A 48,633-nucleotide genomic window follows, 5' to 3' on the forward strand; every position below is an offset into this window, starting at 1 on the left:
GGGTAAGGGATTTAAAACCTTTCCCCCTTCCCCCTTCCCCTTTACCCCGCCAAGTCACGAAAGCGTACTACTAGCAATATGATTACTTACCAATGAATCTAGCTGACATTCCTTTAATTGACCAACACGCCCACAACATCTTAAGGCCAGAAGTTTTTGCCCAGTACCCTTACGCGAGTGCCTTCACTGAAGGTTCTGATCCAGAAATCATCAACTACCATGCCCGTCATACTTTCTTTTATCGGCGTAGCTTGCGCGATATTGCAACTTTATTAAACTGTGAAGCTGAAGAAGCAGCAATTTTGGCACGGCGGGAAAGTCTAGGGTTAGAACAACTGACGCAGATTTATTTTCGGGCCGCTAACCTAGAGGCGATTTACTTAGATGATGGTTTGCAGCCAGAAACGATTTTACCTATATCGTGGCATGAAAGGTTTATTCCTGTGCGACGAATTCTTAGATTAGAACTAATAGCAGAACAGCTAATTCCGCAATCAGAAGATTTTGCAACTTTTCTAGCAAGATTCAACAGCGAAATTGATCCACCACCCCAAACGGTGGTGGCTTTTAAAAGTATTGCCTGTTACCGGAGTGGCTTAGATATTCAACCTGTAACCTACGAGGTGGCGGCGGCTCACTTCGATAACCTCAAACAACAATTGCAAAATCAACCTCTGCGACTGACTGATAAGTCCCTTATTGATTTTCTCTTACAACAGGCGTTACTAGTAGCAGCGAAATATCACCTACCAGTGCAATTCCATACTGGCTATGGTGATCCCGACTTGGATTTACGATTGGCTAATCCCTTAAATCTGAGATATTTACTAGAGTTACCCCAGTACCGCCATGTACCAATCGTATTACTACACGCTTCCTATCCTTACATGCAGCAGGCTGGTTATTTAGCTTCTGTATATCCCCAAGTTTATTTAGATTTCGGTTTGGCAGTACCTTTTTTAAGCGTATCTGGGATGCGGGAAGTAATCAGGCAGCTGTTAGAATTAACTCCCACTACTAAATTAATGTATTCTTCTGATGCCCACTCAATTCCAGAATTGTACTACTTGGGGGCAAAGTGGGGTCGCCAGCTTTTAGGAGAAGTGTTAGAGCAAGCAATTGCCGATTCTGACATTACTGTGGCTCAAGCAGAGGCGATCGCTGTAGCAATTTTACGTGAAAATGCCTTACTTCTCTACCAATCAGCGCCCGAAATTGGTACTAGGCATTAGCATCTAGTATTTATTCTTTAGCACTTTTTTAAGACAGCCACCAAGCGATCGCTGACTCATATATTAAGATTTATAATTATCCCGTTAAAAGTTAAGGTTCCTCTAGATGTAACATTATTTACTAAGTTTCTCTAGTTAAACTTAAATTTTCTATGATATATTTCTGTAATCAACCATACCCGTGATGTAGATAATAGTGTAGTAGATTTTAAAATTTAGTATTATGTCTAGTCAAGAGCCAAATTCTAATCAAGCATTTAAGCAAACACTAGCTACCGGAACAAAGAAGAAGAAACCCCAACCTCCCTTAGACATCAAAAAACCAAAGAAAACTGAATAAAAAGCTTTATAGTTCCTTGTAGAGACTTAATTTAAGTCTCTACAATTTTCATTAACAAATTAGCTTATTTGTTTTTCACTTGAGTCTTTGCCTGTTCTAAAGCTATTTCTTTGATTGCCTGATATGAATTAACATTTGAAGTACCTTCAATAGCTTTAACTGCCAAATCCTGAACTTGTTTTAGGGCAGATTCAAGTTGTTTAGAAAGATTTTGAATCCGCGTCTCTTGATTAGTAATCGTTTGTTCTAGAGATTGCAGCCTTTGTTCATAGAAACGTTTTTGCCCTTCCACTTCTTTAGAATATAAATCTGATTTTACTTTAGCTTGGTAGTGGGCGATGCCTTTGCCTTCTTCTGTAGCTTTTTTTATAGCTGCTTCTTTATCTTTTGGAAAAGCCTCTACCTTCGCTTTTAATTCTTCAAATTGTTTCTCTCTCTCAGAAATTGCTTTCTCTCGTTCAGCCCACTGTTTTTCTGTTTCTTGTAGTAATTCTTCCAGTTGCTTATATAGTGCTTTCTGCTCTTGCTCGTATTCGTCACTTTGTAATTGTCGCTGGAGTTCTAAATTATACTTATACTCTGAAGCATCGCGTTGCCGAGTTTTATGCAAGTTTTCATTTCGTTCTTTTATCGCTCGTTGCTGTTCCTCTTGTTCTTTTCCCCAAGTATTCTTTTGCTCTAATATTTCTTGGAACAACACTTCAGAACGCTGGCTATATTCTTCCTGATAAGTTTTAATATTATCCTCATAGGCTTGGATGAGAGTATCCAAAATATCATCAGAAATTTCTAAATTGTGCAGTTGTGTTAATTGTTGAATTTCTTCTTCTAAAGTCCGCCTAATTTCTTCTAATTTAGAGGCTTTTGTGGTTAATTGTTCCGATAATTCATTAGCAGCACTGCCAAAACCTAATTGAATCTTCGCCAAGCTTTCAATTGTATTGTTCATTTTCTGTTGGACACTAGAAAGCTGATTCATAGGTGTTTTTTGTTCTAATTTAGGCTGTTCTTTAGTTCCAGGCTGGTTTTCTTTGGCAACTTGTTCAAGTTGTAATTTCAGTGCTGCTTTTTCTTTAGCTAACTCCTCATACGCCTGAAGAATTTCTACTTTAGTATTCTTATCAGTCGGCTTTTTCACCACCACAACAAACCTCCTCTTCAGGAATTAAAAATGATTAAGATGCACCCACCAAACTTATAACTATTTAGAGTTAGAACTACCAAAAGCCCTCATGGCTAAATCTTGTGACTGTTTTAATGCAGTTTGCAATTGAGCAGCAATACCTTCTATTTGCTCAGACTGTTTCTTAATTGTTTCTTCCAGAGATTGAATTTTTAGCTCATAGCTCTGTTTGTTAGATTCCCATTCTTTTTCAAATAAATCAGCTTCAATTTTAGCTTTTTGGCTTGTTTCTTTAATTGCTTCTTCCCTAGCTTTCTTAACGGCTTCTTCCAGTTCGCTAGGAAATTTAGTTACCTTTTGTTCATAATCTGCAAAGAGTGGTTGACGTTCAGCTGATATCTTTTCTCGTTCTGCCCAATTTTTCTCTTTCTTTTGAGAATTTTCTTGGATTTCCCTTTGCTGTTGGCGCTTTATCGCTTCGTAGCTATCTGTATTGAGTTTACGAGTAGTTTCTAACTTATACAGAGATTCTTCTTGTTCTTGCTGGCGCTCTTTGGCTAATAAATCGTTATATGCTTGGAGTTTCTCTTCATACTCTGCTTGCTCTTTTTGCCATTCTTTCCGCCTGATTGTAATTTCTTTCTCTAGTGTTTCTCTTTTGCTGATAGTATCTTGTTCTAGGGTTTTTAATTTTTCTTGGTGTTCTTGACTTAAAATGTCTAGAGTATCCGCTACAACTCTGATTTGTTGAAGCTCTTGTAATCGTTGAGTTTCAATTTCTATAGCTCGGTTTAATTCATCTAACTTAGAATTTTCCTGAGCTAGTTTTTCAGATAATCCATTGAGAATACTGCCAAACTCCAATTGTAAATCAGCTAAACCTTTGACAATACTATCAACTGTATATGCAGAAGCTGCTTGCAGAATTTCTTGACTTTTTGCCTTTTCTGCTTCCTCTTGTTTGGTTGCTATTTTAGATTCCAGCTTTTTTCTTTGGATAATAATTTGTTGAAATGCTTGCATTAGTTGTTGTTTGCTGTCCTTGACTCCAACTGTAGTCATCTTCCAACTCCCTTCAATAGGCAAATGATTTATTGGGTAGCAAGCCATACCAATGACTACCCTATGCAGACATCAGAATAGCCTTTAAATCAACATTTTTAACGCGGTGTAAATACTGAAATGATCGGCATAGGACACTTAGGTAGTACGAGTTTTCCACATACATGTCCTTATGTTTTTCAGGTATATAGTGTTTCTCAGTGGAATTCAATAGTCACCTAACCCTCTCTTTGTATGAGAGGAAAGCGGAAAAACTTTTGTTGCTGAAAGGGGAATAAGATTCAAAGCTAGAGAGAGGTTGGATTGTATTGCATACATAGACGCGTAGCGGCTACTTTTACGAGTTCTCCAACGGAGTACCCGCAGGATACGAAAAGCGCTATAATTTTCCCTTCAAACCGTATAGTATATTTGTACTAAAGTAAATATACCCAACTTAATCCGCTTTTGTCAAGACAACCCTTCATGTAATTAGGATAGGAAAAGACATCTTCATATCACCTGCTCCCTATTGTGAAGACAGAATCGAAGCTATAGCAGTTGACAATTGCATGGAATACGGACTACTCATAGGAGCGCATTGCTGTACCATAACCAGATGTTGTATCCAATAACAACTGCTATACTTAGAAATTTGATGCAAAGTCCCTAATTATGAAGACTATTAAAAGCTTGCAGCCACATGTGATTTAGGAGGCTGCTGTGACATATATTACTATTACTTTTTGTAAAGAAAATCTAAAAGAATTAACCTTAGCAGAAGCGCGGTTGCAGTAAAGCGAGATAATAAATTCAATCATCCTAATTGATACAAGCACAGTCCTAGACTTTTGTGATATCAATGTATACCAGTGAATCGACCAAATATTCTGCTAGAACGGACATTGGACAAACCAGCCGTATTTTAGTAGTAGAAGATGAAGAATTAATCCAGGAAATGCTAGCTGTAGCCCTGGAAGAGGAAGGTTATGGGGTGACAACTGCACCCGATGGACGGTCTGCTGTAGAGTATCTCAAAAGTTTTGAAACCAACTCAGGGGAACTTCCTTTCGATCTGCTTATTCTTGATTTGATGCTGCCTCAAATCAATGGGCTAGATATTTGCCGTTTGCTGCGTCATCAAGGAAACCCAGTACCCATTTTAATGCTCAGTGCTAAGGGTAGTGAAACTGACCGTGTTTTGGGGTTAGAGGTGGGAGCAGATGACTACCTGACCAAACCTTTTAGTATGCGCGAGTTAGTGGCTCGTTGTCGTGCTTTACTCCGCCGCCAACGCCTAAGCAATTTGCCACAAATACCAGTATTAAAATTCAAGGATGTCACCTTGAATCCTCAAGAATGCCGCGTGCTAGTTCGTGGTCAGGAGGTGAATCTTTCTCCTAAAGAGTTCCGCTTGTTGGAATTGTTTATGAGTTACGCCCGCCGGGTATGGTCACGGGAACAACTGCTAGATCAGGTTTGGGGGCCAGATTTCGTTGGCGATAGTAAAACCGTAGACGTTCACATTCGGTGGTTGCGCGAAAAATTAGAGCAAGACCCCAGTCATCCCGAATATCTTGTGACTGTAAGAGGTTTTGGCTATAGGTTTGGATAATTAGTTTGGATAGTTGTTAGTTTTTAGTAGTCAGCAAAAAACTAACAACTCAAATGCTTTTATTGGGATTTTTTCTAGGTTTAGCGATAGGCATTGGGTTTTGGGTTTGGCAACAGGTTCAACTTAACCGCTACCTGGGGCGCTTACTCCGACCGTTAACCTCGCATTCTTACAAGATGGGACTGCTGCTGATTCCTGGGTTGAGGCAGGAAATAGCGAAGGTGAAGCAGCAACGGCAAGATTTGCAGCAGTCGTTGCAAACTTACCAAGACCTACTAGATTTTGCACCAGTGGGATATTTGCAGGTGGATGAGGAAAATCAACTGCTGTGGTGCAATCGGCAGGCGCAGGAAATTTTGTATCTGCAAAGGTGGCAACCAGAACAGGTGCGCTTATTACTAGAGTTGGTAAGGTCTTACGAACTTGACCATTTAATTGAGCAAACTCGTGATTGTCAAACACCACAGACGGGCGAGTGGGTATTTCATCCATCTTGTGACGATACGGCAGAGATGCCAACAATAAAATCTCTGGCTTTGCGGGCATCTAGCTTGCCTTTACCCAATGGAGAAGTAGGAGTCTTTTTAGAAAATCGTCAACCCCTATTAGATATAAATCAAGTACGCGATCGCTCTTTTTCTGATTTAGCGCATGAACTCAGAACGCCCTTGACTTCGATTCGCTTGGTTGCGGAAACTTTACAAACTCGCTTGGAACCACCTTTAAATCGTTGGGTTAACCGCTTAATGCAAGAAGTTGATCGGCTGATTAACTTAGTGCAAAGCTGGCTAGACCTCACCCAAATGGAAGCAAACCCAACCATGCAATTGCAAACCAAAGCTGTAGAATTGCGATCGCTAATTACATCCGTTTGGGAAACATTAGAACCCTTAGCAGAGCGCCAACATCTGTCTCTTTCTTATTCTGGCCCGGAAAATCTTTGGATTAAAGCAGATCAAGCCCGTATTTACCAGGTTTTTCTCAACTTGCTGGACAATAGCATTAAGTACAGTCCTCCTTGTACAAGTATTCATGTTGAAGCAAAAATTTTATCAACAGAAAATAATGATGCCGCTTCCCCAATCTTGGAAATAAATCTTATTGATTCTGGAGTTGGGTTTTCTGAGCTAGATTTACCCCATGTTTTTGAGCGATTTTATCGAGGAGATAAGGCGCGAACCCATTCCCCACAAGATGGGAACTCCATAGGGGCAATCGTCGGCAATGGTTTAGGTTTAGCGATCGTTGAGCAAATTATTCTCGCCCACGGTGGTTCAATCAAGGCTATGAACCATCCAGGAACTGGTGGTGCGTGGATACAACTGCAATTTTTAGAAGTTATGGCAAACTCCTTAAGCCAAGACTATAGTTAATATTATCTTCACCTTTAAGACAACAAGCGTGAAAGCTGTCCATTACAGTCCTAATCCTCAAAAACCTCAACTCGCACGTGCCATTAGGCGCTTAGAACGGGATATATTACGCATGGGTGCTTTGGTAGAACAATCATTTCGCCTCAGCCACCAAGCGTTAGTTGCTCGTAACTTAACAGCAGCTGAGGAACTTCCCCGATTAGATAAAAAGATTGATCGTTTTTATAGACAAATCGAATCAGACTGTACGGCGATTATGACGCTGCAAGCACCTACGGCTGAAGATTTGCGCTGCTTGAGTGCCTTTATGCAGCTGGTGCGAGACTTAGAGCGCATTGGCGATTATGCTGAGGATTTAGCTGAGATTGCGATTAAAATTTTTCCTTACGCGCCTCATCCGTCAATGCCCGACATTGAAGCTATGTCCCTTCACGCGCAGTCGATGCTAGCAACTAGCTTGAAGGCTTTGGGAGATTTGGATGAAGCCAGTGGGCGTCGTTTAAAGCACTTAGATGATACTGTAGACGATGCGTATGATCGCGTTTATCAAACTTTAGCCCAACAACGAGATGTGCCTGGTATAGTCGAGCCAATAGTACTGCTGGCACTGGCAATTCGTTGTTTAGAACGCATGGCAGATCACGCCACTAATATTGGTCAAAGGGTAGCATATATTGTCACCGGTCAACGCTCTTAATTAATTAGCTAATGAATTAATCAAGTGCTGTACTTAGCCGTTCAAGTTGGGCTTCAATAGCTGCCAAAAGTTTTTGTTGCTGCCAATCTTGGCTAAGATGGGCGGCTATACAAGCGGCTCCAGCGCCCATACCTTCTTTCACAAAGCCCTGTTCATAAGCTCTGAGTTGAGGATAACGAGATTCAGCAAAGCTCAGATTAGTTGCTAATAGGGCAGGGGTTCCTCCACTCTGAGTTAAGCTGCCTTTTCCTAAACTGAGGGCTAAGTCAACTGTAGCGCCAGTAGGGTCTTCTGCCACCCAGCGAGTTGTGCCTACAACGACTGCTTCTGGTTGCCATGATAAAGCGTAAGTTTGAGCGATCGCACTCATCAGCGCATAAACTGCCAGCATTTGCGTCCCACCCGCAAGCATTACACCACAACGTTGACTAGCAGCGATCGCCATCCCAGCTACCACCACTTGCATGGGATCACCCACGGCGGCAGCTAGTTTTAAAGGATCTACAGAATTTTGCATTGAAGATTGGAAGTTTATCTCCCCCTGCCCTCTGCTCCCCCTCATCTTCTCTAGCCCAGCTTGCACTAATGCCCATTTTTGCGCGTGGTTACAAATAGGATGACTACTGTTCACTTTTCCGTCAGCTTCAATACCCAAACCAGCTAAGATTGCTAGGGCAGTTGTAGTACCTCCAACGACGCACTCACCGAGAATCACATATTTATGTTGCATATTCGCAGCAAGGCGTTCTCCCCAAAGTAGCCCTTGTTGAAACAAGTGGTGTACGGTTGTGATTTCCATAGCAGCACCACCACTTAAACATCGAGCAGGAGAGCCACCCAAATCAATTATTGGCAAAGCAGGAGGTTGGGGTAAACCAGCATTAAACAAATGAACTGGTATCTTTAGTGACTCAAAGACAGCGCGAGAAATCAGCACAGGCGAAGCCCCAGCCGCTAATGGTGGTAGGGGATATTGGGGCTTATGTTCTGGGCCATAATACAAAAACTCGGCATCGGCACAAGCAGTATATTTCCGATCCTCTGGAGTTCGACCGGCTGCTGAAATCCCTGGAATTAAACCAGTTTCAGTAAATCCTAAAACGCAGGCAAATACGGGTAGATAGCCACGATACCGTCGCAGCCATTCTTCACCCTGTTCTTTTTGCGTATAAATACGAATTTGGGAATTGGGCATTGGGAATTGGGCATGGGGAATTGGGCATGGGGCATGGGGCATGGGGCATTGGGCATTGGGAATTGGTTATGAGTTAGGAATACAAATTTAATAACCTGCAATTCTGATTGAACTGGGAATGGTGCGTTACGCTCCGCTAACACACCCTACTTTTGCACTTTATTTAATCCACGTTCCTTAGGACTCATCATTTAACCAATGACAAATGACTAATGACTAATGACAAATGACTATCCTTCATAATCCATGAGGACTTGTATCCAGTGTGGCGGACGGGGAATAGGATTGCCCAGGCGGTCAAAAAGAAACCATGATGCTAGGTGTACCACAAAAAGATAAATAAAATTGTTGAGTACAATTAAAGCGATCGCTCCCACTTGAATCAAAAACACACTGGGACTCACCAACAAACTCAGCTTCAAAAATACCCACTCTATAAACTCAGTCACCTGGGTAATCACATAAATCCATAGGTCTTCACCTGACAAAACAGACAGCAACCACAGCCGAAAAAATACTCCCAAAGTACCTAACAGCGTACCCAAGGTGATAGAAACAATCCAGGGAACACGACGACGATACCACGTCGCTCCTAAAAGCACGCCCATGAACCCGTAGGGCATGACAAACAGCAAACTGCGGGCTGGCCCCATCAGTACCGTCAACAGTAACCCGGAAGTAAGGGCTGCCATCCATGCCGCACGCCTGCCCCAACGTAAATAAACTAGAGCGATCGGCACCGGAAAAAATATCCGCAAAACTGGCCCCAAGGGAAAGTAAAAATTAATAAACCAAATCAAGCTAGCGGTACTGGCTAAAAACGCCGTCTCCACCATCCTCAAGGGTGCATCAGCCTTGATTTGAGGAGGCATTAACTGCTGTTCTTTGTCTAACCAATGATTGTGGGAAGTTGGAGACTCAGGGGATAAATCTTTCTCCGGCTCATCTGGCAGAGAATCTAAAATATTCATATCTGATATTTGACAAGTTTTTAAACTATCATTCTTTCTAAGGCTGACAAATCGGGAATACAAATAGTGTCTTGATCCCGTTTAATCAAGCCTTTTTTTTCTAGCCTTGTCAACACTCGTGTCACAGTTTCCCGGGCCAGTCCGCTCAAACTACTCAATTCCCGATGAGGTAAATTGGGGATTTCGGTTCCTGTTTGCCCTTTTTTCCCTTGTCCTTCTGCCAAAAATAGCAACGTATCTGCCACCCGTGACTGGCTATCAGATTCCCGCAACCGCAATCGGCGATTTACTTGCCGTAAACGCCGTGCCATTAGTTGTGCCAATCGAACTCCCGCCAAGGGTTCTACATGAAGTAACTTGACAAAATCCTGAGCAGGCATACTACCAATTACCGTTGGGGCCAAGGTAATCACATCTGTAGATCGAGGCACTTCATCTAGGGCTGCCATTTCACCAAACAATTCCCCTTTGCCAAGAATATTCAGCGTTACTTCTTTTCCTTCCAGATTGTAGGTGCGAATTTTTACCCATCCGTCCAAAATAAAATACACAGAACCGCCCCAGTCATTTTCCAGCAGAATCACCTGATTAGCTGGGTGAGTGCGGGTAGCAAGATGGATGAGGGCTGATTCCACAGCAGCTTCTGGCAACCCTTGAAAAAAGGGAGCCGAGGAGATCATCCAGGAATTAGCCTGTGCTTGCAAGCTATATCGGTCTTCCATTACGACATTTTTATTCCAGCTGCTATATACACACAACAAATAAGAGCGCCATCTTCAGCCTAAGCCATCAAGGCACAGTTCCCTTTCAAAGAGAAAACTAAACTATGCTACATAAGAAAGCGAAAAGAACGTTTTTTTTAGACAATCTTTACCTATAAGTGTAAACGGGATAAAAGTTTTGCAAAAAGTAGTTTATAGCCTGGGTTGTATTGTTTAGGGGCTAGCTGCACTGCAAACTTGATTAGTTCAAAATATAGGCAAACAACATTAATGATACTAAAGGGAGTAAATTATTGCTCAGGTATTTTAGCGATTTTGAAAAATAGGCAATTTAATGATCTGTAAAACTAAGCTTCTCACACAAATGCTGACTGAAGATTGCCACTACTCTCAGTAATCCATAACATAATGACAGTCACAATTCCAAGCAGCGGCTTTTGCCACTCAAAACTTCTCTTTGACGCTGTGCGTAGCAAGACATCCATAGGGGTACGGTAATTGTAAAGTAATTGTCACATTAATTAACATAAGTTTATAGGTAAGGTAAAAAAGTGACTTCCAGTGCAGATGAAATTCAAAAGCTGATCGCAGACATTGACAACTTACTTGCCAGCGGTGGCAAACGCGTGTCTAGATTTCTATCTGGTCAGGCACAAGAGCCGAAAGAAGTGTTAGAACGAATTCGCAACTTCTTGCTCAGGCTACAAGAAAAAGAAGCATTAGAGAACGGCATCCCAAGCCAGTCTTCTGAAGAACCGCGTTCGCCCTTGGGGTTGGCGGAGCCATCGCCTTTATTAACAAAATTTATTGTTCAAGGTAACAACCAGTATCCATTACCGCAGCTCGAACCCTATCAAGAACAGAGTACTGTTGGAGCAGGACAATTAAAAAGTGAATTTTCGAGCTTGATCCAGCCATTGCGATCGGAATTAGAATTGCTCTTGCAAGAGCGAGCTACTCTCATACAAGAAATTCGGCAGCTAGAGCAAAGGCGATTGCAAAATTACTCCTTAGCGCAGCAGTTGACAAACCAAGATCAAGTGATTACCGAGTTTTTACAGGTACTCATGAGTCGCCTTGTGCCAACTTTAACGCCACTGCTAGCACAGACGCGGGAAAATTCCGCTAGTTATTCAGAAGGAATTAATCACGCAAACTCAGAACCAGCAAGCTCTACAACTCAACCTTCATTGGAATTACCAGACCGTGTAGAAAAGTTAACACATCTGGCCAGGGAGTTGGATCAACACCTATTATCCCTAGATGGGACTGTAAATGTAGTCTTTGAGGCACTACAGCGCAATATAAATACCTATTACGAGTCCCTTTCGCAAGCACTGGCAAGGATGCATAGCAAGGGAATGCAAGGCGAACAGTTAATGGCCGGCTTTCTCAACAATTTGACCCAGCATTTGCAACAGCAATCTCCTAGTTTCCAGTCATCTTTCCTTGAGGTAGAATCTGATACACCACCATCATTGGCTGACACAGCTGAGATCGCTACTGGAGTTGCACCCCAACCCTTGGAGCTTACACAGCCAGAAACTTCATCTTCACTCACAATTAATTCTGAGCAACAGGAAACTACCCTTACAGAGGATCTAGATACAGTGCTGTTGCAGCTTGGCTTAGACTCGTCTGAGCCTTCTGCAAACCAGACCGAATTATCGCAAGATATTTCTGCATTAATTGGCGATGAAGTAGACCAACTTTACGCCAGTTTGTTTGGTACTGGTGATATTAATAATCTAAACCTCGATGTTCCCACAAATGACTTATCTGCTACCATAGCCGCTCCATCAACGTTGAACATCGCTGATCCTCCAAGCGTTGATTCTGCGGTTGTAACGCCAGATATAGGTCTTTCATCCCAAGAGACTTTAGTAGAAACCACAGATTCATCATCAGAACCACAGGAAGAATTATTTTTTGAAGAGGATACTGATTTAGACTCACCTCTTAGTAATTCTCTGCCACCAACAGACAGTTTTACCGCGCAATTTGCTACTCAGCCAAATAGTGCTGATACGATTAATACCCTAACTGACCTATTGCCTGATACAGGTAGTGAGCAGCAACTGCTAGAAGTATCATCCTTTGTGGATGATGCCACAACTACAGCAACAGTTACTCCAGAAGTAGCAGTTGAAGAAATTGCGTTGGCACAGACTACCGTACCCCTACGGGAAAGCAAGCTACGCGTAGCGGACGCACCGGAAGTATTAATTAACGATGAGCAGCCAGAACCGTCCTCAGATAACTACATTGCTGCTTCACCCCAAGAAAACTTGCTTTCTATTGAGTCCAACCAGACTCCATCTGTACCTGATATTTCTTTAGATGAAGAACAGTTGCAGCAATTAGATCGAGATTTGGCTAATTTTGATCAGCAGCTAAATTCTGAGTCGCAGCCAGCGACTAACTTTGATACTTTCTCGGAACTACTTGATACTAATCAAGACACAATCCCCACAACTTTCTCTGAAAATATCCCAGTATCAGAAAATACCTCAACTGCTGCTTTCTCCAGTTTGGAAGTTCCCCAGGTAGAAGCTGAACAACAAAAGGAAGTCACAACTCCTGTTCAAGAAAGTTCATTACCTCCAATTTCCAACTCCATCAACAATCCAGAATCGCTCAATGTTCTAGAATCAGTCTGGTATTTAGGAATTGATTTAGGTACAACAGGAATTTCTGCCGCATTATTAAATCGCTCGACTTTTGTTGTACATCCTATCTACTGGTCAGCAGAAAATCCGCCGGAAAAACCTTCCTTCCAGCAATCATTTCGTTTACCAACAGAGGTTTATCTGCCTACAGCTTCTGTACCCCAGGGAGAAAACGAAAGTATCGAAACACATGAACAGACAGCACCTGCGGCTGTTGCCCAAGATAAAGTGCCCGATCGCTCGACCACAACTCCTGCAACACCGAGATCAACAGCAGATGCGACGACAAATAATCTCTACTCGGCGCAATTGAAGCCTTATTTACAAGTAGCTATTCCCTACAAGAGTGAACGACAGAAATGGGAACCTGTTTTGCAATTAAATGAATTTTCAGCAGGCCCTTTGATTTGGGTTGTGCGATCGCTCTCTAAGCTACTATTAACCCTCAAATCCGAAAAAACTAGTACCACCCCTAGTTTAATGGCTGCTTCTATGGGGATCAGCGAACAAGATTTTCCGCAGATTATCAATAATATTGCTGGTGTAATTTGCACCTGTCCAGCTAGTTGTTCGGAACAATACCGCTTCAATGTGCGGGAAGCTTTACTCACCAGTAAACTTATCCAACATCCGCAGCAAGTCTTTTTTGTAGAAGAAGCGATCGCTAGTCTACTCCCAGAACTCGATGCTGCTAACGGTGAACAAATAAAATTAAGCGAACATCAGGGTTCTCATCCGGCAAAAACCAGCGAACATCCCATTGTTGGCAATACCCTTGTGATTAACATTGGGACAACTGCCACAGAAATGTTGCTGGTCGATGTCCCAGAAACATTGCTGCAATTGACATACAATGATTTCATGCTCCACAGTTTTGCCTATGCTGGCAAGGGGATTGAACAAGATATTATTTGCCAGCTGCTATTGCCACCTAAATCTCGGCAATCACGAAAAGAAACACCAAGCGATGCCTACTCTGGGCTACGCCTACGCAAAAATCTTACAAGTAATCCTTGGCAATGGCAACCGTCAATTCCCGGTTTAGACCAAATGCGTTGGCAGAGTTTAGGGTTGGAAGTATTAGAACTACCTAGAGTTGGAGAACCAGATATCACCGCTCGAATTCGCCTCCAGCAGCGTCTAGAGAGTTCTCTACTGGGACAGGCGGTATTAGATGCCGCACTAGCTCTAAAGCTGATTTTGCAGCACCAAGACTCTTTTACTCTGGAATTGGCCGATCAGCAATGGATTTTGCAACGACGAGACCTAGAAAGCCAAGTATTTATCCCCTTTGTGCGCCGCCTGAATCGAGAACTCAACAAGTTGTTGGTAGCTCGTGGCATCCCCACAGAATCCATTAATCAAGCTATTCTGACTGGTGGGGTGGCTTGTGTCGGTACTGTGAATCGCTGGCTACGGCAAAAACTCCCCAGCGCTAAGATTATTCAAGATTTATATCTCGGCGAAAACGGCGCTCCCAATTGTAGTCGGGTTGCCTATGGTTTGGCGATGCTGCCTCTGCATCCCCAGATATTAGATATACCCAGGCAACAATACACTGATTATTTCCTATTTACAGAATTGCTGCGGCTGCTACCAGATCGACCTTTATCTTTCGGTGAAGTTCTTCAGCTATTTGAAGGTCGCGGGATCAATACTCGCACTTGCCAGCAACGCCTACTAGCTTTTTTAGAAGGTGAACTACCTTCGGGTTTGATACCTTCAGTTACAGATTCGACTTGGCTTACTCAGAGTTCGCAAGAAAATCCTGACTATCAGGCGATCGCTACAGCACCACTTTTTGAAAAGCAAGGAAGTCTCACTTATCGTCCTAATTCCCAGCAACTGTTGTCTTTGCGTCGCTATCTAGATGCAATCAAGGCTAGTAATCAACAATCACTGGAGGAACCATATACTGTAAATTTCGCTTTAGAGGTTAATCATTAGACCTCTTGCAAAAGTGCTTTTTGCAAGAGGGGGAAAAGGTTTTGGTTAAAGGGCAAGGGGACAATACAGAACTTTTTCCCCTTCCCCCTTGCCCTTTTCCCGACTTATGCAAGAAATCTATTGATATTAGTGCATCACGGATGTGTCTTCCTGAGTTGGCCACATCCTGATGGGCTTTCTGTCCTCAACACTGTAATATTTTGTATGTGTACCAAAACACTAGCTTTTTTAATTTTATGGTAGGAAATACTGTAATTTTACAATTTTCCACCTTAATTAAAAGATTCTGTAAACTTTGGGTTTTCAGTTTTTATATTTCTTGATTTTTGTGTATGTTAACACTCAGTTGTAACGACAAAAGCACTAAAAATCGACTAAAAATTATTTTCATGTCTACACTCCTGATGCAAAAAGTCCTGTTGTAGATAAGTTAGCGCTTGTGAATCATCTTTATCTTTATTCAGTTAATTGCTCGCAACAGCCTTTACACCCGTCAACTTTAAGCGTGAGAAAACGATTAATTGACATTGTTGGAGCCATTGTGGGGCTGATTATTACATTTATGATAGCAATTGTTGTAGCAATTGTTACCTTTGTACATGATCCAAATCCAATATTTTATTCCCAAATTCGCTGTGGTTTGAACGGAAAAACTTTCCGCATCTGGAAATTCCGTTCCATGATCGTCGATGCCGATAAATTCAAGCATTTGGTTGAAAACCAAGCCAAAGGTCACATCTTTAAATCTATCGACGATCCTCGCATTACTCCTGTGGGTAAATTCTTGCGGCGTACTAGCTTGGACGAATTTCCCCAATTTTGGAATGTTCTGATAGGGGACATGAGTTTGGTTGGTACTCGTCCACCCACTCCTGATGAAGTCAGCAATTACGATCCACATCATTGGGATAGATTGCGAGTTAAACCAGGCATTACCGGAGAATGGCAGGCTAATGGACGTTCAAGCATCACAGACTTTGAAACCATTGTCAAGATGGATATAGAGTATCAACGCAAGTGGTCTGTAACTTACGACCTGAGTTTGATTGTTAAAACTATCTGGGTAGTCTTAAAAAAGACTGGGGCTTATTGAATTTGTCATTTGTCATTAGTAATTGGGCATTGGGCATGGGGCATTGGGCATGGGGCATTGTTTATTCTCCTTTTCTGCCTTATCCCCCTCATCTCCACTTTCTTATTCAACCCTTGACCCCGCTACCAGTTTCCGTGGGTACAATGTAACGTTGCAAAAATAAAAATAGTAATAATACTGGGGCGATCGCAATTACTGAGCCAGCAGCTACCAAGCGCCAGTCAAGGGAAAACGTGCCTGCCAGCTTTGCTACACCCAAGGGAAGAGTGTATAAATTTTCGTCTTGGATAACAATTAAAGGCCACAAAAAGTCACTCCAAGCACCAATAAATACAAAAATAGCTAAAGTTACCAATGCTGGGCGAACTGCTGGTAACATCACATGCCACCACAAACCTAGCTCCGAACTGCCATCCATCCTGGCGGCTTCTTCTATCTCTTTTGGGACACTCATGAAGGCTTGGCGCAACAGAAAAATGCCAAAGGCAGAAGCTAAACTCGGAAAGATCATTCCTAAATAAGTATTTCTCAAACCCAACTGGACTGTCAAAATATAGAGGGGAATCATCACGATTTGGAAGGGAATCATAATCGTGGAGACGATCGCTACAAAAATCCAGTTTCGCCCCACAAACGATAATCTTGCCAACGGATAAGCAGCTAAAGCGCAAAAGAGCAGATTTAAGCCCACAGTCAGCACTGATACCAAAGTACTGTTATACAGGTATTGCCCAAAAGGTAGAGAGTTCCAGACACTAAAGAAGTTATTTAGTGTAGGTTGACTGGGCAACAACTGTGGCGGCGACTGAAAAATATTTTCCGTAGGCGATTTTAAGGCTGTACTAATTAGCCACAGTAAAGGAAAGAGCATCACCAGTGCGATCGCTCCCAATAGCGCATACATTAGCAGAATTTGCGATCGTGATTTTTTCCAGTTCAGCATTTGATTAATAACCTAAATACTCTAAATTGATTGTGCTTAGGAGGTTACAATAACAAAATTCAATAAGTCTGAATCTAAATCCATATAGATGTAGAGACGTAAATCTTACGCCTCTACAATAGTTCTGGTTGCAAAACCTATAACTTTTATACATCAAATCAGCAACACCCAAAATCGTATCTAATCAAGTAGGCTAATAGCCTATCATCCTACAGTTTTAAATCAAATTATAGTGGTTAATCTTCAACCGCTACATAAGGTTGTGGTTCCAGCAAACGTTGAGCAATTTGTTCTCGTCGATACTTTGCAAGTTCGCTGTAAAGCCTCTTGCGAGACAGATTCACACTTCCAACAGGCTCATGGTCTAACAGCGTATGCCAAGGGGAAAACAACATACCCTCATCTAAGCGTTTGCGTTCTTCAAAATCAAATTTCTGACTAAAAATACGAACAGTTGCAACTTTAACAAACGGTGAATCTACTTCTTGCCATTCTTTAACATGGTCTTCAATTGGCGTTTTGTCATCATCTACATAAAACTGAATGAAGAAGTCAAAAGATGCTTCTTTACCTTCTTCAGTCAAATATTTGACTATTGCTTCTCGGAGGTAATTTTCTGGTTCGGGAAGTTTTCCGGGTGGTTGTTCAGGCTGTTGAGATTTGACAGATAATTTGACAATGCGATTCCCAAACTTAAATGGAGCCATACTCCAATATTGAATCAAAAGCGGATTTCCTACTTTCTGTCCACCAATCTTTTGCAAGATTGCAAAGGCATAACCAAGTTCCTGGATGCGCTCTGGGCTAAGTTGTCCACTACCTGCTCTCGAAAGATCGGCGTAATCACGAACATCTTTGGTCAAGAAAATAGGATAATTGTTGAGTATAAAATCTTGAGTTTTTTCTTCATCATCCAACACTTTTTGCCCGTCTACATTCATCACCTTGATGGCGATACCACGAACATCCGGCTGGCTATCGGAGTGAAATTTACCACGCTTTTCAGGAGAACCACCACTAGAGAAACGAATCCACGCAGGATAGGTTTGGGGCTTTTTGAACAAACCTACTCTCAAGTCTTCAGGAAGATTGGGTTCAATAATAAACTCTCCTGCAAGGAGTCCATGACTTTTGCTATGAATTTGACGGAGGTCTGGGCCGGTTTTTTGTTGAGCTTGGAGGCTAGTTGCTATTATCTCGTCGATTATTGCTTCCTGCTCATTGGTAGATGATGTTGGATTAGTCATAAAACATTTGATGATGTGTCTTCATCATCCTGAATCCTTCAGCCTTTCTGAGTCAATCCGGTTTCCGTAGAAACAGCTTGTAGTGCTTTATCCCAAGGTTCTATAGGTAATTGGGAAAAATAGGCAAAATCAAAGACAATTCCGATAGTCGGTTTTGTCTGCCACTGCGGTAAACTCAATAAGCGATCATAATATCCACCGCCATAACCCAGGCGATATCCTTGATAGTCGCAAGCTACACTGGGGACAAGAATCAAATCCACTTCGGCAACATCTAAGATTGGAGCGTCGGGGTATGGTTCAGCAATGCCATAAGCGCCACTTTGAACAGAATCGTTAGGTGCCCAAATATGCCAACATAGAGATTTTTTATCAACGCAGCGAGGCAACCCCCAACGGTATTTGGTATTTGCAAATAGTGGACTGAGATCAGGTTCTTGGCGAAAGCTGAAATAAGCAAGTATTGTTTTTGCTTGGGTAAACAAAGCAGAGTTTTGTAAATTAGAGCAAATGCGATCGCTTTTTTCTCTCCACTCTCGAACAGACATTGATTGACGTGTTTTGAGTAGAGTTCGGCGTAGTTCTGCTTTATTTAATTGATGATTAACTTTGTCCATGAAATATTGCGTCAAAAAAAATAAGCTGGGCATTGCCCAGCTTATAACACTCTACATTTACTAATACATGGTTATGCAGCGTGTTGACGATACCACTCAATGGTATTCTTTAACCCTTGCTCAAAGCCCACCTGAGCCGTGAAATTAAAGGCTTGCTTTGCTCGTTCAGTATCTAAACAACGGCGGGGTTGACCATTAGGCTTGTCAGTTTGCCAAACAATTTCACCCTTAAATTCCATCAATTCGGAGATTAAAGTTATTAAATCAAGGATGGAGATTTCATAACCTGTTCCCAAGTTAACTGGTTCCAATCCGTTATAAAATTGAGTTCCCATAACAATCCCCCTCGCTGCATCTTCTGAATATAGAAACTCGCGGGTGGGACTGCCATCACCCCAAACAGGGAGTTGCTTTTCTCCTTGAATTTGGGCTTCGTGAACTTTGCGAATTAATGCTGGAATTACGTGAGAACTTCCGGGGTCAAAGTTATCTTCTGGCCCATATAAATTCACTGGCAGAAGGTAAACACCATTAAAACCGTACTGCTGGCGGTAAGATTGCAATTGGACTAAAAGTGCTTTTTTAGCAATCCCGTAGGGGGCGTTGGTTTCCTCTGGGTAGCCATTCCAAAGATCATCTTCTTTGAATGGCACTGGGGTAAATTTAGGATAGGCGCAGATTGTGCCAACACAAACAAATTTTTCTACTCCAGCTTGATAGGCAGCGTGAATTAGCTGCGTACCCATGATCAAATTATCGTAGAACAACTCTGCGGGTTTTTCGCGGTTCAGGCCGATGCCACCGACATGAGCTGCTAGGTGGATAATTACGTCTTGCTGGTCAACTGCACGTTGGCTATTTTCCCAAATACGTAAATCACAATTGCGCGATCGCGGTATTGTAATCTTTTCACGATCAGCCCCTGCTTTACACAGTTGATCTATCACCTGACGACCTAGAAAACCCGACCCACCAGTGACAAGAATACGTTTATTTTTTAATTCTAAGGCGGTCATATTTTTATGCTCTGTGGTGCGAATCAGAAGTGCAAAGCGCCCAGTTGTTGACGAATAGTCGCAATATCTAATGGGAATTGTGAACCATTTCCATTGGGTGAAGTGTGACCCAATGCTTGTAAATCTGCTTCTACCATTAAGGAAACTAATTCTTCAAAGGTTACTGATGGTGTCCAGCCCAACTTCTCTCGTGCTTTGGTAGAATCGCCAATCAACAACTCTACCTCAGATGGACGAAGGTAACGCTCATCAAACTCTACATAATCTTCCCAATTGAGATTCACGTAACTAAATGCTAATTCCAAAAACTCGCGTACCGAGTGGGTTTCACCAGTAGCAATTACGTAATCATCTGGCTGGTCTTTCTGCAACATCAACCACATTGCTTTAACGTAATCCTTCGCATAACCCCAATCTCGTTTAGCGTCTAGATTACCCATGTAAATTTTTTTCTGCTTACCAGCAACTATACCAGCTACTGCTCTAGTAATTTTGCGGGTTACAAAGGTTTCACCCCGGCGTGGTGACTCGTGGTTAAAAAGTATGCCATTACAAGCAAACAAATCATAAGACTCACGATAATTTACAGTTTGCCAATGGGCGTAAACTTTGGCACAGGCATAGGGACTACGAGGATAAAATGGCGTTGTCTCAGTTTGAGGTATTGCTTGTACTAAACCGTACATTTCTGAAGAACCCGCCTGATAAAATCGCACCTGAATTCCGGTACGGTGTTGGTAGTCCCGAATTGCTTCTAACAGACGCAAAGTCCCCATTCCGACAGCATCCACCGTGTATTCTGGTGAATCAAAGCTGACTCTGACATGAGATTGAGCGCCCAGGTTATAAATTTCTACTGGCTTGACTTCTTCTAAAATGCGTCGCAAGGTAGTACCATCCGTCAAGTCACCGTAGTGAAGAAACAACTTCACTCCCTCTTTATGGGGGTCTTCATAAATGTGATCGATGCGGTCTGTGTTGAAGGTAGAAGTCCGGCGAATAATGCCATGAACCTCATAACCTTGTTCTAACAGAAACTCACTTAGATATGAACCATCTTGACCAGTAATACCAGTAATCAACGCTCGTTTCTGTTGCGTCATGCTCAATTATCCCTTATTGTCTTTGATTAAAAAGCTACAGCCACATCTGATACAACCTAGCAGCTAATTGCCGAATTGCCTAATGGGAAACCTACGAGTTTTTATTGTTAAGATACTTTTTTCGTAAATAAATATACTGAATAACAAATAATTTCACAGGTAAGCCCAACCTTAGATACTCAAGATTGTTTAATTATATATATTCTTTTTTTTACCAGATAGATCAAGTATGTACGTTGTTTTTTTGTCAAAACTTCATATATTATCTCTGGTTTTGTGAAGACTGAATAAAATAGGTATTTGAGATTAGACTTCTTGCAAAAATCTGGCTCAGGGCAAAACTAACCACAGATGAAAACTTAAAGAATTCTGAGTTAAGTAAAATGCATAAATTACAGATAACTATATCAAGAAAGATGAACAATCATTTAGTCTTAGGGGAAGAATTGCTAACTAGGGGCATTAACTGCCCCACAGAATCACCCCTAAGTCCACTTAGTCAGTATGCCCCATTATTTTTGGGCAGAATGACTACATCAACAGTTTTCAAGATGATCCATAAATCAAGCCAGAAATTCCTAAATCTAGCATAATGCAGGTCTATTTGAACTCGCCTGGGGTAGGGAATGTCATTACGGCCAGACACCTGCCACAAACCAGTAATTCCTGGACGGATTGTTAAAATCTCATCAATGTGACAACCGTATTTTGGCAGTTCTTCTGCTACTAAGGGCCGAGGACCGACTACACTCATGTCCCCTTTTAAAACGTTCCAGAACTGGGGAAATTCGTCTAAGCTAGTAATTCGCAAAAATCGACCAATTTTGGTAATCCGGGGGTCTTGTTTTAGCTTAAAACTGCTTTCAAATTCTTGTCGCAACTCGGGCGATGTTTCCATCATTTGCATGAGGATTTCGTCCGCATTACTTACCATTGTTCGGAATTTAATACAATTAAACGCTTTGTAATTTTTTCCTACCCGTTCCTGGACATAAAAAATTGGCCCTTCTGAGCTGAAAGCAATCAGCAAGGTCAAAATTAAGTAGACGGGGAAGAACAAAATTAATACCGACAGCGAAAACACTATATCGAACAGTCGTTTGACAAACTCTCCGTTTAAACCCTGAAAAGATAAACCTTTGGGCTTAACTTTTGGCGTCTTTGTTTTTTGACCGCGTTTTAAGAAACGCGTAGACGCTCTAGTGTCTTGCCTTACGCCTCGCTTGCCGGAGAGGAGTGAGCTCTGGGCAGTCATCATACTCCTTAATAATCCACACCACACATAGTCCCAATATTAAAGCCAAAATGATGTGCTTCTGGGGGAAATTGCCAAAAGCCTCAAAAAAATCAGAGATTAACCAAGACCATTATTCCGAAAACGGTCTTTTTCGTTGCACTTGTTTACAAAATCTAAATAACGATCTGCAAAGATTTGTGGTGAAAACTGCGCGGCGTGCGATCGCATATACTCGGAACTGAATGAACCCTGATACACTTCAAATTTTTCTACTGCTTCCACTAAAGCCGCCTCTGTTTGCGTTTTGAAGAATATACCTGTCCCTGTATCCACATCAGAGCGGATATCTCGCACTGTTTCTAGAGCACCCCCTGCACCGTAGGCAATCACTGGCGTGCCACAGGCTTGTGCTTCCACTAGGGCAATACCAAAATCTTCACAAGCTGCATAGACAAACGCCTTAGCCCTAGACATATATTTTTTTACCACATTATCGGGTTGCCATCCCAGTATTTGGATATTAGAGTTTGCCATCTCGCGAATCTTTTTCATTTCATCTCCTGTACCAATGACTACTAGTGGTCGTTTTAGTTGATTAAAAGCCTTGACAATCAACGATATTTGCTTATAACTCACTAACCGGGAAACTGTCAGGTAAAAGTCCTCTTTTTCAGACAGAAACGGAAATTCCGCAATATTCACTGGTGGGTAAATGACTGTTGCTTCTCGCCGATAGCAGCGCCAAATCCGCCGAGCTGTATGTTGCGAGTTAGCAATGAAGTAATCAACGCGATTGGCACTCAATACATCCCACTGGCGCAAACGATGTAATAAATATCGCGTCACCCAGCCAGGAAAACCACTACCCAGTTTGCTGTGGCGCAGATAATCAAAGGTCAAGTCCCAGGCATAGCGCATAGGACTGTGACAGTAGCAAATATGCATCTGTTCGGGAGTGGTAAGGATTCCTTTGGCAACAGCATGAGATGAAGAAAGAATTACATCATAATGCCGTAAATCAAGTTGTTCAATTGCCAAAGGCCACAAAGGCAAGTATTTTTGTATACCGTTGCGAGCATAGGGAAAGTTCTGGAGAAACGTCTTGCCAATCTGACGCTTATATAAATAACTTTCTCTATTGGTGGATTCAAAATCGATCAGGGCATACAAATCAGCATCGATGTGATTCAAAATTTCTCGTACAACGAGTTCTGAACCACCGGTGGCTTTGGGTGTCAGCCACTCATGAACCAGAGCATATTTCAAGGGCACAGCTAACTTGAATAAATGGAAAATACAAAGGCCGACTTGATGACGTTAACTGAAAAGTTTCCCCTTGTGATTGATTAATGGGGAGCGCCCCAGATTAGCACATAAGACGCAATCTTTCCATTAGAGGTTCCAGATGGATGCTGCAACCTGATAATCTCAGAGTGGGAGTGGGGAATGGGGAATGGGGAATGGGGAATGTACCAATAGTTTTCTTCCCCTGCTTCCCCTGCCTCCCCTGCCTCACCTGCTTTTCCCCTACTCCCTACTCCCTACTCCCCACTCCCTTGACAACAACTGATATAGAAATGGTGAATTTATGCGAATTCTAATTATGGGTGGTACTCGGTTCATTGGTGTCTATTTGACTCAATTACTAGTGGAACAAGGACATGAGGTGGTGCTGTTCAATCGTGGAAATCGGCCAGCACCTTCTTTAGAGGGAGTAGGACAAATTATAGGCGATCGCACTGATGCTACTCAATTAAAAGCAAAGTTATCAAAAGAAAACTTTGATGTCGTTTTTGACAATAACGGGCGGGAACTGACTGATACTCAACCATTAGCAGAGATTTTTCAAGACCGAGCGCAACATTTTGTGTACATGAGTTCTGCGGGGGTGTATCTCAAATCTGACCAATTGCCTCATATAGAAGGTGATCCAGTAGATCCCAAAAGTCGCCATAAGGGTAAACATGAAACAGAAGCTTACCTGACTCAATTGGGATTACCCTTTACCTCTATTCGTCCTACTTATATTTACGGGCCTCGTAATTATAATGAGTTGGAAGGCTGGTTTTTTGACAGAATTGTGCGCGATCGCCCCATTCCCATCCCCGGAAATGGGTTGCACATCACGCAGCTAGGTCATGTAAAGGACTTGGCACAAGCAATGACTAAGGTTTTGGGCAATAAACAAGCCACAGGACAGATTTATAATATCTCTGGCGATCGCTTTGTCACTTTTGATGGTTTAGCCCGTGCTAGCGCTGTAGCGGCTGGCAAATCACCCGATGCTGTAAAAATCGTCCATTATGACCCGAAAAAGTTTGATTTTGGCAAGCGCAAAGCTTTTCCGATGCGAGTGCAGCATTTCTTTGCTTCGGTGAATAAAGCACAAACAGAATTAAATTGGCATCCTGAATATGATTTAATTTCTGGGTTACAAGATTCTCTGGAAAACGATTATTTGGCTAATGCAAAAGATAAGGCTGATGTTGATTTTTCTGTAGATGAAGAGATTTTACAAGCGTTGTGAGTAAAGATGTTTAGGGGTACATCGCTGTGTGCCCCTACTAATGCGATCGCATCTTCATAACTCATCCGGGTTAACGCCTAACTCTCGCAGTTGTGCTGCTAATCTGTTAGCACGTTGACTTTCTCGTTCTAGCGGCGTGGGAAGCCAATTCCCGGATGCATTATACCAACGTATAGAAGTTATCGATGAGTAAATGCTGAGTCAATATATATACTTGAATTAATATTTAAATTAACTGCTTATGGGAAAATATCCACTCCACAATGTTCTAGAAGCTCGTGCCCGTTTAGGTGAATGCCCTATATGGGACTCTACCAGAAACTTACTTTACTGGGTCGATATTTATAACCATCGGGTGCATCAGTTTCATCCTACCACGGGGAAAAACCGATTTTTTGATGTGGGAGATGTCGTAGGTGCGATCGCAACAGCAGGGGCAGATAGATTAATCATGGTACTGCGCCATCACTTGGCGTTCCTCAACACCCAGACAGGTGAAGTTAACCGCATTTTGGAAATTGAAGGAGATTTACCAGATAATCGTTTCAATGATGGCAAATGCGACTCTCAAGGCCGCTTTTGGTTTGGCTCAATGTGTTCTTTGGAAAAACCCCAAGCTAGTCTCTATCGCTATGACAATGATGGTTCATTGCATGTAATGGAAACTGGATTGACTATTTCTAATGGTTTAGGATGGAGTCCCGATCAAAAGACATTTTACTTAACAGATTCACCTCAGCAAAAAATATATGCTTACGACTTTAATTCAGTAACAGGAAACATTACCAATCGCCGTATTTTTGTTGATTTAACTCATGAATCCTTCTATCCAGATGGGTTGACAATAGACAGTGAAGGACATATTTGGTCAGCTATGTGGGATGGATGGTGCGTGATTCGTTTCAACCCCAAGGGTGAAGAGATATTGCGGATAAAGCTACCTGTGCAATTGCCAACTAGCTGTACTTTTGGAGGCAAAGATTTGCAAACACTCTACATCACCACTGCTTCAGTTGGACTCAGCCAAGCAGAGATCGAAAAAAGTTTCTACTCTGGTGATTTATTTGCTCTCCAAACTGATGTTACTGGATTACCTACTAATACTTTTTAGGAAGTATAGTAATTTTAAGGTAATTAAACAATTGTGCTATTTTGATTCTTTCCACCGTGCCACTTGCTGTTTAAGTTCTCTCATATCTAAATAATCGTTAGCAAAAGCTTTTCGTAAAAGTGGATGAGGAATAAATTGATCGTATTTTTGAATTTCCGGTGCTTCTGAAGTACTGAGTAAATCTTCTGAGGTAATTCTTTGCTCACACAATGAAGCAATTTCGTGATAAAGATATTTAAATTTATCCTTACCTAATTTAATTGTTAAATAATAAGGATTTAGTCCGCCAATACTTGTAATTTCCAACGATTCTCGACAGAAAGAATTGAGTAATCTTTCTAAAGTGCGGTAGGCAACCGTACCCATCCACGGAAAGATGCAGCATTTACCTTTTTCTAATTGCAAGATATTTTGTTTATCTAATCCTACTTGCTGCACCAATTGGCGAACTTTAAGTAAACGTTCCAAAGCATTTTTTTGCAGGTAGCTGTACTCAACATTCTCAAATAGAACCTGTTGCATTCGTTGTAAAACTTTGGTGTGAATAATACCACTACCACCACGCCAATAAATACTAGCTTTCCCCTCAGCTTGTTTAACAAAAATAGCCTTCTTTTTAAAGTCAACTTCTACTACTTCCCAAGTTCTCCCAGCTAAAGCAAATTGATTACCAACAGCAGGCGGTGTGACAATACTGCCAATTTGCGTTGCACCTTGCTTAACAATATATTCTTGCTGTTCAGCAAATACAGCATAAAACTGGAATTTTCTTACAATTTTTTCACCAACTAAACCCAAGATTAATTTACTTTGTTCAGTATGCTGAATATGACCAATATCAATTAAATAGCGGAGCAATAATTGGAAATCTTCTTTGGAAATAGCAGTAAAAGGCGGCAAACTAAAAATTTGTTTAGCTAAGGCATTGGGTGAAAGTTCTCCCGTTGCTGTTAAAATACTCATTGTTTGGTGATAAAGCAAACTCAAAGGATATTTAATCGGTCTGATTGGTTCAATCCATTGCTCCTCTAAATAAAGTTGAATGATAGCGATAGACTGCAAAAGTTGCCAGGGTATTTGCTCTGGTAGAGAAGCTTCTGATAATGGTTTATCTTCAGCACAGATAAAGCGCATATCGGCAGCTTCACCTCTTCTACCACTACGTCCTAAGCGCTGTAAAAAGCTAGCTACAGATAAGGGTGATTCTAACTGAATCACTCGCTCTAAATGACCGATATCTATGCCTAATTCTAAAGTCAGAGTAGCGGCGGTAACTGCTGGATTGTTGGGTTCGCGCATCGCGTTTTCAGCAGCTTGCCGCAAGCTAGCAGATATACTCCCATGATGCACATGATATATATCTGGTAGTCCTTGTTCTGTGGCAATTTGTCGCAAAGATGCGATTACAGATTCGGTACGCGTCCGATTATTAGCAAATATTAGGCATTTGCGAGATTTGCTGAGGTTGAAAATATATTTTTCATAATCTGTTGCTTCTGATTCATCTACTTCATCATTAATATAAAAATGTTCTACAGCTAGTTTGATTTGGCGTTTTATGCCGTCAATTTTTGGTGTAATCACTGGCTTATCTGTTCCAGAACGCAACCAATTTTCCGCTATTGAGTAATCACCAAGAGTTGCAGACAAACCAATACGGCGCGGTTGCTTTTGTGTCAACTTTGCTAAACGTTGTAATTGGCAAATAATTTGACAACCGCGTTCTGAACCCATGAAGGCGTGAATTTCATCAATGATGACAAATCTTAAGTCACCAAATAAGCGGAGGAGGTCATTATTTTTGTTAATTAACAAACTTTCTAGAGATTCTGGTGTAATTTGGAGAATGCCTTGAGGATTCTTTAAAAGCTTGTTTTTTCGACTTTGAGAAACATCACCATGCCAGTGCCAAACTGGAATATCTGCTTCTTTGAGTAAGTCGTTGAGACGCTCAAATTGATCGTTAATTAAAGCTTTGATTGGACTAATATATAATGCGCCAATTGTGGCAGCAGGGTTTTCATGTAATAGAGTCAAAACTGGTAAAAAAGCTGCTTCTGTTTTACCCGCAGCAGTTGCAGCTGTAACTAGTAAGTGAGCATCAGTATCAAATATAACTTGACAAGCGGCAATTTGAACTGGTCGTAATTCAGTCCACTGGTGATAATAAATATATTCTTGGATGAAGGGTGCAAGTCGGTTAAAGGCATCGCTCATATTTTTTATGGATAAAATTTTTAGTAAAACTACTCCCTGGTATTTCAGAGAGTTCCATGCTTGGAATTACTGATTGCTAAAAGCGATCGCTAGTCTTAAATTTCTGCCATAGAGATTCTACGCCAAAAGCATTGGTAGCAGAAGTTCCACCTACTATGTCATATATGGAGATTGTTGCTTAATTATTTTATGTCTATTCAAGTCTACGGAATTCCCAATTGCAGCACTTGCAAAAAAGCCATGATGTGGCTCCAACAGAACAACATTGACCATGAATTTATCAACACCAAAGATACTCCGCCGACTCGTGAGATGATTCAAAACTGGGTAAAGTCTTTGGGTTTTGCTCCTATGCGAAACACCTCCGGTCAATCCTACCGCGCTTTAGGAGATGAAAAGAAGACTTGGGCTGATGAACAGTGGGTTGATGCATTCACTCACGATGCAATGCTGCTCAAACGTCCACTTTTTGTCAAAGATGGAACAGCTGTGTTGGTTGGCTTTAGAGATGAGGCAATAGTTCGAGAAAAATTAGATTTAGCTTAAAGAGTTCTAAGTGTTGAGTTTCCCGATAGTTAAAACTAGGGAAACTATATTATTGGCGATTATTATAGCGTTTCCTAATAAAACAAATAGCCCCCTGCCACGAGACAGCGGGGAGGGGGTTGGGAGTTGGGTTCAGTACCTACTTAACCGAGAATCGGTCGCGATCGCCTTTTTAGATTTGGTGCGATCGGAAGCCGATAGGCCCTTCACCAGAATATGTCGTGGTTCCAGTTAGGGTCTTCCCACCATCATTAGATGTGACGTTGAGCGCTACTACATTCTGTTCCACACGAGCACCGATTAGCCAAGTACCACCAGGATTCCACGGCGCTGTATTACCACCCCACTGGTTTTCTACTGTGTAGTTGTTGCTGCCAACAATGTTACCTTTAAAGCCGATGGGGCCTTCACCAGCATAAGTGATAGTTCCATTCAGGGTTTTACCGTCGTCGTTTGATGTAATATCGATCGCAACAACATTTTGATTTGCGCGAGAGCCAAGTACCCAAGTTCCACCAGGATTCCACGGAGCAGATGAGCCTCCCCATTGGTTTTCCACACTATAGACACGGCCATCAACAGCAGCACTCTTAAAACCGATTGGGCCTTCACCAGAGTATGTGATAGTTCCAGTCAAGGTTTTACCGCCGTCGTTGGATGTAATATCGATCGCAACAACATTTTGATTTCCGCGAGCGCCAAGTACCCAAGTCCCGCCGGGATTCCACGGAGCAGATGAGCCTCCCCACTGGTTTTCTACGTTGTAGGTGTCACTCCCAGTTAAGTTAGCCTTAAAACCGATGGGGCCTTCACCAGAATATGTCGTGGTTCCAGTAAGTGTCTTGCCGTTGTCATTGGATGAAACTTTGAGTTCGACAATGCGCTGATCTGCTCTAGCTCCAATTACCCATACTCCACCAGGATTCCACGGAGCAGAAGCACCACCCCACTGATTTTGTACATTGTATAGATTATTAGCATTAGCTGTTGTTGTAGCTGTCATTGTTTTCCTCCAAATTTTGATCGTTGAGTCAAAATGAATCTGTAGAAATCCGATGCGATCGCGGAAAAAAGTACGCACAATTAACACTACCTTTGCCAATTTACAAGGCTTGACGTAGAACAAACCTAGATACCAAACCTTTGGCAAAAGTATTTTAAGCAGCAAGTATTAATCTTTTATCCTGCCGTGATTATACTAATGCACTTATAGCTAAAATGACAAGTGTACTTAAGAAAATTTTCATAAAAATGTTGTTTTACCAACCGAGGCGTGACGTAGTTAGTAGGGATGCAAAGACTTGCGCTCCTACGACAGGTGTGGTTCAAATACATGAAAACTGCTGTAAGACGGGCTAAATCGCGTCTCTAAATCTGGATTTTGGGCTGATCTGAACTGTATTGGTACAGTTCGGTACATTGGTTATAGTTGTAAGCTGTTCCACATTTAAATTGCATATACTGGGCGGGCAGGATGCCCACCCCACAAGAGTTATATTTAATTCGATTATGCAAACTAGATGTGGTTTAGCTTACTTGCAAAAGTAATTGCAAGTATTTTGTAAATTCCAACAAGCCAACTCACGCTGCCCAACTTCATGGCAGCATCAGCACATTTAGACAACTAGTAACTTGGATTGCAAGAGATAAGCTTGTAACCCAAGTTACACACCCAGATACTAAATCTGAATTCTGATGAGTTATCAAAAAGCAGTACTTTGGAAAATTTTGTCGATTTTTACTCCTATTGACTCAATGCAGATTAACATCCGTCAGTCAAACTGAAGTAATAGGCGCAAGTATATAAAGAGGCAAAAACCATGAATAAGCATAAGGAAACATTACGTGTCATCCTTGCTATATCCATTATTGTGGTTGGAGTAACACACTTTGTTGTTCCACAAGAATATGTAAAAATTGTGCCGCCGCAACTACCTTACCCTTTAGGATTAGTTTATCTCAGTGGCTTTTATGAAATTTTGGGTGGTATCGGCTTATTAGTCCCGCCTGTAAGTCAAGCTGCTGCTTGGGGACTTCTTGCTCTTTTTATTGCTGTTTACCCTGCCAATATTAATATGGCGGTTAATCTTATTAAGATTGAACATATACCAAATTCACCTTGGCTACACGTAATCAGACTTCCCTTGCAAGCAGTTTTAATTGCTTGGGCTTGGTGGTACACGAAATCTTCTGATTGGGAAAAACAAGCTTCTATCATTCCCAAATCACTCATTCCCAAAGAATTAAAATTGAAATGAGTGGGTTTTTTATATAGGAATCATATTTGATTTCTGAAAAAATCTAAGTATATGTATGGTGCGTTACGCGAAACGCTAACGCACCATTCTTAAGGGTTGGGTGCGTTAGCGACAGCGTAACGCACCCTACCTATCTTTTCAAAAATCAAATAGTAGTCCTATATTTGAATTATGCGTGTTGCAACTTTGTTTGGGATAACTCTTTCGTTAGCAATCGGTATTGGGGGAGTAACGCTTCCGGTAACTCAAGCGGTGCAGCTTAGAGATGGTACAGTCTACTTTGTCCAACCGCCGAAGCTTGTTGAGGCAACGACTACTTACAAAGATACGAATGTTTGGGGCGCAACTTACTACTTTACTATTAACGTGCCGGAAAATGCTGGAGAACCCCTCCAGAAAGTAACGATCGCACAAAGGGAAGGAGCAGAAAACATCCGCTATGATCTTAATGATACCCGCGCCTTTGTCGGAACGAGCAATCGCAAAGAATCTCGGCTAACACTAGGCGCAGTCACAGCAGAACGCAAGACACGAACCGTTACTGTAAACTTTGAACCGCCTGTGACTCCGGGACAGACAGTAACAATTGCCCTCCGCCCTGTGAGTAATCCCAGCTTTTCTGGTGTTTACCTACTGGGTGTGACAGCGTTTCCAGTGGGTGAAAAATCTCACGGACAATTTCTCGGCTTTGGACGGTTTCAGTTTTACAGCAATAGAAGCAACTGGTGGTTTCCATAAATACCACGAGTTTGTTTAAGGAGGCAGGAGGTAATCCCCATAAATAAATTTAGGGGATTTATAATGGACGCTGTATTTTTTGCGCTGCGCGTCCTCTTTGATGCCATTTTTTCAGATTAGATGCAGGGTTGACGGAGTGGTTACAGGGTTCATTTTTGTTTGCTGCGATCGCTTAATTATAAAAACTCGTTGCCAGCAAAGTAATCTCTGAGCGTTGCGATCGCTCTTGAACACCATTTTTTCAGACTAGATGTAGGGTTTGTCTTTGTTTGGTGGAATCGCTTAATTATAAAAACTCATTGCCAGCAAAGCAATTTCCAAAAAGTGCGATCGCTCTTGAACACCATTTTTCAGACTAGATGCAGAGTTCGTCTTTGTTTGGTGCGATCGCTTAATTATAAAAACTCATTGCCAGCAAAGCAATCTCTAAGTCTTGTGAGCTTTACTCGCTCTAACAAATAAATCTTTTTGTTTTGCCCATAGACGCAAAGAAGACCGCAAAACAACTACTTTTAGTCGAATAATAATGTAGAAAAAGTTTGCGGAAAGTTGCATTGCAGGATTGGTTAGAAGTAAAAACGCAATCTTAAAGTATTCACTTAGCTGGTTCTGGCGGTAACCCGAGCTTGGTACGAAAATCCTCGTTATATTCTGCCTCCTTCCAACTATTAGCAGATTTAACTTGCTCAGGAGTAAGGTTTTTGGCGTACCTGAGTTCGGCACTGCTGAGGTTGGCATACCTGAGGTCGGCACCGATGAGGTCGGCATCGCTGAGGTCGGCATCGCTGAGGTGGGCGTACCTGAGTTCGGCACTGCTGAGGTTGGCACCACTGAGGTCGGCACCGATGAGGTGGACATAGCGAAGGTCGGTACTGCTAAGGTCGGCACTGCTGAGGTTGGCACTGCTGAGGTTGGCATAGCTAAGGTCGGCACTGCTGAGGTTGGCATACCTGAGGTCGGCACCGATGAGGTTGGCAAAGCTGAGGTTAGCACTGCTAAAGTGGGCACGGCTGAGGTTGGCAAAGCTGAGGTTAGCACGGCTGAGGTTAGCACTGCTGAGGTTAGCACTGCTGAGGTTGGCAAAGCTGAGGTTAGCACTGCTAAAGTGGGCACGGCTGAGGTTAGCACTGCTGAGGTCGGCACCCTTGAGGTCGGCATAACTGAGGTCGGCACCCTTGAGGTCGGCATAACTGAGGTCGGCATAACTGAGGTCGGCATAGCTGAAATCTCTACTAGCTAGACTCTCACCAGCTTGGACTAGTTTTTCAAGTGCTTGAATTTTTACTCGACTATACTCCTTTCCTTTAACAGCATTGACTTGCTGCCAAAGTAGGTATATCCTAATCGGTCTTTCAAAAACTATGCCAACAAATACTGATAAACCCAGCGGGATAATTAGGAAAAAAACAATTGACTGAAAGCGATTATTCCGTCTTTGTCTGACACTTGCTTGAATAAACTCAATAGCTAGGTCAGATAATCTTAAGTTCTCAGTTTGTTGTTTCTGAAAATCTACTACCTTTCTTAACCGCTTCCCCTGAAATAGATAATCCTTAACCCTTCGCCTATACCGCCATTCAATAGCCGCCGCTTCAATTTTCCGCTTTTGTCGTAGTATGTCCCGACTTTCCTCAATCCATTTGCGTAATAGCAACCAATGGCGAATCAGTGCTTCATGTGCCACGTCTACCACAGCAATTTGATTAGATAAGGTACTGGTGACAACTAGCTTCTCATCAGCTAACCGTTGAATTATTCTATTAATTACACCTTCTGGATGCTGTGAAGTAACTAAATCTCGTTGCACAACCTGTCTACGCGTATCTTCTGTTCCTTCTCCCAACTGCGTCAATTCTAAAAAAATCCGCTTTGTTGCTTTTTGTTCCTCAAGTGATAATGACTCATAAACTTCTGTAGCGCGTGTTTGCAGGGTTCCCCTGACTCCACCTAGTTTGCTATACGCACTCAGGGTTAACTGTTCTTCAGTTCTTTGCTGCCATAGTTCTGTTAGCGTGTACTGCAACAACGGTAAACTCCCCGGTGAATTTTCTACATCTGCAATCATTTGAGAAACTAATTCCGGTTCTACTGCTAAGTTCACCTGTTGGGCAGGTTTAATAATTGCTGTTTCTAATTCCTCCCGATTCATCGGTGTTACTGTTACTAAATGGTCTTGAATTTTCTTAGCTAGTCCGCTATACTCTTGTTCCAGACATTTGCCAAAGAAATCAGCCCGCATTGTGATTATTAGGCAGAGTTTATTGTCATCCCGTTGCAAAGCACCTAACACACATTCAAAAAACTGCTGTCGTTTTGTAATGTCTTGACATTGAGTAAAAGCTTCCTCAAATTGGTCTACCACTAACACGACGCGCTGAGTTTGTGCAGCAGTAATCAACTGTCCTAAACCAACTGCACCTCTAGCTATTAATTCTTCTGCTTTTGCTAATTGTGATGCGCGTTCAATATCTGATAATTCTGATTCTACAAATGCCAGTGCTAAATTTTGTAAGGGGTTAATCCCTGGTCGAAATATTTTTAACTGCCAAGTTTCGCTACCTGATAACCTGCGTCCTAGCTTTATTTGATAAAGTAAACCTGCTCTGACAACACTAGACTTACCACTTCCTGATGCTCCCAACACAGCGAGGAAATTACCCGATCGCACTTTTTCTAATAATTCGTCGGTTAATGCTGTTCTGCCATAAAATAAGTTGGCATCTGCTTCTGTGCAATCAAAATAAGACAATCCTTTGTAAGGACAAATCGCTGATATCTGTATTGTAGGGTTAACAACAGAGGAATTCCATTTGCGGGTGAGATTAATTGCTTCACCAGAGTTAGCAAAAATTGGACGCTGGGGGAACGGGTGATGTTCTTGATTGAGCAAGTCTACTAAAGTGTAGTTACTCACCCAACGGTCTTGTTTTGGTTCCAAACCTTGAAGCAGTGCGGCGGTAAGAACGCTGTGTTGGCTGTTAATTTCTTCAAAAGCCACTTCAAAATCACGAGAAGCCGCAATAAAACATCTATCTCTGCCTTTACCGCGATCGCCTGGATCTGCTTCTGCAAAATTTAGCACCTCTCCGCTATAGCAGCAATCCAAAATTACAATTTGTTGTCTGACTTCACTTTCTTGCAGCAGTCGCCGCAGCCATTGTAGAGATAATCCCCAAGTACTCGCATCGGGGTTGACTTCACTTGTCGCTAAAAAGCCTTCCTGAATCCCTAGATTTTTCCGCAATCCATGACCAGAAAAATACAGCAGTGCTGTGTCTGGCGGCTTCCCATCTGGCTTAAACAATTGGACGATCGCTTTTTCTAACTGAGTTAAACTAACTTTAGTTTGCTTACCAATGCGAATCGTCTCATTTTCCTTGTCTTTGACTGCTGGTAGCCGCGTTACCCGAAATTCACCATATTGTTGTAAGATTTGAGCGATCGCTTCACCATCTGCAGCTGGCGCGTTGAGACATTTTAAGCGGTCATACGTATTAATTCCCACCACCAAAGCGTCTCGACTCATCCTGCAAAGCCCTATGATAGTTGTGCCGAATTATTTCCAGCTTCTACAAGAAATTTACCGCATTTTACGTAAAATTTTGTAGATAAGCACCGCTGGACTACCCTGACTTTTCACGTTATGTGGAAAAGTCCACGAAAAACCTAACCCCCTAACCCCCTTCCCGATGCGGGAAGGGGGAAATTCAAAGTCTCTCTCCTTTTAGGAGAGAGATTTAGAGAGAGGTTTTCCAGATGCCGTGAAAAGTCAGCTGGGCTACCTTAGACGCAATTCTTTTAGGCAAGATTATCCCATGACTCAACTCACACCTATTCAGTTAGAAGATGGCACTATTATTTACATTGAAGCCACAAATAACGTAGATGCACCACCAGTCATTACCGAAGTTTCCCCGGAGGGAGAAGAAGAAGCACTAATTGATAAGGGATGGGATGCTGATGCTGCACAAAAACAGATAGTGCAAAATTTCCAAGCAATTGAAGGTACAATTCGGGCTTACACTGTTTATTCACTCAATGCTTTTAAGAAAATCCCTGTTGCTAATATTGATAAAGTCACTCTTGAATTTGGCATCAAAGTTGGCGGTGAAGCAGGTATACCTTATGTAACGAAAGGCACGGCTGAAAGCAATCTTAAGGTAACGGTAGAGTGTTCATTTCCTGACCAACCGGAAAAGAAAACTCAGCAATCATGAGTGAGAGTATTGGCGCTGCTAAAATTTCGATTATTATTCCGGCTATTAATGAAGCGGGGAATATTAAAAAAGCTATTGCTACTACTCAAGGCAGTATAAATATAGAAGTCATTGTAGTCGATGGTGGCTCTAGTGATGATACTGTAGCGATCGCTCAGTCTTTAAATGTCAAAGTTATCTCATCATCTCCCGGTCGTGCTGTGCAAATGAACGCGGGTGCTGTAGCGGCTAGCGGCGAGATTCTGTTGTTTCTTCATGCAGATACCTGTTTACCTGCTGGGTTTGATGAGATGATTTGCACAGCGCTACAACAGCCTGGAACTGTGGCTGGTGCATTTAAGTTGCGGATTGATGCCTCACTTTTAAGTTTACGATGGGTGGAGTGGGGAATAAATGTGCGATCGCATTTTTATCAAATGCCTTATGGCGACCAAGCAATTTTTTTAACAAAAGCAGTATTTCAGCAAATTGGCGGTTTCCCCGAATTGCCTATCATGGAAGACTTTGAACTCATGCGTCGTTTAAAACGCATAGGACGCATTGTAATTATCCCCACACCAGTTGTTACCTCAGCTCGTAGATGGTTGCAAAAGGGAGTGTTCAAAACTACATTGCTTAATCAAATAGTAATTATTGCTTATTTACTCGGCGTTTCCCCTGAGCGAATTCGTCGCTGGTATCGCCGAGAAAAATTTAAGAGAATTTAAGCTGTTTCTCATACAAGTAATATATCTTAGGGGCATTAGATTTGAGGTGTAATACCAATTGGAAAAAAGAATGCGACAAATAGAGCATTTGTAGAGACGCGATTCATCGCGTCTTCACCCAAGGATGTGTTGCAATCATTAAATAAAAATGAAGAAGCGTTTATTAAATCCCAAACTCAAACTACTACTTTTAAGTTGCCTAATTGCCACTCTCATAATTGTCGCTAAACAATTCAACGTTCAGGGAGTTTTACAAACCTCAGTCATTTGGGTCGAGAGTCTTGGGGTTTTAGGGCCTATCGCCTACATAGTCATTTACAACTTGGCAACATTACTGTTTATACCCGGTTCCCTCCTAACGCTCAAAGGCGGTTGTCTGTTTGGAGTATTTTGGGGGTCAATATATGTGCTAATTGCTGCAATAATCGGAGCAACCTTGGCTTTTATTATTGGACGCTACCTTTCGCGGGATTGGGTTTCTCGACAAATGGACAAACATCCGAAATTTAAAGCGATTGATTTAGCAGTTGCCAAAGAGGGATGGAAAATTGTCTTGCTGACTCGTCTCTGTCCCGTTTTTCCTTTCAATTTATTGAATTATGCTTTTGGAGTAACACAGGTTTCCCTCAAAGACTATATATTAGGTTCTTTCGGCATCATTCCCGGTACTTTGATGTACGTTTATATTGGTTCGTTAGCTGGGAATCTTGCCATGATTAACACGTCTTATCAACCAATTACTCCAGAAACTCAAGTCTGGCAATGGATAATGCGAGTAGTTGGGTTGATTGCTACCGTTGCCGTGACTGTATATATGACAAAAGTTGCTCAAAAAGCATTAACTCAAAGTGTGGCAATAGAAGAAATAATAACTCATGAAAAAACTAACAATCATTCAGATATTTAAAAGTATGGCATTGCTGATTAAATGTATGAATTTGGGTGTAGAGACGTTGCAATGCAACGTCTCTACAAAAGTTTTGAAATCACGCAAAATCATTTTCATACCTAAATTTAACAACGCCAAAAGTATTAATACCAGAAACTTGCAGAAGTTTTTCAGCTTAAGTCTATTAATATTAATAATATTGGCGAGTGCTTTGGCATTAAACACAGACCCGGCTTTGGCACAAGAATCTGCAAATCCAAGTTCTTTCAATCCCCAAACTATTTTACGAAACTCGTTGCAGTGGATTGATAGCCTGGGTGCGTTGGGAGCCATAGCTTTTATTGCTCTTTACATTATCGCTACCGTCGCTTTTTTCCCAGGTTCTATTCTAACCTTGGGAGCGGGTGTGATTTTTGGTGCAGTTTGGGGTTCTCTCTACGTGTTTATCGGTGCAACCCTTGGCGCTACTGCTGCTTTTCTTGTGGGACGTTATTTAGCAAGGGGCTGGGTTGCTCGAAAAATCGCAGGTAACAAAAAATTTGCCGCCATTGACCAAGCGGTTGGTAGAGAAGGATTAAAAATTGTCCTGTTAACGCGATTGTCCCCGATATTTCCTTTCAATTTATTAAACTATGCCTTTGGCATCACAGGAGTTTCACTTAAAGATTACTTCATCGGCTCTGTAGGCATGATTCCTGGAACCATCATGTACGTTTATATTGGTTCCCTTGCAGGTAATCTTGCCATGATTGGTACTGAAGCTCAACCTACCAACCCGACTTTGCAATGGGCAATTCGGATTTTGGGTTTGATTGCTACAGTCGCCGTAACGATTTATATTACCCGTATTGCCCGGCAAGCTTTAGAAGATGAGGTTTTATAGTTTTTATCCTTTGAACTCTGTCACGAATTGAGGTTTGCAGATAAAACCCCTGGGCAAACGCATCTAAATTAACGTAAGTGTGCAATCCGAGGATTCGCTATGGACAACAGAGAACTTGGCAACATGGAGAAAGCTATGGAAACCTTAAATCGTCATGCTGGAGGTTTCTCAGTTGTAATAGTTGGTCGCATCAAAGGCCCCCTAAATGCAGAAATGGTCAGACAAGCTCTAGACCTTGTACAGTGTCGTCACCCTCTTCTTAATTCTTGTATTGTTGGTTCCTTGGATAATCTCCGCTTTCAAACTGGAGAGATGCCTGTGATTCCTTTGCGTATTGTAGACAAGTTACACAATCAACAGTGGACTGATGTTGTTTTGGAAGAGCTGAATGAAAAAATTGACAGTAGCAAAGGTTTGCTCAGAGCTGTACTCATTCTGCCAATGTTTGAGTCGTATGTAAATTATCTGATCCTAACAGTGCATCACGCTATATCAGATGGCTTGTCATGCCTTCAACTGTACTCAGAAATATTGACATATTGCCAGAGTTTTGGTTCTAATCACCCAATACCTCAAGTTATTAGCTTGCCCACACTTCCACCCGTCGAAGAGCTATTGCCTAAATCGACAAAGGGGTTGAGGAAAGAGACCCTGTGTCACCAACTAGAACCTTTAGGTGTTGAAACCTTGGGTTTTGAGAAGTATGTTCCGATGGAATTACGCCGTTGTGGTCTGGTTCACAGACAGCTAGACGCCAAGTTAACTCAGCAGCTTATAAATACTTGCAGGCAGGAGAAGACAACACTGCAAGGTGCTTTTTGTGCAGCGATGCTACTTGCAGTGGTGAGAAAAATCAGCGCAGGTCAGACTAATGATGTGCGTATGAGCTGCCGAACGCCTGTTAATTTACGTCAACGTCTAAAACCAGTTATTAGCAATGAGAACATGATAGTGCTAGTATCGGCTCTGATATCATTTCACACCGTACAAATAAATACATCATTCTGGGAATTAGCACGGGATATAAAACAACAGCTTGACGCTAGTTTAGAGCAGGGCGATATGTTCAGCAGAGTTTTGACGTTCAATGATAATGTCGAGTCACTTCTCAGACGACCTGATAAAGTATTGGCGACGGTATGTGTCAGCAACGTGGGTCGAGTAAACATCCCCAGAGTTTACGGTTCACTCGAAATAGAAGAAATCAGCTTCATACCATCGCTTGCTGGATATGGAGGTCTTTTCTATGCTACTGTCACAACTTTTGAGGGAAAAATATTTTGGAATTTTCCATTTTCTGAACCGGCAATCAGTCTCCATACGATGGAGAACCTTGTAAACAGCGCAGTGTCTTGTATTATTGACGCTTGCTAGGGATTTTGTCAGCCAGGGTAAGCTGCATAAACCAATTCGCAATTCGCAATTCGCAATTCGCAATGACGCTCCTACGTCGCTAACGCAATTACGTGTTGTAACGGGGATTTAGAAAGAGCCACAACACTTGCGGCTTGATAGAAGCCGGGGACTTAAACCCCCACAACTTGTTAAATTTATTAATTTCTTAATATTTACTTGACAAAACTTTGTGTCCCCACCCTGCGGGAAGGCGTTTGCGTAGCGTCTGTCTACGACACGCTGCGCGAACGTAGAGAAGCGCCTATGCGTTTGAAAACTTCCTGCTACTTCAGCAAAGCAGATTATTTGTCAATTCTCAAACCGATAAAACAGTGCAAAGATGTAATTCTTATTAAACAATCATTCAAAATAAAGGACACCAGTCTCCAAATTTATGTTGACTTTAGTATTTTCAATTCTTAAGAGGAGTTTAGCCAATGACCAATTCTGAATTCGAGAGAGTCACCGTTCGGCCAACGGATGAGTATAACCAAAAGTTGGTGTCTTACGTCCATCCGCCAAATTGGGTTAATCCTCAACCCGCAGATGTTTACGATTTAGTAGTAATTGGTGCTGGTACGGCGGGGTTAGTGGTGGCTGCGGGGGCGGCGGGTCTGGATTTGGGTTTAAAAGTGGCGATAATTGAAAAGCATCTCATGGGTGGAGATTGCTTAAACGTCGGTTGCGTACCATCTAAAACTATTATTCGGTCTGCTCGCGTGGTTGGCGAAATTTGGGATGCTCAAAACTTGGGAGTTAATATTCCCAAACATAATATTGATGTTGATTTTCCCAAAGTTATGGCAAGGATGCGGCGGATAAGGGCTGATATTAGCCATAATGACTCGGCGGAGCGGTTTAAAAACTTGGGTGTGGATGTCTTTTTGGGTAGCGGTCGATTTGCGAGTAAAAATACCGTAGAAGTTGGCGACAAAACCCTTCGATTTAAAAAAGCTGTGATTGCGACTGGCGCAAGAGCTGCACAATTGTCAATTCCGGGAATTGAAAAGGCAGGTTATCTAACTAATGAGACGGTTTTTTCGCTGATTCAACGACCGGAACGTTTAGCGGTGATTGGTGGCGGCCCCATTGGTTGCGAATTGGCGCAAGCTTTCCGGCGTTTGGGTTCTGAGGTGGTACTTTTCCATAGCGGTTCTCATCTGCTGAATAAAGAAGATGCTGAGGCTGCTGAAATTCTGCAAAAGGTTTTGATTAACGAAGGAATTCGCGTGGTGCTGAATTCCAAGTTGGAAGAAGTGGTAACTGTCACTGAGGGAAAACGGCTTTACTTTTCCTCCAATGGTCATCGAGATTCAGTGACGGTAGATGAAATTTTAGTTGGTGCGGGGCGATCGCCAAATGTGGAAGGTTTAAATTTAGAATCAGTTGGGGTGGAATACGACAAGCGCCAAGGTGTAAAGGTAAATGATTATCTCCAGACAACCAATCCCAAAATTTATGCAGCTGGTGATATCTGCATGAACTGGAAGTTTACCCATGCTGCTGATGCTGCGGCGCGGATTGTGATTAAGAATACGCTGTTTTCTCCCTTTGGCTTAGGACGCTCGAAACTCAGTAGTCTGGTGATGCCTTGGGTAACTTATACTGACCCAGAGATTGCCCATGTAGGGTTGTATGAACACGAGGCGCAGAAATTGGGTATTGAGATGACGACAATCAAAATACCTTTTAGTAGTGTAGACCGAGCGATCGCAGATGGTGAAGAGTCAGGATTTCTCAAAATCCACCATAAAAAAGGATCTGATGAAATTATCGGCGCAACTATTGTTGCCAGTCACGCAGGTGAGATGATATCAGAAGTAACTACGGCAATGGTGAATAAGCTCGGTTTGAGTAAGTTAAGCAGTGTAATTCATCCTTATCCCACTCAAGCCGAAGCAATTAAAAAAGCCGCTGATGCTTATCGCCGAACCCTCCTGACATCAAATACCAAAAAATTGCTGGGATTTTTGACAAAGTTATCTTGAACTGGGCATGGGGCATTGGGCATTGGGCATTGGGCATTGGGCATGGGGCATTAGTTATTCTACCTTGTCCCCCTCATCTTCCCCTGCTTCCCCTGCTTCCCCTGCCCCCTTATCCCCTTGTCTCTAAACAGGTCGGAAGCGATCAATTTCACCCCCGGTCAAGTTTGCGTAGTATAGATTGCCATCCTTTCCAGTGGTGATTTGTGCAGTTAGCCCTAGATTAGGCCTGTCTGCTTGAGAAGCAAACCGTTTAACTGAGACAAGTTTGCCCTCACTATCAAATGTCAAAGCGTCAATGGTTCCTTGACTGAAATCACCAACGAATAAGGCACCTTGATAGATTGAGGGAAAAGTACTGCCTGTGTAAAAGTCACCTAAGACAATCGAATTGGAAGCAAAATGCTTATAAGTGTAAGCTGGTGCTGCAACAGTTTTGCCACTACTATAGAAGGCTTTCGCTGCATCTAAGTTAGAATAGCTTCGTTGTTTCAGACTGGTGATATTGCCATTTGCATCAAGGCCACCTTCATAGAATGGCCAGCCAAAGTTAGCTCCTGGTTTTCCAATATTGACCTCTTCGTAAGAATTGAAGCCAACATCACCAATAAAGGGGGTATTGGTACTCTGATCAATTGTGAAGCGGAAGGGGTTACGCAGACCTAAGTTATAAACTTTGGAACGATTGCTATCGGGGTCACCGTTGTAGAAAGGATTATTTGATAAGCCTTGACCAGTAATTGCATCAATCCGTAGGATCTTGCCGGACAGATTATCGACATCCTGGACGCGAATTGCACGGGGATCTATCCCATTGTAGGAAGTGCCATCTCCTAAGCTCACAAACAGAGAACCATCAGTGCCAAAGCGCACAGAACCAACTGAGTGAGATTCACTATCGTTAGCTATAAAATTTTGGACATTTTCGACTTTATCGAGATTATTGAGATAATCCTGCAAGCTAGTAAACGGCTTACCAGTATCTTTGTTGAGAATTCCTGATGGTGCGTAGCCAAGTGAGACATTTGTGCTATTTCCATCTGGACGATTGATATTTTCCCAAATGCCATTAGTACCTAAAAGCACAACTTCACTGCCAGCAATAGCAGTAGTGTAATTAGTCTTGGGGTCAGCTTCTACCCTAATTAGCCGTGCAGTCCGATTGCCATTTTGATCGGGATTGTCCAATCCGCTATTGGGATTGTTTTTAGGGTTGTTTAAATTGGTTTCTGGTGGGTCGTAGGTATACAACAGATAAACGTAGTTTTTGGGGTTTGTGGCTTTGCCAAAATCTGGGTGTACGGCAATGCTTAAAAGACCGCGATCGCGCGTATCATTAACCTCAGATGAAATATCAATAAATGGTGTTGATAATAAAGTGCCGTTGTTCAAGACTCGCACTACCCCGTTTTTCTGGGCAATGAACATGCGCTTCTCGTCAGATGTCCAGTCAAAAGCTGTGGGTTGCTCCAAACCAGAAGCTACTGTATCTAAAGCAAAGTTACCATTGTCATCATCGATAATAGTGATAGTTGTCTGTTGAGTAGCTAGTTGCACTCCAACTGCGTTACTGAACTTCAAAGTAAATGTTTCATTTACTTCGGTAACGTTGTCATTCTTAAGGGCGATAGCAATGGTCTTACTGGCTTGTCCTGCTGCAAAGGTCAAGGTTCCAAATGCAGCCTGGTAGTCAGATCCCGCTTTAGCAGTCCCATCCACGGTTATGTAGTCCAGGCTAGCAGCACCAGAAATGTTACCCCGTGTAACTGTCACCGTAGCAGTACCGTCACTCTCATTAACTACTGGTTGAGTGAAATCGATGCTAGAGCGATCGTTATCTTGAATTGTAATTCCGAGGGTTCTTTGGAGTCCTAGTGTTGCTCCCACTGCCTGATCAATAACGAAACTAAAGGTTTCATCTGCTTCTGCTAAGAAATCGTCATTAATCGGAATGGATATCTGTCTGCTGCTTTGTCCTGGCGCAAAAATAAGGGTTCCAGCGCTTTCGGTGCCTTCACTTCCGTAGTCAACCCCTGCTGTGGCAGTACCAGCTATGGTTGCATACTTAATTGAAGATGTGCTGCTTAAATCACCAGTTTTCAGCAAAGTTATGGTCACCCTACCAGCGCCTTCGTTGATAGTCGTGGAAGATGATCCTAAGGTGATAGCGGTCTGAATATCTGGTGAATACAGTTGGGACTGAGGAATGATTTCTTTAGTCTGCGAGGAGCTTGACCAAGATAGTCGAGAAACGGCATCGTATGCATTTTCGTAGTACTCAAGTTTAATATCGTACTTTTGACCTGCAACTAGTGCGATCGCTCCACTGTATTCTGTGGCAGATTGATTGACAAACTTATCGATCAGTAGTTGATCATTAACCCACAATCGCACACCATCATCAGCAGTGGTGTAGAAATTGTAAGTCTCGCTGTACTTGGCTTCCACCTGACCTGTCCAACGCGCTGAGAAGGTATCTGCACCAATGGATGGGTCTGGAGAATTACGACCCCAGTTAAAGTTGACTGTCGAATCTGTGCGAGTTTGCTTTAAGTTGGTGAAGTCTTTGTTGTCGTAGTACTCTGCTTTGAGTCCGTTGCCATTACTAGCTATGTTGACCTTACTATACAGTTGGGACTGAGGAATGATTTCTTTGGTCTGAGAGGAGCTTGACCAAGCCAGTCGAGAAACGGCATCGTATGCATTTTCGTAGTACTCAAGTTTAATATCGTACTTCTGACCTGCAACTAGTGCGATCGCACCACTGTATTCTGTGGCAGATTGATTGACAAATTTATTGATGATTTGCTGATCATTGACCCACAGCCGCACACCATCATCAGCAGTGGTGTAAAAGTTGTAAGTCTCGCTGTACTTAGCTTCTACCTGACCTGTCCAACGCACTGAGAAGGTATCTACACCGATGGATGGATCTGGAGAACTACGACCCCAGTTAAAGTTAACTGTCGGATCTGTGCGAGTTTGCTTTAAGTTGGTGAAGTTTATATTGTCGTAGTACTCTGCTTTGAGTCCGTTGCCACTACTAGCTGTACTATACAGTTGCGACTGGGGAATGATTTCTTTACTCTGAGAGGAGCTTGACCAAGCCAGTCGAGAAACGGCATCGTATGCATTTTCGTAGTACTCAAGTTTAATATCGTACTTCTGACCTGCAACTAGTGCGATCGCACCACTGTATTCTGTGGCAGATTGATTGACAAATTTATTGATGATTTGCTGATCATTGACCCACAGTCGCACACCATCATCAGCAGTGGTGTAGAAGTTGTAAGTCTCGCTGTACTTAGCTTCTACCTGACCTGTCCAACGCACTGAAAAAGTATCTGCACCGATGGATGGATCTGGAGAACTACGACCCCAGTTAAAGTTGACTGTCGGATCTGTGCGAGTTTGCTTTAAGTTGGTGAAGTTTATGTTGTCGTAGTACTCTGCTTTGAGTCCATCTCCCTGAGAGAGCACGCTGGCACTAGCAGAAATACTGGGTTGTATCTGATCAATGCTTTGTAGAGATGATTGGGCACCAATTATTGGACTTACAGATGTTGATAACTGTTGATTAAGAGGTTGATTTTCTAAAATAGTCATATTGAGATATATGCCTCACAATAGTGATAGAAATAATTTCATAGTTCATGTTTCAGAATCATTCTGATATGGAAGATTCCCAAAATAACCTGTAACGGTTTGCATTAAAAATATATTAATAAACTAATTATTCGCTTATTAATATTTAAACAATTTAAATTAATTGCTGATTAGTGTTTTGTTTGCTCCTTTTCTTTACTGCTCTGCTGCTTATTTATATCAAGTTTCAAATAAGACATGATCAATTTATATGCCTTGCTTTACCCTAAAAGCAGGTATATAGAAAAATTTGTATAGAAATACTAGAGATTAATTGGAGGGCGTCTATTCCTTATAAATCTTTATTTTCTTTCAACAAATTTCTGGGCTTTGATGCGTATGAATTAAATTTGGTGAATTTAACCAAAAATTATAAATCACCTCACTTGAAGGCTGTTAATCTCACTGATGTTCAGGTGCATGAATTTGAGATGAAGCAATGCCCAATTAGGGCGAATATACATTTAAGCAGTTATGTCATGTTTTATACAAAAATTAAATTATGCTTGATATCAATCAATTACACATCTAACAATAGAACATAGTGTTATGTCTTTGTTTTTGTGGAACTTTATTTGAAAATTCACATTGACATATACGTTTTTGAAGTAATATCAAAGTTTTGATGAACTTTAAGTAAAAACTTCCAACATACGTATGTATAATCTCATGTTTTTTCTCTCCAAAAATATTAATTCTATAAAAATTGGATAAAGAAAAATTTTAATATTTAAAGATTTGAAAAAATATAATTTATCGCTGCTTCATTTTGACTGCAATTATATGTTTTAACTTTTGTTAAAAGGCTGCGTAGAGAACCTGATTTTAACCGTCAATTTAATTTATATTTATATCTTTGTTACAAACAATAGCAGAGATATAACACTAACCTAGACTCAGTGACTCGAAAAGTTTTACTAAAACCCCACTAGTCACAAAATATGGATTTAGAGGTTTCAGGTTCACCCGCTCAATAAATTGAGGTAGCTCCCAAACTTGGAGGCACAAACCCAACGCTTTTTGCATCAAAATATATATTTTTCATTTTTTGCATTCATAAGTTAATTTGCTCTAAATCCTTGATTTTTAGGGTTAGATCGTCTGAACTGTCAACTGTCAACACGAAAAGATGTACAAGTTAAATGCGCGACAGCTTACAATCCGCTAGAATCCCCAGATCATCTACTATTTGAGTAACCCTGTTGTAAATGGACTATCCAGCAATCAGCTAAGTTGAGCGGGTACACGATCGCAAAAAATAATCAGCGTCCAAAACACTGATTATGTAATTAATTTACAAAACTTTTCAATCTCTTCCAAGCCAGAAAAATCACAAGTTTAATGCTACACATTCCCACTTTCCCCTAGACTAAGGGCAGCAACCTTGTTCAAACTGGCTGAGGAAAGTGGACTTTGACTGAGACAAACAATTTAAACTCTACCATCCAAAATGTCTCACGCAGGGAATTGCGAGATTTAGTGCGAACTCAGCTGCAAATGCTTCTAGAAACAGGAGACTTGCAGGGAGCAAAAGCTATTCTCGTACCTGTGCAGCCTGCGGATATTGCCGAGGCGATTGAGGGTTTGCCAGAAGCAATGCACGCTTTGGCTTTTCGCTTGCTTTCTAAGGATGAGGCTATAGAGGTTTATGAATATCTCGACTACAGCGTTCAAGAACGGTTAATTGAGGAACTTAAAAGTCAGGAAGTCCGCGATATTGTCGATCAAATGTCGTCGGATGACCGAGCTAGGTTATTTGATGAATTACCAGCAAAAGTCGTCAATCGTTTACTAGAACAACTGAGTCCAGCAGAACGCCAAGCTACAGCCCAACTATTGGGTTATGGAGCTGATACTGCTGGGCGAATCATGACACTAGAATTAATCTCGCTGAAAGAAAACTTTACAGTATCTCAAGCCCTAGAGCGAATTCGCAACTTAGCTAATGCCAGTGAGATGATTTATTATCTTTATGTCATGGATGCAGCAAGGCGCTTAACGGGTATTGTATCGTTACGGGAGTTGGTAACATCTCAGCCTGAGCAAGTTATTGGCGAAATTATGACGCGTGATGTGGTGTTTGTCCACACTGATACAGATCAGGAAGAAGTTGCCAGATTAATCCAAAGATATGATTTTCTGGCTGTGCCTGTAGTTGATCGGGAACAGCGTCTAGTAGGTATTATCACCGTCGATGATGTGATTGACATTCTGCAACAAGAAACCACCGAGGATATTTATGCCTTGGGTGGTGGTGTGCAGTCAGGGGGCGACAATTATTTTCAGATGAATTTGCTGGAAATTGCTCGGAAGCGGGTTGTATGGTTATTGGTTTTACTTGTAACCAATACCATTACAGGAACAATTATTAAGTCGCAAGAGGATCTCTTAGCAAAAGTGGTGGCACTGACGGCGTTTATCCCTTTGCTGACTGGTACTGGTGGTAACGTGGGTGCCCAGTCTTCCACAGTCGTGATTCGCGGGATGAATACCGATGAAATCCGATCTCTTGGCGCATTGCAAGTAATTGGCCGGGAGGCGATCGCAGGGGCATTATTAGGAGGAATGTTAGGTACAATCGCTACTGTCTGGGCTTACTTCCTGCAAGGACAATTAGAAGTAGCGATCGCTGTAGGCAGTAGTCTAGTAGCTATTTCTCTTTTAGCTTCTGTCTCCGGTTCAGCATTGCCGTTTCTATTTCGCTACCTCCGTTTAGATCCGGCATTAATGTCAGCACCATTCATTACTACAGCAGTTGATGTAGTAGGCGTTTTAATCTACTTCAATTTGGCAAGGGTAATTTTAAAGTTATGAAAGAGTCATTGGTCATTAGTCATTAGTCATTGGTCATTGGTCATTAGTGAACAACAAAGGACAAAGTACAAATGAATGACTTTTACAATTCTGATGGCGTATCTGGAGCAACAATTTCGCCAGTACCCAATTGCAGTATCATGTCCTGGTCAGTGATCAATCCGCTGAGTTCCTTTACTTGTAAATTCATTTCTTCACAAGCTTGTCTAAGTTCTCTGGCAAATTTGTTGAGGTCTTGACCATAGCCACATTGATAAGCAGCAGTTTCAATACCTTGCTTGGCATTTGCTCTAGCACAATCTACTAGTTCTGTGCCATTCAGTGGTGTAGGAGATGCCATAGACGTACTTGTTATTTATTAAATGTTTGCTGCTAGATAGATTATCAATATTTCGATATTAACTCATCCCTCCAATGGAGGAAAATCAGAGTATAGTTAGCAGTGATTGTTTTTTGATCATTAGTCATTAGTCACTTGTACTGAGCGTATCGCTAAAGCGAAAGCTTCGCTAACGCGTAG

At 41.9% G+C, this 48,633-nt stretch carries 35 protein-coding genes; 18 read left to right on the top strand and 17 right to left on the bottom strand.

Features of this window, described 5'->3' with window-relative positions:
- Positions 1-92: 92 nt before the first annotated feature.
- Positions 93-1,232, top strand: a complete 1,140-nt coding sequence (locus tag VB740_RS03265) for an amidohydrolase family protein (protein ID WP_323198644.1) — start codon at positions 93-95, stop codon at positions 1,230-1,232.
- 404 nt (positions 1,233-1,636) lie between these two features.
- Here the strand turns inward: VB740_RS03265 and VB740_RS03270 are convergent, their stop codons facing one another.
- Both VB740_RS03270 and VB740_RS03275 read right to left on the bottom strand, forming a co-directional pair.
- Positions 1,637-2,716, bottom strand: a complete 1,080-nt coding sequence (locus VB740_RS03270; RefSeq protein WP_323198645.1) for a hypothetical protein — start codon at positions 2,714-2,716, stop codon at positions 1,637-1,639.
- A 57-nt stretch (positions 2,717-2,773) separates the two neighbouring features.
- Positions 2,774-3,757, bottom strand: a complete 984-nt coding sequence (locus VB740_RS03275; RefSeq protein WP_323198646.1) for a hypothetical protein — start codon at positions 3,755-3,757, stop codon at positions 2,774-2,776.
- A gap of 841 nt (positions 3,758-4,598) precedes the next feature.
- On the opposite strand from VB740_RS03275, the gene VB740_RS03280 reads away from it, so the two are divergent.
- The 3 genes from VB740_RS03280 to phoU are packed head-to-tail and all read left to right on the top strand — an operon-like array spanning position 4,599 to position 7,421.
- A complete protein-coding gene (locus VB740_RS03280; protein WP_323198647.1) occupies positions 4,599-5,351 on the top strand; it encodes a response regulator transcription factor in 753 nt (250 codons plus the stop codon).
- 53 nt (positions 5,352-5,404) lie between these two features.
- Entirely contained in the window at positions 5,405-6,724 is a 1,320-nt protein-coding gene (locus VB740_RS03285) for an ATP-binding protein (RefSeq protein WP_323198648.1), read from the top strand.
- Between the two features lie 28 nt (positions 6,725-6,752).
- On the top strand, positions 6,753-7,421 hold the full coding sequence (phoU, locus tag VB740_RS03290; RefSeq protein ID WP_323198649.1) for a phosphate signaling complex protein PhoU: 669 nt from the start codon (positions 6,753-6,755) through the stop codon (positions 7,419-7,421).
- Positions 7,422-7,437: 16 nt separating this feature from the next.
- Here phoU and cobT read toward each other — a convergent pair whose 3' ends face one another.
- From cobT to VB740_RS03305, 3 genes are all read right to left on the bottom strand, one after another.
- Positions 7,438-8,616, bottom strand: a complete 1,179-nt coding sequence (gene cobT / locus VB740_RS03295; RefSeq protein ID WP_323198676.1) for a nicotinate mononucleotide-dependent phosphoribosyltransferase CobT — start codon at positions 8,614-8,616, stop codon at positions 7,438-7,440.
- A gap of 230 nt (positions 8,617-8,846) precedes the next feature.
- A complete protein-coding gene (locus VB740_RS03300; protein ID WP_323198650.1) occupies positions 8,847-9,587 on the bottom strand; it encodes a DUF2232 domain-containing protein in 741 nt (246 codons plus the stop codon).
- 20 nt (positions 9,588-9,607) lie between these two features.
- Positions 9,608-10,309: a Crp/Fnr family transcriptional regulator gene (locus tag VB740_RS03305; RefSeq protein WP_323198651.1), complete on the bottom strand. Its 702-nt coding sequence runs from the start codon at positions 10,307-10,309 to the stop codon at positions 9,608-9,610.
- Between the two features lie 551 nt (positions 10,310-10,860).
- Between VB740_RS03305 and VB740_RS03310 the strand changes: the two genes are divergently transcribed.
- Both VB740_RS03310 and VB740_RS03315 read left to right on the top strand, forming a co-directional pair.
- The gene (locus VB740_RS03310) at positions 10,861-14,925 is read left to right on the top strand and encodes a hypothetical protein (RefSeq protein ID WP_323198652.1); all 4,065 of its coding nucleotides are present in this window, start codon (positions 10,861-10,863) and stop codon (positions 14,923-14,925) included.
- 439 nt (positions 14,926-15,364) lie between these two features.
- Positions 15,365-16,018, top strand: a complete 654-nt coding sequence (locus VB740_RS03315; protein WP_323198653.1) for a sugar transferase — start codon at positions 15,365-15,367, stop codon at positions 16,016-16,018.
- Positions 16,019-16,124: 106 nt separating this feature from the next.
- Here the strand turns inward: VB740_RS03315 and VB740_RS03320 are convergent, their stop codons facing one another.
- The 7 genes from VB740_RS03320 to VB740_RS03350 form a co-directional block, all read right to left on the bottom strand.
- Complete coding sequence (locus VB740_RS03320; protein WP_323198654.1) at positions 16,125-16,961, bottom strand: carbohydrate ABC transporter permease; 837 nt, start codon at positions 16,959-16,961, stop codon at positions 16,125-16,127.
- Between the two features lie 236 nt (positions 16,962-17,197).
- Entirely contained in the window at positions 17,198-18,208 is a 1,011-nt protein-coding gene (locus tag VB740_RS03325; RefSeq protein WP_323198655.1) for a catalase family protein, read from the bottom strand.
- A 38-nt stretch (positions 18,209-18,246) separates the two neighbouring features.
- On the bottom strand, positions 18,247-18,825 hold the full coding sequence (locus VB740_RS03330) for a 5-formyltetrahydrofolate cyclo-ligase (RefSeq protein WP_323198656.1): 579 nt from the start codon (positions 18,823-18,825) through the stop codon (positions 18,247-18,249).
- A 71-nt stretch (positions 18,826-18,896) separates the two neighbouring features.
- Positions 18,897-19,841, bottom strand: a complete 945-nt coding sequence (locus VB740_RS03335; RefSeq protein ID WP_323198657.1) for a GDP-L-fucose synthase — start codon at positions 19,839-19,841, stop codon at positions 18,897-18,899.
- A 23-nt stretch (positions 19,842-19,864) separates the two neighbouring features.
- Entirely contained in the window at positions 19,865-20,944 is a 1,080-nt protein-coding gene (gene gmd / locus VB740_RS03340; protein ID WP_323198658.1) for a GDP-mannose 4,6-dehydratase, read from the bottom strand.
- A 499-nt stretch (positions 20,945-21,443) separates the two neighbouring features.
- Positions 21,444-22,199: a sugar transferase gene (locus tag VB740_RS03345; protein ID WP_323198677.1), complete on the bottom strand. Its 756-nt coding sequence runs from the start codon at positions 22,197-22,199 to the stop codon at positions 21,444-21,446.
- Positions 22,200-22,298: 99 nt separating this feature from the next.
- Positions 22,299-23,453 carry a glycosyltransferase gene (locus VB740_RS03350; protein WP_323198659.1) on the bottom strand — a complete coding sequence of 385 codons (1,155 nt, stop codon included), beginning with the start codon at positions 23,451-23,453 and terminating at the stop codon, positions 22,299-22,301.
- Between the two features lie 316 nt (positions 23,454-23,769).
- Here VB740_RS03350 and VB740_RS03355 point away from each other — a divergent pair, with 316 nt between their 5' ends.
- Together VB740_RS03355 and VB740_RS03360 are read left to right on the top strand one after the other, a co-directional pair.
- On the top strand, positions 23,770-24,708 hold the full coding sequence (locus VB740_RS03355) for an NAD-dependent epimerase/dehydratase family protein (RefSeq protein ID WP_323198660.1): 939 nt from the start codon (positions 23,770-23,772) through the stop codon (positions 24,706-24,708).
- Positions 24,709-24,949: 241 nt separating this feature from the next.
- Complete coding sequence (locus VB740_RS03360; protein ID WP_323198661.1) at positions 24,950-25,819, top strand: SMP-30/gluconolactonase/LRE family protein; 870 nt, start codon at positions 24,950-24,952, stop codon at positions 25,817-25,819.
- A gap of 36 nt (positions 25,820-25,855) precedes the next feature.
- Here the strand turns inward: VB740_RS03360 and VB740_RS03365 are convergent, their stop codons facing one another.
- Positions 25,856-28,036, bottom strand: coding sequence for a DEAD/DEAH box helicase (locus VB740_RS03365; RefSeq protein WP_323198662.1), 2,181 nt, complete (start codon positions 28,034-28,036; stop codon positions 25,856-25,858).
- Between the two features lie 189 nt (positions 28,037-28,225).
- On the opposite strand from VB740_RS03365, the gene VB740_RS03370 reads away from it, so the two are divergent.
- Entirely contained in the window at positions 28,226-28,582 is a 357-nt protein-coding gene (locus tag VB740_RS03370; protein ID WP_323198663.1) for a Spx/MgsR family RNA polymerase-binding regulatory protein, read from the top strand.
- A 172-nt stretch (positions 28,583-28,754) separates the two neighbouring features.
- On the opposite strand, the gene VB740_RS03375 is transcribed toward VB740_RS03370, so the two are convergent.
- Complete coding sequence (locus VB740_RS03375; RefSeq protein ID WP_323198664.1) at positions 28,755-29,585, bottom strand: lectin ESA-2; 831 nt, start codon at positions 29,583-29,585, stop codon at positions 28,755-28,757.
- Between the two features lie 817 nt (positions 29,586-30,402).
- Between VB740_RS03375 and VB740_RS03380 the strand changes: the two genes are divergently transcribed.
- Positions 30,403-30,840 (top strand): DoxX family protein, encoded by a 438-nt coding sequence (locus VB740_RS03380; RefSeq protein ID WP_323198665.1) that lies wholly within the window; start codon positions 30,403-30,405, stop codon positions 30,838-30,840.
- 171 nt (positions 30,841-31,011) lie between these two features.
- The gene (locus VB740_RS03385) at positions 31,012-31,578 is read left to right on the top strand and encodes a DUF2808 domain-containing protein (RefSeq protein ID WP_323198666.1); all 567 of its coding nucleotides are present in this window, start codon (positions 31,012-31,014) and stop codon (positions 31,576-31,578) included.
- A gap of 595 nt (positions 31,579-32,173) precedes the next feature.
- Here VB740_RS03385 and VB740_RS03390 read toward each other — a convergent pair.
- Positions 32,174-35,104, bottom strand: a complete 2,931-nt coding sequence (locus tag VB740_RS03390) for a pentapeptide repeat-containing protein (RefSeq protein WP_323198667.1) — start codon at positions 35,102-35,104, stop codon at positions 32,174-32,176.
- 289 nt (positions 35,105-35,393) lie between these two features.
- On the opposite strand from VB740_RS03390, the gene VB740_RS03395 reads away from it, so the two are divergent.
- The 6 genes from VB740_RS03395 (at position 35,394) to VB740_RS03420 (ending at position 41,657) form a co-directional block, all read left to right on the top strand.
- Positions 35,394-35,795, top strand: coding sequence for a CU044_2847 family protein (locus VB740_RS03395; protein WP_292732579.1), 402 nt, complete (start codon positions 35,394-35,396; stop codon positions 35,793-35,795).
- On the top strand, positions 35,792-36,502 hold the full coding sequence (locus tag VB740_RS03400) for a TIGR04283 family arsenosugar biosynthesis glycosyltransferase (protein WP_323198668.1): 711 nt from the start codon (positions 35,792-35,794) through the stop codon (positions 36,500-36,502). Before VB740_RS03395 ends, VB740_RS03400 begins: the two co-directional genes overlap by 4 nt.
- 148 nt (positions 36,503-36,650) lie before the next feature.
- Positions 36,651-37,409, top strand: coding sequence for a TVP38/TMEM64 family protein (locus VB740_RS03405; protein ID WP_323198669.1), 759 nt, complete (start codon positions 36,651-36,653; stop codon positions 37,407-37,409).
- Positions 37,378-38,274: a TVP38/TMEM64 family protein gene (locus VB740_RS03410; protein ID WP_323198670.1), complete on the top strand. Its 897-nt coding sequence runs from the start codon at positions 37,378-37,380 to the stop codon at positions 38,272-38,274. The genes VB740_RS03405 and VB740_RS03410 overlap by 32 nt, the downstream gene beginning before the upstream one ends.
- A 99-nt stretch (positions 38,275-38,373) precedes the next feature.
- Entirely contained in the window at positions 38,374-39,648 is a 1,275-nt protein-coding gene (locus tag VB740_RS03415; protein ID WP_323198671.1) for a phthiocerol/phthiodiolone dimycocerosyl transferase family protein, read from the top strand.
- Between the two features lie 458 nt (positions 39,649-40,106).
- A complete protein-coding gene (locus tag VB740_RS03420; protein ID WP_323198672.1) occupies positions 40,107-41,657 on the top strand; it encodes a mercuric reductase in 1,551 nt (516 codons plus the stop codon).
- Between the two features lie 123 nt (positions 41,658-41,780).
- On the opposite strand, the gene VB740_RS03425 is transcribed toward VB740_RS03420, so the two are convergent.
- Positions 41,781-45,260: a PA14 domain-containing protein gene (locus VB740_RS03425; RefSeq protein WP_323198673.1), complete on the bottom strand. Its 3,480-nt coding sequence runs from the start codon at positions 45,258-45,260 to the stop codon at positions 41,781-41,783.
- Positions 45,261-46,712: 1,452 nt separating this feature from the next.
- Between VB740_RS03425 and mgtE the strand changes: the two genes are divergently transcribed.
- Positions 46,713-48,113, top strand: coding sequence for a magnesium transporter (gene mgtE / locus VB740_RS03430; protein ID WP_323198674.1), 1,401 nt, complete (start codon positions 46,713-46,715; stop codon positions 48,111-48,113).
- Between the two features lie 82 nt (positions 48,114-48,195).
- Here the strand turns inward: mgtE and VB740_RS03435 are convergent, their stop codons facing one another.
- Entirely contained in the window at positions 48,196-48,453 is a 258-nt protein-coding gene (locus VB740_RS03435) for a hypothetical protein (RefSeq protein WP_323198675.1), read from the bottom strand.
- Positions 48,454-48,633: the final 180 nt, after the last annotated feature.

Origin of the sequence: Nostoc sp. UHCC 0251 (assembly GCF_034932245.1) — a bacterium.
Lineage (GTDB): Bacteria > Cyanobacteriota > Cyanobacteriia > Cyanobacteriales > Nostocaceae > Nostoc.

What these genes read in the sequence shown, in the direction of transcription:
- VB740_RS03415 (WP_323198671.1), top strand. Translation starts at nt 38,374, where the DNA reads ATGGACAACAGAGAACTTGGCAACATGGAGAAAGCTATGGAAACCTTA.
- VB740_RS03405 (WP_323198669.1), top strand. Translation starts at nt 36,651, where the DNA reads ATGAAGAAGCGTTTATTAAATCCCAAACTCAAACTACTACTTTTAAGT.
- VB740_RS03420 (WP_323198672.1), top strand. Translation starts at nt 40,107, where the DNA reads ATGACCAATTCTGAATTCGAGAGAGTCACCGTTCGGCCAACGGATGAG.
- VB740_RS03335 (WP_323198657.1), bottom strand. Translation starts at nt 19,841, where the DNA reads ATGACCGCCTTAGAATTAAAAAATAAACGTATTCTTGTCACTGGTGGG.
- VB740_RS03280 (WP_323198647.1), top strand. Translation starts at nt 4,599, where the DNA reads ATGTATACCAGTGAATCGACCAAATATTCTGCTAGAACGGACATTGGA.
- VB740_RS03385 (WP_323198666.1), top strand. Translation starts at nt 31,012, where the DNA reads ATGCGTGTTGCAACTTTGTTTGGGATAACTCTTTCGTTAGCAATCGGT.
- VB740_RS03370 (WP_323198663.1), top strand. Translation starts at nt 28,226, where the DNA reads ATGTCTATTCAAGTCTACGGAATTCCCAATTGCAGCACTTGCAAAAAA.
- VB740_RS03285 (WP_323198648.1), top strand. Translation starts at nt 5,405, where the DNA reads ATGCTTTTATTGGGATTTTTTCTAGGTTTAGCGATAGGCATTGGGTTT.
- VB740_RS03375 (WP_323198664.1), bottom strand. Translation starts at nt 29,585, where the DNA reads ATGACAGCTACAACAACAGCTAATGCTAATAATCTATACAATGTACAA.
- VB740_RS03355 (WP_323198660.1), top strand. Translation starts at nt 23,770, where the DNA reads ATGCGAATTCTAATTATGGGTGGTACTCGGTTCATTGGTGTCTATTTG.
- VB740_RS03330 (WP_323198656.1), bottom strand. Translation starts at nt 18,825, where the DNA reads ATGGACAAAGTTAATCATCAATTAAATAAAGCAGAACTACGCCGAACT.
- VB740_RS03275 (WP_323198646.1), bottom strand. Translation starts at nt 3,757, where the DNA reads ATGACTACAGTTGGAGTCAAGGACAGCAAACAACAACTAATGCAAGCA.
- VB740_RS03365 (WP_323198662.1), bottom strand. Translation starts at nt 28,036, where the DNA reads ATGAGCGATGCCTTTAACCGACTTGCACCCTTCATCCAAGAATATATT.
- VB740_RS03325 (WP_323198655.1), bottom strand. Translation starts at nt 18,208, where the DNA reads ATGACTAATCCAACATCATCTACCAATGAGCAGGAAGCAATAATCGAC.
- VB740_RS03400 (WP_323198668.1), top strand. Translation starts at nt 35,792, where the DNA reads ATGAGTGAGAGTATTGGCGCTGCTAAAATTTCGATTATTATTCCGGCT.
- VB740_RS03305 (WP_323198651.1), bottom strand. Translation starts at nt 10,309, where the DNA reads ATGGAAGACCGATATAGCTTGCAAGCACAGGCTAATTCCTGGATGATC.
- VB740_RS03300 (WP_323198650.1), bottom strand. Translation starts at nt 9,587, where the DNA reads ATGAATATTTTAGATTCTCTGCCAGATGAGCCGGAGAAAGATTTATCC.
- VB740_RS03345 (WP_323198677.1), bottom strand. Translation starts at nt 22,199, where the DNA reads ATGACTGCCCAGAGCTCACTCCTCTCCGGCAAGCGAGGCGTAAGGCAA.
- VB740_RS03320 (WP_323198654.1), bottom strand. Translation starts at nt 16,961, where the DNA reads ATGCTGAACTGGAAAAAATCACGATCGCAAATTCTGCTAATGTATGCG.
- gmd (WP_323198658.1), bottom strand. Translation starts at nt 20,944, where the DNA reads ATGACGCAACAGAAACGAGCGTTGATTACTGGTATTACTGGTCAAGAT.
- VB740_RS03380 (WP_323198665.1), top strand. Translation starts at nt 30,403, where the DNA reads ATGAATAAGCATAAGGAAACATTACGTGTCATCCTTGCTATATCCATT.
- VB740_RS03410 (WP_323198670.1), top strand. Translation starts at nt 37,378, where the DNA reads ATGAAAAAACTAACAATCATTCAGATATTTAAAAGTATGGCATTGCTG.
- VB740_RS03390 (WP_323198667.1), bottom strand. Translation starts at nt 35,104, where the DNA reads ATGAGTCGAGACGCTTTGGTGGTGGGAATTAATACGTATGACCGCTTA.
- VB740_RS03265 (WP_323198644.1), top strand. Translation starts at nt 93, where the DNA reads ATGAATCTAGCTGACATTCCTTTAATTGACCAACACGCCCACAACATC.
- VB740_RS03425 (WP_323198673.1), bottom strand. Translation starts at nt 45,260, where the DNA reads ATGACTATTTTAGAAAATCAACCTCTTAATCAACAGTTATCAACATCT.
- VB740_RS03435 (WP_323198675.1), bottom strand. Translation starts at nt 48,453, where the DNA reads ATGGCATCTCCTACACCACTGAATGGCACAGAACTAGTAGATTGTGCT.
- VB740_RS03360 (WP_323198661.1), top strand. Translation starts at nt 24,950, where the DNA reads ATGGGAAAATATCCACTCCACAATGTTCTAGAAGCTCGTGCCCGTTTA.
- VB740_RS03395 (WP_292732579.1), top strand. Translation starts at nt 35,394, where the DNA reads ATGACTCAACTCACACCTATTCAGTTAGAAGATGGCACTATTATTTAC.
- cobT (WP_323198676.1), bottom strand. Translation starts at nt 8,616, where the DNA reads ATGCCCAATTCCCAAATTCGTATTTATACGCAAAAAGAACAGGGTGAA.